Source organism: Fulvivirga sp. AWR4_260, assembly GCF_056158185.1.
Genome location: NZ_JBSWSU010000015.1, coordinates 2,595,218 through 2,652,888 on the forward strand (window position 1 = coordinate 2,595,218; position 57,671 = coordinate 2,652,888).

Consider the following 57,671-nt stretch of genomic DNA (forward strand, 5'->3'; position numbering starts at 1 on the left):
GCTGACCAAGCATGGAGTAAAGCCTATAGTATTAGATGTAACTAACGATGAAAGCATGGTCACTTGCATAAATGATATTTTCAATGAAGCAGAAAAAATTGATATTTTAGTCAATAGCGCGGGCTTAGGCTCTTATGGAGCTTTAGAAGATGTATCCATGACAGAAGCTAAAAATCAATTGGATATTAATTTATTTGGCAGCGCCCGTTTAGCACAGTTGGTTTTACCAAAAATGAGGGCACACAAATACGGAAAAATCATTAATATATCATCGATAGGAGGCAAGGTGGGTTTACCACTAGGCAATTGGTATCATGCCAGCAAGTTTGCCATAGAAGGTTTGAGCGACTGCCTTCGTTTAGAATTAAAACAATTTGATATTGATGTAATTGTAATTGAACCAGGAGGAACCAAATCAGAAATGATAGGCAACGGCACCGATGATTTGATGAGGGTATCAGGAAAAACAGTATATCAACATTTGGCAAAAAATGTGGCAAAAGCATATGCAGAAACTGCCAAGCAATCCATTGAGCCTATTGCTATTGCAAAGCTTATAAAAAAAGGAATAGAGGCTAAAAAACCTAAAGCCCGCTATGCCGCGAGCAACGCCAAACCATTTCTATTTATGCGTAAAATCTTATCTGACCGCATATTTGACAAAATGGTGATGAGCCAAATGAAATAAATGCCATATGGAGAACATTATTGACTATTTATTACGGTTCGGAAACTTAAACCAGCAGCAAATTGAATATATCATCAGCAAACTTGTTTTCAAACAAATAAGCAAAGATGAATACTATCAAGAAGCCGGCAAAACGCCCAAAGAGATTATATTTCTGCTCGAAGGTATAATGAGAGTGTGCTATTTTAACAACAAAGGCAATGAAGTGACCAAATACTTTTTTGATGAAAACAATTTTATCGTTGACATCAATAGTTATAATCAAGGGATTCCTGCTACTGAATACATTCAAGCCATAACCGACTGTAAATATATAGCTTTGTCAAAGGACACAATGAATGATCTTTCCATGACCATTATTGAATGGGACAATATAATTGCCAAGATCACGGCCAAATCATTAGCCGAAAAAGTGAATAAAATAAGTCCTATGATGACCGAAGATGCCACAGAACGTTACCTGTCCTTCTTTGATAAGTTTCCTAAGCTGGCCAATAGAATTCCTCTTTCTTATTTGGCTTCTTACTTAGGCATTACTCAATCTTCATTAAGTAGAATCAGGAAAAAACTGAGCTAAGTAATTTTATAAACACTACATTTCAGGAGAGTGGCTATGTATCAGCGCATATGCAACAGAGTAAACTAATGAAAAGTATGATTCCGATAGTTTTCTGTAATTACAACATAAAGTAAATAAGTGGCATGTTATAATTTGAATTTATTATTCACTCACGATTTGGATACATCCAACACGGGTTGAGCCACACTTTTGATTCTGCCTTACCTCACTTTTGCATTATCATTTTTAACATAAAATCAAAAAAAGATGGAAAATGTAAAAGGTAAAGTAGTGGCGATTACAGGAGCTAGCAGTGGTATAGGTGAGGCTATTGCCAGACATTTAGCTTCCTTAGGAGCTAAAGTGGTATTAGGAGCAAGAAGAACTGTAAACCTGGAGGTAATTGCTAATTCGATCCAAGAAAATGGTGGAGAAGCAGTTTATACTAGTTTGGATGTGACTCAGCCAGATAATGTAAAGGCATTTGTAGATTATGCTATTGAAAAGTACGGCACGTTAGATGTATTTGTTAACAATGCCGGACTTATGCCCTTATCTATGATCAATAATTACAAAATAGCAGAGTGGCACCAGATGATAGATGTAAATGTAAAAGGTGTATTGCATGGTATTGCAGCGGCACTTCCTGTATTTGAATCAAAAGACAGCGGGCAGTTTGTTAATATCACTTCTGTAGGTGATCGTTGGGTAGGGCCTACTTCTACAGTTTATAGTGCTACTAAGTTTGCGGTAAGAGCCATTTCAGATGGTCTTAGGCAAGAGGTTAGTAGAAATATACGCGTAGCTTTAGTGGCTCCGGGAGCTACAGAATCAGAGCTGCCCAATACCATATCAGATCCGGAATTAAAGAAAATGGCTATCGAAACGTTCCGAAAGGATACTATTCCAGGTTTGGCAATAGCTAAGGCCGTTGCCTTTGCCATAGCTCAACCTACTGATGTAGATGTGAATGAATTAGTGGTGAGACCTACGGCTCAAAAAGCACTTTAAGTTGAAGCTTGATTTCAAGTAAAAATTAAAGTCAATGGAAAAAACAATAGAAGAAACCAAAAAGTATATAGGTATTTGGGTAACTGAAGATGGGCATATCCGTCATGAATTGTTACCAACAATGAGATACGATGAAGCTCGTGGCTCTAGAAAAAGTGCTTATCAGGGAAGTTACAAAGTGTCAGGGAATCACATCGATTATAAAGATGACACTGGGTTTACCGCTGATGGAGAGTTTAAAAGTGGAATATTATACCATGGCGGTATGATATTCTACAAAGAGGTTTAAATTTATGCTTTAGTATCTATGGAAAAGACATTTCGTTTCAACTCTATATCAGAGTTTCATCAATTTTGCGACCTGCCAGCGGCTGAGCATCCATTAATAAGTCTGATTGATTATAGTAAGGTACAATACCCTGTTAATGATCATGAACTACAGTGGATACAAAGCTTCTACTCAGTTGGGTTGAAGCGAAATGTTAATGCCAAATTCAATTACGGGCAGCAATCTTACGATTTTGATGCCGGGGTGCTCACTTTTGTATCGCCATTGCAGTTTCTCAAAATTGAGATAAACCCTAAAGTGGAAGTTGAGCCATCCGGATGGTTATTACTTATTCATCCTGATTTTCTATTCGGTACTGCTTTGGCAAAGAAAATGAAGTCATATGATTTCTTTCAATATGCCGCTAATGAGGCACTGTTCCTTTCTGAGAAGGAGGAGGCAGTTATTGTAGAGATTCTTAAGAATATAGAACGGGAATATCAATCCAATATAGATCGTTTTAGTCAGGAGCTGATTGTTGCACAATTGGAAATGTTGCTGATCTATTCTGAGCGATTTTATGAACGCCAATTTATAACTCGTAAGAAAAATAATGTGGAGTTAGTGGCTAGGTTTGAACAAGTGCTGTCTGGTTACTTTGATAGAGATATATCAGTACAAAATGGTATTCCTTCTGTTAACATGATTGCCTCAGAACTTAATATCTCAGCTAATTATCTGGGCAGTGTTTTAAGAATGTATACCAAACAGAATACGCAACAGCACATACAGAATAAAATAATAGAGAAGGCCAAAGAAAAGCTCTCACTTTCCAGCCTAAGCGTAAGCGAGATTGCTTACGAACTAGGTTTCGAACATTCGCAGTCACTGAGTAAATTGTTCAAAAAAATTACCGGACAAACTCCACTAGAATTTCGTAAATCCTTCAAATAGCTTAGGCAATAGATGGCTGCCCAAGGTTACAACTTTAATTTAACTAAAGGCGATAATCAAACAAAACCTACTATTAAGCCTAGTGAAATTAATTTGTTAAATTCGCTTTTCCTAAGTTAACCACTTCCAAAACCAATCTATGGATCTTAATAGTATAGAGAATCTACACGAGTTCTACGATAAAATGGGGATTACGGAAACTCCAAATAACTCAGTAAATGGATTTACGATACATCATGTTCAAGATTCTATTAGAGAATTACCATATCGTACTCAAAGTTTTAGACCCAACTACTACAATTTTCTGTTTAGCAAAGACGGAGATGGAAGCTACACCATAGATGACCATGCTTTTCCGGTTAAAAACAGAACCGTATATTTCACTAACCCTGGTAACTTCAGAACCTTTGAATGGACACGCCTTTCCGATGCCCGCCTCATTACTTTTGATGAGGCTTTTCTCAAGGAATATACGGATAGCGACATCTTTGAAAAATTTCCTTACCTACTAACAGAAACCGTACGCCCGCGGGTTTTAACCCAAGATCAATTTGCAAGAGTAGAGCGCCTTTACAATCTCATAGAACAAGAGTTTTTAACTCCTACGGCTGTTCAAAAAAAAGTGATTGGCAGCTTGCTTGTAGCGTTATTATGGATCATAAAAGAATATTGCTATTTAGACTATAACCCTATTTATGAAGGTAACCGTAGCTCTCAAATAGTAAAAAATTTCAAATTAAATGTAGAACATTATTTTAAGGCCGTGTTGGAAGGCACCATGGAGCAGCCCATGCGTGTACAATATTTTGCTGATCAGCAAAACCTCCATGTAAATTACCTCTCCAATGTTATTAGTAATAAAACCGGAAAGTCTATGCTCCATTGGATCAACGAAAAAGCCATTTCTACAGCAAAAATACTTTTGCAAAACCCTTCGCTAAGTATCAAAGAAATATCCAACCAAATGGGATTCTTAGAAAGTGCTCACTTCAGTAATTACTTTAAAAAGCAAAGTGGCGAAAGCCCTGCTAGCTATCGTAAAAAGTATCTTTTTTAGCCCACCTTAGATATTTGCAACTCTTCCTTAACTATTCGCATCAGCCATGCAGTAAGTGATTCTCATCTTTGTACCATCAAATTTTAATAACAACAAAGATGAGTACACTAACAGAAAAAGTAGCCGTAGTAACCGGTTCTTCAAAAGGAATAGGTGCAGCCATTGCACTAAGACTAGCACAAGCAGGAGCAAAAGTTGTAATCAATTATAATGGAAATAAAGAAGCGGCAGAAGAAGTGCTTACTGCCATACAAGAAAAAGGTGGTGAAGCTAAAGTTATTCAGGCCGATGTAAGCAAAAAAGCTGACGTAACTCGCCTATTTGACGAAACCATTAGCCATTTTGGTAAAGTAGATATTTGGGTTAATAATGCTGGTGTTATGCTCAATGCCATGGTTAAAGACTTAAGCGATGAACAGCTAGAAAAACAAATCGATATTAATTTTAAAGGAGTATTTTATGCTTTGCAAGAGGCTGCTACCAAATTAGCCGATAATGGAAGCATCATTAATCTATCTTCAACCGTTACACGCACTATTTTCCCGACCTACGGAGTTTATTCTGCTACCAAAGCCGCTGTAGAACAACTTTCTAAAGTATTCGCTAAAGAAATAGGAGCAAGAGGTGTAAATGTTAACTGTGTGTTGCCTGGCCCTACAGGTACAGATTTATTCCTTCAAGGAAAGTCAGAAGAACTGATAGCACAGATAGCCTCTAACAATGCATTCAAGCGTTTGGGTACTCCTGAAGAAATAGCACAAGTGGTAACATTTTTAGCTACAGACGAAGCCAAATGGATTTCTGGCCAAAGCATCGGGGCTAATGCAGCTATGGCCTAATTTACTGTTTAGCTGCAAAAACATTCCATACTTACCTTCTCAAGCAACTAGTCTTATACCAAGCTGTTGCTTGAGAACCATTTCACCATAAAGTCAATTAATATGAATACACTACAAAATAAAGTAGCCATCATCACTGGATCTAGCCGAGGATTAGGTAAAGCTATTGCAGAAAGGTACGCTTCTTTAGGAGCCAACATAGTACTAAATTACACAAATAATAAAACTGCAGCAGAAGAGGTTTTGAAAGCCATAAAGGCTAAAAACGTTGAGGCTATTGCTGTGAAAGCAGATGTTAGCAAGCCAGAAGAGGTTAAACAATTATTTCAGGAAGCAAAAGCTACTTTTAAGCAAATCGATATTGTAGTGGCTAATGCAGGCGTAGAGCTTGTAGATGTACCGGTAGATGACATTACTGAAGAACAGTTTGAAAAGCTCTTTAGCATTAATACTAAAGGTACATTTTTCACCTTGCAAGAGGCGGCAAAGCACGTAGCAGATGGCGGACGCATCATCAATGTATCTTCTAGCACCACGGTTTATCCTTTTGAGGGCGTAGCACTTTATGGTGGAAGTAAAACGGCACCTAAATATTTTGTAGAAGTTTTAGCAAAGGAAATTGGACACCGTGGCATTACGGTAAACTCCATTATACCATATGCCGTTAGCGATGCCGGCATCTTTACAGATCATAACGAACCATCTATCAAATGGCTAATAGAAGCCAATCCTATGAAAAGAATGGCTCATGTAGATGATGTAGCCAATGTAGCAGAATTCTTTGCCAGCGACCTATCTTCATTTGTTAATGGCCAACACTTATTAGTAAACGGAGGCGCTAGTCATTAATATCTAAACTTTCTAGAAATGAAGATCAAAAATAACACTGTACTTGTAACAGGAGGCGGTAGTGGAATAGGACTAGAAATAGCTAGATATTTTTACAATCGTGGTAATGAAGTGATAATTTGCGGCAGAAGGGCAGAGGCACTCAGTGAAGCCAAGGAAGCTATGCCTAACTTGCACACCTTCGTTTGTGATTTAAGTAAGGCCGAGGCACGCCAGCAGTTGGCCGAAAAAATAAGAGTAGAATATCCTCAACTCAATATTTTGGTTAATAATGCAGGCATGCAACAATTCATTAATTTCAATGAATTGAGCTCTACAAACTGGAAAAATTTTCAGGGAGAAATAAAGATTAACCTAGAAGCACCTATTCACCTCACTGCTTTACTATTAAGCCACTTGCAGCAAAAACCTCATGCAACAATTATAAACGTTACCTCCGGTCTGGCCTTTGTCCCATATGCCGCGGTTCCTGTTTATAGCGCTACAAAAGCAGGCATACATTCTTTCACCTTATCATTAAGACATCAACTAACTGATTCGGGCATTGATGTACTCGAAATTATACCTCCTGCTGTAAATACAGATTTAGGAGGCAAAGGATTACATACTTACGGTGTAGACGTAAAGGAATTTACTATTTCGGTAATGGATAGATTAGCCAAAGGCGAAAAAGAAGTAGGGTATGGAAGTGCAGAAGAGGTTAGGTTCTTTGGTAAAGCAGAAAGCGAAATACGTTTCAAAATAATGAATGGCCATAAAGCTTAGCCAATTTCATAAAATATTGAAACACCAAAACTCATTCAAATTTTATCAAGAGTTTCTTTATTGATTCTCTTGATAAATGAGAATACACTTACAGTAAAACACACCTTTTTCAGCTTATTACTACACATTAATCATTTCCTCAGGCCGCAATATTTTTTTCGCTTCCTTATTGTATCAGCCAATTTCCATGTCATTAATATTATTATTTAGCAATGGAAATAATATATACACTTTAAAAAGTTAAATACTATCACTATTATTGCTGTTGATGAGGTTAATAAGAAAATACATAGGGTTACGACTTTTGGGCATTGCTATGGCACTGCACATACTTAACCTTAGTGTAGATGCACCTGATCCGGATCCTGAATATCTGCCTGAAAACTTAGCCATTAACGAAATGGAGAGTATCGTGGAGATTGTACTAGAGCAGATATTGAACATTGAAGATGCCATACCTGAACTTGATGATGATGACTCTAGTCGTTCTATCTTACTTAAATCAGACTGCAAGCCCGTTTACTTTCAATCAGAGGTAGGCATAAACTTTCTGGTAGGCTGCATAGGCACTTCTCTCTATAGCAAACATTTTAGCTATAACGATCCTTACAGGCAGCAATATCACCCTGAAATAATCCCTCCACCACCCAAAGCTTAGTTCTTCATATTCAGTTTGAAACTTTCTTAGCAGTTACTTTTTAAAACAGCTTGGCACTGCTATGCAAATTCCTCAAACTCTACCGACCTAATTATTTAAATAATTAAGGTCCCACAAATCATTGGGTGCTACCCATAACCATATTTATAAAATACATTTTAATGAAGAACTTAATAATACTTCTAGGTATAGGAGCTATGGTACAGCTTATGTGCTCTTGCTCTACAAAAACCGCAGAAAAAGCACTGGAGACCTACAAGGTAATCACTCCACTAATAACAGATACGGCCTACACACGCAATTATGTAGCGGAAATAAATGCCAAACAAAATGTGGAAATAAGATCACGGATAGATGGTTTTATTGAAAACATCTATGTAGACGAAGGCCAAACGGTAAAGCAAGGTCAGAAACTTTTTACCATCAAAAACCCTCAATTTATTCAGGATCTAAAAAGTGCCAAAGCGGCAACTAAAAGCCTGCTTGCCGAATTAAATGCTATAGAAATAGAAAGGAAGGGTTCAAAAAAATTATTAGATAAAAATTATATCTCAGAAGCAGAATATTCTCTAATAATAGCTAAAAAAGAAGCCGTAGAGGCTCAATTAGAAGAAGCTCAAGTTCTGGAAGAACAAGCCCATTTAAAATTGTCATTTATTGATATTAAAGCCCCATTTGGCGGAATATTGAATAGAATTCCTAATAAAGTTGGCAGCTTGGTAGCAGAAGGCACACTACTCACCACTATTTCTAACAACAGTGAAATGATGGCCTATTACAATGTGTCAGAAACGGACTACTTAGACTTTGTAAATAATCATCATGCACAATCAAACGAAGTAGATTTAATCTTGGCCAACGGCAAATTATATCCTTACAAAGGAAGAATTGAAACCACAGAAAGTGAATTTGATAAAACTACTGGCACCATTGCCTTTAGAGCCAAGTTTCCTAACCCTGACCAATTATTAAAACATGGCGCTACAGGAAAAATACAAGTGACCTACCCGCTAAAACAGGTAATGTTAATACCTCAGCAAGCCACTTTTGACAGGCAAGAAAATTTATGTGTATACCAGCTAGACAAAAACAATATCCTACATGTAAAACATATTTCTTCCAGTTTACGACTGCCTCACTGTTTTGTGGTAAGTACAGGTATAACACCACAAGACAAAATAGTGTATGAGGGACTCCAGCAGTTAAGGGAAGGCGACAAGATCAACCCCGAATTAGCATCTTTTAATCCATAACCCTAATCTCTATGAAAATGAATATAATTCATCGCCCAATATTGGCGATAGTGATCTCTCTGGTCATAGTGTTTTTAGGAATACTGTCAATATTTCAATTGCCCATGACTCTATTTCCTTCTGTGGCTCCTCCAGAAGTAAATGTAGAGGTAGAATATCAGGGCGCCAATGCTGAAACGGTAACAAAGGCTGCCATTGAACCATTGGAACGAGCCATAAATGGCGTACCAGACATGAAGTACATGAGCAGTGATGTGGGCAACGATGGTGTAGGTATCGTTCAGGTAATTTTTGAAACCGGAACGGATATTAATGTGGCGGCAGTAAATGTACAGAATAGAATTACAGATGTAATGGGCCAGCTACCGCCCGAAGTGATAGAAAGGGGTGTGCTCATTGGTAAGGAGGAAAATGCTATTCTCATGTACCTAAACATCTATAGCGATAATCCAGAAATGACCGAAAGGTTTATCCATAACTTTGCTGACCTCAATATTCTATCTGAATTAAAGCGAATAAAAGGAGTGGGCTACGCTAATATACTAGGAGCTAAGGAATATGCTATGAGAATATGGCTAAAGCCTGACCAAATGCAAGCGTACAATATAGCGGCAGAGGATGTGCTCTCGGCCATAGAGGAACAAAACTTGGAAGCTTCACCGGGTAAAGTGGGGGAGAACTCAGACAAAGGGAATAGGTCTACATTACAGTATGTACTGAGGTATACGGGCAGGTTTAATTCTACAGCACAGTATGAAAACATGCCAATCAAGTCTACTGCTGAAGGAAAAATACTTCGATTAAAAGATGTAGCCGATATAGAATTTGGCACTGAATACTTTGATGTAGAAGCAAAGTTCAATGGTAAACCAGCCGCGTCAATCATACTAAAACAACTACCGGGCTCTAATGCAAAAGAGGTCATTGATAACGTAAAAAAGCGCATGGAAGAACTAAAAGCAACTATGTTTCTTCCAGAAATGAACTACGAGGTAAGTTATGATATCTCTAGATTTATGGATGCCTCCATTCATGAAGTAGTGAAAACATTCATAGAAGCTCTTTTACTAGTAACATTAGTCGTATTTGTATTTTTACAAGATTGGAGAGCCACCTTAATTCCTGCATTAGCCGTGCCCGTTTCTATTGTTGGTACTTTTTTCTTTATGCAATTCTTAGGCTTTTCGCTTAACCTCATTACTTTATTCGCATTAGTAATAGTTATTGGTATTGTAGTGGATGATTCTATAGTAGTTGTAGAAGCTGTACATGCCAAAATGGAAGAACTTCAGCTCAGTGCACGAAAAGCTACACAGGCTGCCATGGCAGAAATTAGCGGAGCCATTATTACCATAACAATGGTGATGTCGGCCGTATTTGTACCCGTAGCATTTATGGGAGGGCCTTCTGGTATCTTCTTCCGCCAATTCTCACTCACTATGGCCATTGCCATTGTACTATCAGGCTTAGTAGCGTTAACACTAGCGCCAGCGCTTTGTATCCTCTTGTTAAAACACCCTGATAAGAGCCGAAAAGCTTGGTATTCTGCAGCTTTCGGGAAGTTCAACTCATGGTATGACAACCTAGAAGCCCGCTATAAAAACCTTCTCGACAAGATCATTTCCAGAAGGGTAGTGACATGGTCTGTAATCTTAATTTTCATAATAAGCACCGGACTATTAGGTAAAATATTGCCTACAGGTTTTATTCCCAATGAAGATCAGGGCATGTTTTATGTTAACGTGCTTACTCCACCAGGCTCTACATTAGAAAGAACCAAATCTGTGGTAGATGCCATTGCTCTAGAAGCGCAGAAGATAGAAGAGGTGGAGAGCATTTCATCACTGGCAGGAACCAATATATTGTCTGACGGTACAGGAGCTAGTTATGGCAGTTTCTTGATTAACTTAAAAGAATGGAAAAACAGAAAATCATCAGTAGATCAAATCATTGATGTGCTGAAAGAAAAGACGAATCACATAAAAGGAGCCGAGATTAACTTTTTCCCACCGCCTGCAATTCCAGGGTATGGCAATGCCAGTGGCTTTGAGGTTAAAATATTGGACAAAACAGGTAAGAATGACTTTAAAGAGATGGAGAAGGTAGTTCATCAATTTGTCAAGGATTTAACCGAACGCCCTGAAATAGCAAATTGCTTTACTATTTTCAATGCCAGCATACCACAGTATACATTAAATGTGGATTATGATAAAGCGGCTCAAAAAGGGGTAACAGTAAATAATGCAATGAACACACTCTCCACTTTTGTGGGCAGTGAATATGCTTCCAATTTTATAAAGTTTGGTAAAACTTATAAGGTTATGGTACAATCACTACCAGAGTACAGAGCCAACCCTGAAGATGTGCTAAGGCTGAGAGTAAGAAACAACAAAGACGAACTTGTGCCATTATCATCTTTCGTTAGCCTAGAAAAATCTTATGGTCTAGATCAGATCACGAGATATAACATGTATAATTCGGCCGATTTAAATGGTGAAGAAGCCGCAGGCTTTAGTAGTGGCGATGCCTTAAAAGCAATAGAATCAACCGCAAAGGAGAAGCTCCCGCGAGGGTTTGAAATAGCTTGGTCGGGCATTTCTTATGACGAGGCCAATACTGGAAATGAGGGTTTAATTATTTTCCTCATTTGCTTACTGTTTATTTACCTCATATTATCCGGTCAGTATGAAAGTTTTATTTTGCCTTTGCCCATTATACTTTCTTTACCTGTAGGGATTTTCGGAGCATTCTTCCTTCTTACGCTATTTGGTTTAGAAAACAACATTTATGCCCAAATAGCAATGATTATGCTCATTGGTTTACTAGGTAAAAATGCCATTCTTATAGTTGAATTTGCATCTCAAAAACAGGTCGAAGGTTTTTCTATCAGGCAAGCCACACTTGAAGGAGCCCGCCTCAGACTAAGACCCATTTTAATGACATCATTTGCGTTTATTGCTGGGCTTATTCCTTTAGTAACGGCCACAGGAGCAGGAGCAATGGGTAATAAAACCATTGGTACGGCTGCTCTTGGTGGCATGCTGTTCGGCACCATAATCGGTGTAATAGCCGTTCCAGGGCTATTTTTAATTTTCGCTACTCTTGCTGAAAGATATAAAATCAAAAGCGATGAAGAAGAAAGCAAATTATCTAAAAACTTAAATGAAATTAGTAATGCATAGATATAAATTATTGTTTTATACGCTGCTGCTTGTATTGAGTGGCTGTAAAACACTAAATACTGAACTGTCAATTTCCAAGCCACCATTACCACAAACATTTGTGGCCAACACAGCCACAGATACAACTAGTATGGCCACTATTAATTGGCGTAAATATTTCAATGATGAGCATCTCATATCATTAATTGAAACTGGATTGGTCAATAATTTTGATTTACAAGTGGCGCTTCAAAAAATTGAAGCCTCTCGTGCGACTGTACGTATAGCTAAAGGTGACATTTTGCCAAAAGTAAATGCAGATATTACTAGTGGTATAGAACGTTATGGGCGCTATACACCTGATTATGCAGGTAATTCAACTACAGAATACGAACCGGGGAAAATCATTCCTAATCCATTGCAAAATCATTTTCTGGGACTCACATCTTCTTGGGAAATTGATGCCTGGGGAAAATTGAAAAATCAACGCAGTGCAGCTGTGGCTAACTATTTAGCTACGGTTGAAGGTCAACGCTTGGTAGAATCGAACTTGATAGCGGAAATAGCCGTGAACTATTACGAACTTCTTGCCCTTGACAATACCACTGAGGTAATTAATAATACTATCAAAAAACAAGAAGAAGCACTGGAAGTGGTACAACTTCAGAAAGAAGTAGGAAGAGTAAATGAAGTAGCTGTTCAGCAATTTAAAGCTCAACTTATACAATCTCGCGCTCTAAAATTTGAATTTATTCAGCAAACAGCCGAAACTGAAAACCTACTCAACTTTCTGTTAGGACGTTTTCCTCAACCTATAATTAGAGAGAAAGGTAATTTACTAAAACCAGCTAACCCTACTCAGAACTTGGGTCTACCCGCAAATATGCTGAGCAATAGACCAGATATAAGGCAAGCCGAAATGGAGTTAGAAGCTAGTAAGTTTGATTTAGCAGCAGCAAAAAAATCATTTCTACCGCAGGTGAACATCACAGCGGCATTGGGGTGGCAGGCTTTTGATACTAAATTCTTATTTAAAACGCCATCATCTATCGGTTATTCGGCAGCAGGTGGATTAATTGCTCCACTAATAAACCGAAATGCATTAAAAGCCCAGTTCAATATGGCCAAAGCCAACCAGCTAACGGCTATGTATAATTATCAAAAATCCATTATTAACGGGTATTTGGAGGTTTTAAATTCGCTTTCGAATATTCAAAATTTAGCTCAAATTCGTGAATTAAAAGAAGAGCAAAAGAAGGTTTTGATAAGCGCTGTAGACGCTTCTCAAGAACTTTACACAGCTGCAAAGGCAAGTTATCTTGAAGTATTATTTGCTCAACAAAACTCATTGCAAACACAGCTAGAACTAATAAATATCAACAAGCAACAACAACTCGCCCGCATCAACATCTACAAAGCACTTGGTGGCGGATGGTAGTAAATATCCAAACTCCTTCGATATGAAGGAGTTTGGATAATTTTTTAAATTAATCAATATTATCTAGTAGCGTTAGTTACGAATCCCTTTTCGTGTCCAATGCTAAGGGGCAAAATCAAATCCACATGAGACAAATCAATATAAAATACTCATAATCAAAGCCTTAAAACAAGTTACCTGATCATAAAATGAATGATCATACATATCTGTATTCTTTAATGCTATAAGCTTCTATTGCCTTATTTCTTCAAGTTTCTTATAAGATTAATAAGTGCACCAAGTACTTTAATTTTAGGCTAACACTTATTAATTTCATTGCCATGCTTTCATTTGGTTATGATATGGAAGTAAGCACTTATATTTTAAGACACCAATGATCTAAGCCCTTACATTACATGTCATCAGCCCATCAGATTGATAAACTTACCTTTAAACTACGCCAAGTTTCAGTAGAGCAAGTCCAACCCGTAAGTAAAGAAATCTATGCTTTTAAAGAAGAAATGCTTCGGAAGCTAGAAAAAATATTTGATGAATATATACCTGCAGACCAATGGATTACCTTTGATCGTATAACGCTGGACTTGGGCCATTTGCCTTCTGATGGCTTTGGCGAACAGTACCAACAGCGTGTAATTCAGCTATTGAAAAAAGAATTAAAGGTATTGTCGCAGCACGTTTTAAGCACAGACAACTACCAAATACAAGACGTTACTACTAGCCAAGCTGGTATGCTAGCACAATATTTCAAGCAAGGTCACCAATCTCATTTAGAGCAACTTCCTCATTTTGATCTCAATAACTATACTGAAAAACTACTTTTTGAAAAACCGTCTGAACTAGCCAATGCATTGCGATTGGTATGGAACACTGCAAGTGGTAAAAAGAGAATGCAACAACAGTTGCGTCCAATGCTTTATGGTCTGATAGAGAAAATGATGATTCAAGAATATGAAATCAACCATGAGGGAGCAACAATACAGAAAAACAAACATACCCATAATGAGATATCGGAGGAAGGAATAACCACAGCACTATTGTCACATCTATTTCCGGATGCTGTGTGGCAGGATACGCCACGAAAAACACAAATACAATGGGCTGAGGAGGCATTAAGTAAGATATCTGATCCAAATTTTAGGCAAGAGATGGCACCAAAGCTAAGTCTGGCGACATTAAATCAACTCTTTGGCCACATACACCCGCTCCACGATACTCTTATTGAACTCAAAAACATTGAAAGAACACTTATAACCTATGGATTATCAGGTTTTGTACGCTCTTCATCTTTTATTATTTACTGGCTTTTATATATTGAAGCATACCGCAGCACAGAAAAGAAAATCAAAGTAATATATGATCTTTTAAGCCATCAAATACTTCCATTGCAACCTAAATTATTTAAAAATATAGCCGCAACTATCTATCATCAGTATTCGGAAAACTCATGGCACACATCACATAAAAGCCTTATTGGCATTACCACTACAGCTCCAACCAATTTTAAGACGCATTTAGGAAAAATAGATGCGGTAATTAACTTTCTTGAAACTGGTATAGTAGCAAAAAACACTAATATTGATGCATGGGTAAACTATTTACTTATACATTACAAAGAAGCTCTTACACGGGCACTACAACAGGTATGGCCCAAATACGCAGTACGCTACAGGCTCAGCTACCATTTGAAAATAGAACATTTAAATCAGATTATTAAATTACTTTATGCGGACTCAGGCTGGAGGCCATATACTATCAGTATTTTTGATTCAGAAAAAGCTAAAGTCACTATACAAAAACATAAAGGTAAAGTCCGCAACCTCTATTTTGCATTCTTCAACATTACAGCATCAGAACTGTCGATACCCATTGATCAAAAAAGCTTCAACATACTATTGGTCAAATCCCTGAAGCAAACAATACCAACATTCACTATTCCTGCCAATACCATTTCAAGTAATAACACGACTGAAATACATTCATATATTTTTAATAACCTGAGCAACAAATCTGTAGCTCTTTTTGACCATCACATAAATGATGTTACCTATATTTCACTATTAATTTCTCAAGGCAAAAGTGGGATGAAAGAGCTTAATTTTTCTGAAAAAAAATATCGGAAGGCTCTGAGCAATACTTTAGCGGAAAAGGAGTTTTGGAAAAAACGTTTTTTGACGTTATCTATTCACTCTACTTTCTGGCTCTCTATATTGCCACTATCAAATATTTCTCAGCTCACAAGTTTAGTTACGCTATTAATGCCTTTGCGTATATCCACCCTAAAAGAATGTAAAAAAGAATATGAACTGCTGATTCATATGTTTAAAAAAAGGCAATTACAGACGCTCCCGCAATTTAATCATGTACTTGCATCATTATTAAAGCATTGGTATTCTCGTAAATATCAAATTAGTCATCACAGGTTTATTATAGATTTTTATGATACTATTTTTCTTAATTATTACCAGAAAGATGCATTAACACAGCTATTTAGCGATAAAACTAGCAACACAAATGACAGTATTTTATTTAATGAAAAATACATCCATTTTTATCAATGGGCTGGCAAAAAAATTACGACTGTCGGCAAAAATGCACCCCACGTACCGCTCAATCAACGGAGTAATCATCATATTTTTCTAATATCAGATGTAGTAAGCTACTTTCTTAGAACTCACCAATTACCCACTTCAGGGCATTTCAAAACCTATAAGCAATTACTACAAGCTCTCAATATTCAATGGAAAGTGTGGGGGCTACCTGTACCATACCCATCCTTACCTGATTCAGTGTCAACCATTATGTTAGAAAAGGCAGCACTGCAATATTTAGCACAGTGGTTTAATCGATTCTCACACCACACCAATTATAAAATTGAAATATTAAAAAGGTTAAACAAAAGGCAGCTTCAACAATTCATAAGACACACTCAATGCCATGCTTACCCCAAATACGAAAAGTTGGTTAAAGCTCTTCCATCCAGAGCTATAGCTGAAGCAACAGGAATAGCACACGCTAAACTAAAGATTCATTTACACTCACAACTTCTTTCTTCACTGTGGCATAAGGCAGGACATCTAACATTAGAACTCATGGCTATCAACATACTGAAAAGTATATCTAGAGCATTCACAGTAAACCCCGAAAATAGCTTATGGCTGGAGATAGTCTCTGGTGCACAGCATAAAGTATGGAAAAATGTAATAGATCGCCATTATTTACAAAAAGGAGTATTAGCTACAAGAACGGTCAATAGAATCACAAAAACAGATAGCCAAATGCAGTGGCCAGTAGTTGCCTATTATCTAAAAACTGGAAAACTACTATCAGGCACTACAACAGACGACCAGTCCATTACACTACAATTAGAAGAGGTAGTAGCGAATAGCCCGCAATTATTAATAGGTTTACTTCGTAAAAGGCACCTTGACCATCAAGTCAAATTACGTCTTTTAGCTTCCGTTAGCAGCACATCAGTACTTAAGCTTATACGGATGTTGGCCCCTACGGCTTATAATAGCCATTATGAAATGATTAGCCATTTGCCACATCTAAAGGCAGACCATCACTATCGTCCAACAGGTCATGGATCTTGGCAGCGATATGTGTATTTTTTATGGCTTTCACAAGCACTAAAGCCCAACTATAGTGCTTCTGCTTTTCAATTTTCAGTTTACCTACTGCGTCAAGTTACTGAAGAAGTAGGAACTGAAAAAGCCGCAATAACAAAATGGCTAGGCGCGCTAAGCAACATTCATTATCAACCTTTTCAGCAAGCATTAATAGGTTACAAACTTACTGCCTCAGACACATCAGATCCTGAACAAGAAACCAGTACCATGGAGGCAGTACTTCTGTTTTATTTACAATATCAGCATCTACCTAAATGGTCACCGATAGTGAAGGTAGAAAAACTAAAGAAATGGCTGGTAGTTGACACTCAACAGAAGCAGCCTTCCAGCCTTGTGGTGCTTCGCCAGGTAAGTAAAATGCCTCATGCTATTAAAACATGGGTACAATTAATGGCCCCTGTTGAAGTATATAGCTTAGCTAAGAAGCTTAACGCACAAGTTTACAACCGATTTAAACCATTCATTTCTCTTTCTGAAGTATTAAGAAAGCCATTTTTCACTACAGCAGTGCAGTGGCATGAATTTTTACAAGTAACTGTGCTAAAAGGTGTATTAGCACCTACACTGCAACGACACAAGAAGAAAATGATATCATCTTTTATTGAAGAAACTATTGGCCACTTCAGTCTCTCTACAACACAAATAGAACAGTGGCTAACTACTTTTGATACCGCAACTGATCCCGTAATACAACAAATATTAAAAAACTACCACACCCAAAGTACAACAACACAAAATATAACCTATGAGACAAAATATGAAACATTTAGTGTCCAGCTAAAAAAATATTTACTTGGAAATAATAATGCTGTTAAAAGTAAAAATGAGTGGCAATTACTGATTGAAAAAGACCTTAATCATGTAGACTCCTATACTCTAAAAACACTACGTACGTTCAGTAAAAATGATCAACTCGTAAGAACTTTCGTTAGCACTGTCAGCACAGCATGCCTTCAAAAAGTATGGACATTGCTTAGTAATTACGGCCAGTACTTCACAGCTGAAAGATCACAACTGGCAAAAGGAGGGAAGATAGTAAAAGCATTAAAACTACCCCGAAAACAATTGCTTCATATTTATGATGTTGTGGTATCAACATCTCTATTGAGAACGGGGGAGAATCAAAGGCCTGAACAGTTAAGACCTGTATGGATAAAAGCAATAGCGCAGGAGACTAATATTGATTTAAAAAAGGTAAAACGATGGGCGAAAATTAGAAAGACAAAACAATCGGCAATAGTAGAAGGATTAAATCAACACAATGAAAATAAGACTGGAGAAGCTAGTTTACAAGTTGAAACCGACACTTTAATTTATGTATTGAGATACCAAAAATTACCTTGGTGGCACACCTTAGAAGTATCAAACACTACCGTTGCTATGGAGAAAAAGCGATTGATAGCCCTTTTTCAGTGGCAAAACCTTCCTATACTTATTCGCGCCATAAACAATTCTCCCGATGAAAGACACCTTATCGAACAGTTAATATCCGTCATCGATTTATCAGGCTTCAATCGGTTAGTAAATCTACTTGTCCCGGGAATGGAAGGCTATATTGTAGGTTTCACAACTATGGTTGAAAAACTAGCTAAAAACAAGTACCCCTCATTAGCATATAATAATGCTCCCGAATTGTACCTCTACCTATATCAGATCATGCGCAAGAATAAAGGCAGCCTCACAGCAAAGGTATTTACCCACGAGGCTACTAAACGGATTGGTAAGCAATATAAAATAAATCTTGACGTATGGTTACAACAGGTGTTAGTACTTATAGACGAACAAATAAATAGAGGCCAGACAAAGCTTGCAGTCTTACAGTGGGTACTAAAAGAAGAATTGACTTTTGCCTCTCAAAAACAGGCCGAAAATACTAATGAGATAGAGCATAAGGAATGGAATGCTGTTGAACAGGTTAATTATAAACAAGATAATATCGCAGTCATTATTCATTATCTTCAATACGGAACTATCTCTCACACAGCAGGCACACTAAATTATGATAAGCTTCTCGATACCTTTAAATCAGAAGCAACCACAAAACCAGAATCCTTAAAAAGGTCATTGCATGATGCGCTGGCAAGACCTTTGGCATTAAAAAAGCTTCTACTCCACAACGAAACTTTTCCCGTTCATGTGCTGGCATTTATTTACAACTGCAAAACCAGTGATATATATGCTTGGATGGAAGGAATCATTGGTATTATGCAACATGTATGGAGTGGGAAGGAACGAAGTACTTATACCTTGCCTGCTTATCAAATGTTATTTTTTGACCTCAAAAATAACCATACACCTTCCTTCGATGTCTCAGCCTTATTGGTACGCTATTTCAAAGAAATAAAGCGAATAGTCCCTGATATTTATGAACGATTACACAAAGGACTGAAAACCTATAGTCCAGAAAAGCGAATTTCCACACTCATGCTTACTACTCTAAAATACATTGTAGAGCAAGAAACTGCGATAAAGCCGCGCCCTACATTAAACAAACCTTGGGCCACCTCTTTTTCTTTAAAAAAGAATCAAATACCTATCAAAAATGTAGGCATGGTCATTTTCGCAAACTTTTTACCTCGCTATTTTGAAATGCTGGAAATGACCTATGAAGACAAAAAAGTCTTTTTTCACGACAGTGAGACTGCTGCAAGAGCCGCACAATTGTTACATTATATGGCATGTGGCGAGACCATAGCCTCAGATGATGATAGGCTAATGGCAAAAATTCTTAGTGGTGTAGACTTGGCCTATCCACTGCAAGAGGAAATAATACTTACTGAAAAAGAAAGGCAGATATCAGAGCAATTACTAATAGGAGTATTACAAAACTGGGATAAACTAAAAAGCGACTCGGTTGAAGCTTTGCAAGAAGGCTTTTTAATGCGCGATGGATTTTTGCATGAAACAACGCATAACTGGGAAGTAAAGGTGAAAGAAAGCGGAAAAGATATTCTAATTGACTTTTTGCCATGGTCTATCAAAACGATAAAGCATTCTTGGATGCAAAAAATAATCAGTGTGGAATGGCGTAAGAAGAGCCTCTTTTAATCTAAAAAAAGAAATAACATTTACTAAAAAGATCATTACTTAAAATAACTATAGATCAGATCATTGCATTACTTCCTCTTTAAAAAGGAGATGCTTTTGGGCATTTAGAGACGTTAACCAATCTTCCAAACCCCTAAAATTTTATTATATTATGTCATTAAAGAGTTTCAAAGGCCACTAAATTTTAAATAGGCAGTAGTTTACTCCATGTCTAAGTAGAAAAAATAGCCTACTATTATTATTTATACTATGGAAAACTTATCCCCCTTGAAAGAGCAAACACAACATAACACGCTTAAAAATGAGTTAGAATGGCTCCAAAGTATAATTGATGAACGCATAAGCTCATATTTTGAAAGAAACGAAAATAGTACCCCACTATCACCACCACCCGCTTTAGAGCTAAACTCACCGTACGCTGTGCTAGTCCACACGCATCAATGGGGAGCGACAGAACGCATAATTCTATGCATGTCACTTGCCGTACATGCTATGCCCGATATTTTTGATATTTTCTTCACGAGAGACAAAAATTATGACCGAGGTTACACCATATTCGGAGGCGTTACTCAAGGCTATCATAGTGGTTTTATTCCTACACTAGAAACAGTAGCATTCATTACAGGAGGAAAAAATCTTTCACACAGAATTGCATTACTAGATTATTTCTCTGTTTCTCATAGCTTCTACAAGTTTAACATATTGCACCTAAAACAATCGGAAGATAGTGCCTCTGCCTTCGATGGAGTACCTGTAATAAGTGATGAATACCTCAACCTGCTACTTCAAAATAAAACATACGAACCTTATTTTTCTGCCACATTCCCAGCTCGTAAAATTACTACACGGCTAGTGTGGGAAGACGCTGTTTTCGATGATCATACTCTAGCAGAACTAGATGAAATTAAAATATGGATGAAGCATGAAGATGATATTATGAGTCATGAATTATTGCGAAAACATCTAAAAAAAGGCTATCGTGTGCTTTTCCATGGGCCTCCTGGTACTGGAAAAACAATGACCGCAGCCCTTCTGGGAAAAGAAGCCGGGATGGATGTATATCAGATAGACCTTTCTATGGTAGTCTCAAAATACATAGGCGAGACTGAAAAGAATTTAGCTGGTATATTCGACCAAGCAGAGAGTAAAAATTGGATTCTCTTTTTTGATGAAGCCGATTCACTATTTGGAAAACGCACATCCGTTAAAAGCAGTAATGATCAGTTTGCTAACCAACAAGTAGGCTATTTACTACAGCGCATTGAAGATTTTGACGGCATGGTTATACTAGCCACAAATTTTAAAGACAACATAGATAGTGCTTTTTTAAGGCGCTTTCAATCAATTATTTATTTTCCTAAGCCTCGCTTAGAACAAAGGCTGCAACTATGGCAAAATTATTTTTCCCACACATTTGACATGGCGAGTGTAGACTTTCAACAGATAGCGTCAGAACACGAAATTACCGGAGGTAGCATGATAAACGTACTCAGGTACTGTACCATAGCTGCAAAAAAGCGTAATAGCAGTCAAATTTATACGGAAGATATACTCAAAGGTATTAATAAAGAATACCATAAAGATGGCATTACCATTTAAACGCCTATGAATTCATTATTCATATCACTGCTATCAGATATAAAATATGATATGAAGATGCTACTCAATCATTTCCCTGATGAGCATCTAATTAACGCTATCATGGAAATATTAGCTCGAGGCGTGGCCGTTAGTCTTATTTTACCATCCGAAACAGAGAATCACTTGCTTGATCATGTGTTTCTATTTAACCGTTTCATGGTAGCGAAAAATAAAGGCTGCGAGCTTTACTTCTCCAGTGAAGTTAGTTCTTCATACATCATTATGGACTATCAGAAAGCCATAGCAAATCAGGAAAACAACAAAATGGAGTTATTACCTGCGGAGCTAATTCCTGAACATATCAGGTTATTTTTCGCTACTCAAAATTCTTCTACTCTTTGGATGTTTCAACCAGAAGATTTAGATGTACAGCTCACTCTTCAAGAAGATGTAATGCTGGAAGGAGACGAGGTGGTATTAACATGGAAAGTAGCTAATGCTCATAAAGTATTGATAGAAGGCCTTGGTGAAGTAGACGCCATCGGTAAACAAAAATTAAAACCAAATAAAGACACCATTTTCAAAATCGGTGCTTATAACTCTAACCAAACGAAAGTAAAAACTGCTGCACTCAAAGTGCTTACGTCTGTTGAGATAAGTTATGATTTAAGCTTTGCAGGCCGTGCCACCGAAGAATACTATAACCTGACAAGCGAAAGCAACTACCCCCATGCTTATGGAGTAGCCAAAGGCGCTAAAGTGAAATTAACCTGGCTAGTGCCAAACTTAAAAGAGGTTTACATTCATCCCTTTGGAATAAGGTCAGCCACAGGAAGTCACAATTTTCTACCGAAATCAAATATGGACATTGAAATAAGGGCTAAAGCCATGGGCAGGTTGGTAATACGTAGGATACACTTATTAGTATTTCCTATTGCTATATTTAAAGACCAATTTATACAAATCAAGCCCATAGATGTCATAACACCTAACTATACAGAAAACAGCAAAAATAAGGTTAGCCAGCCATTTAACGACCAAAACACTTATAATCAACAGCTTAATAATATTCGTAAAAAGCAGTTACAAAAATATGCACAGCTAACCCACGAAATTAGAAAGTTTGTCTTTGATAATTCTATCGATAATTTTAATTTGAATGAGGCAAACAGAAAAGTTTTTGCCAAACTAAAGAAATTATATTCGAAAGAAAATGGTGTGCAGCAGGCGCTTGATGCCATAAGGTCTATTTATGACTATACACAAAAAAGAAAGTGAATACGTGGAGCATATAGCTCCAGTAATGGACTTTTTTCTCTTTTGTGCAGCAGCCAACCGGCAAATTTTAAAAAAATGCCCTTCATCTGAACGTCATAAGTATGCAGGGGTAGGAGCCACAGTCTTTTTTACCGGTATGCTCGCAGCACTTTCGGGGGGATATGCCATTTATACCGTATTCAACAATGTAGCAACAGCTCTTCTCTTAGGAGCCTTTTGGGGAATACTCATATTCAACCTCGACAGGTTTATTGTTTCTACTGTAAAGAAAAATGATCATAAACTAGACCAATGGAAACAAGTAACACCAAGGCTCTTTCTTGCCGTTTTTCTGGCGGTTGTTATTTCTAAACCTTTAGAATTAAAAATTTTTGAACAAGAAATTAACGAAAGACTGCACTATACTGGCGTTAAAAAACTAGAAGGTATAGACAGCCTATACGAGCAAAAGACTGCTAACCATCAAAAGACAATAGAAAAGTTAAAAATGGCTACTGCGGCCAGTTTTAATATAAGGGAAAAATACTATGAAGAATATAAATGCGAGTGCGAGGGTAGCTGTGGTACCGGTGAAAAAGGTATAGGCTCTGAGTGCAGAAGAAAAGAGCAAAAGTATAAGAAAGCTAGTGAAGAATATTTGGCAGTAAAAAGAGAGAATGATGCAGAAATAGCTGAACAGAAAGCTACTATTTCCGCCCTAAACGAAGAGAAAAAAAGCTATAAAGTTAAGCTCGAGGCATCGTTTGCATCGGGCCTTATGACTCGGCTAAACTTGCTGCATGAGTTACCGCCCGGACCTTCGCTGGCCATTGTACTCTTGCTAGTATGTATAGAAATAGCTCCTATACTTACCAAATTACTATCTCCTTATGGTCCGTATGATCATATACTCAAAATACTAGAGTATGAATACGAGATGGATGAAATAGCTACTATTAACCTAAGAAACCAAAAGCTTAATCACCAACTGACCGTTCTTGCCAGCATGGAGCAAGAAAAGGTAGATCAACAAGTAGTAAGTAATAAGAAAGCTTTAAGGCTCATAGAAGAGGCTCAAGAAGAACTGATAAAAGAGCAACTAAGGATATGGGTAGAGCAAGAGAAGAAGAAATTAAGAAGGGAATACGAAATTAAAAGCGCATATCAAGAGTAGCCTATGAAGAGGTATTTGCATGCGGTCTTTTTTTCTCTGCTCTTTTCTGGAGCTTTAGCGCAAGGCAGCACTGATAGCCTTAATTATGTCATGGTAGATACTTTAATAGCCATTACGGATACTACTGAATTAGTAAATGTGCCATTAAAAGTGTGGCCTTTCACACATAAAAAATTTAAGCTAAATGCCCAAGCAGTAGATACACTTCTCTATAGTATAACTAAAGAAAAGGATATAAAAATGAAGTACACCATAACCAGCCCTGATAAGAAGCAGCATAAGATGGCATGGAAAAATACCATTGCTAATGCCAGATTATCTACTACGGCAGGTGATGGTACTTACACCTTTAAATTTAGAAACAGAAGTATACAACCCAATCAAATTACCTTTGTACTCCAACAGGTGAAAACCACTACACATGTTAAACAAATTAAAAAGCTTAAGCCCAAAGAGAAGATGGTTGCGGTGGCCGTCTACGATACAGTCCCCTTCATAGTCTACGAGGGAACCACGTACCTCGGAGCAGGAAAAAACCTACTACAAGAATCTCAGCAAGATATACACTTCACATTTGAACAAGACTCCGTGCCCTGTTATTGGGCATATCTTGTAGGCACAGGTAAAAACTACTCAAGTACAATTAACAGCTTAATTGACCTAAAAACACAGCAACCCTTAGGAGACCCATTATTGGCCTATTACTCTTCAGGCTTTACTTTTTTCCCTGTCACAGAAAGGGTAACATCCATAGCATTAAAGGGCCCTGGGCTAAATAAAACTCTAAAGAGTACCGATTTTGGTATAATCAAAGGAAAAAAAGGAAGTTATAAACTATCCGTTATTAATCCCAGGGAAGCAGCAGGAGAGTATATCTACTTTAAGGTAATGGCTTTTTACTTTGTAAAGACCAATGAAAAATTAGTTCCGCAGTCCACATATGATAAAATGACCATATCACCATGCCTGAATCACTGAAGTACTTACTATTAAGCTCTCTTGTTCTTTGCGTAAACCTTGCGCTTGGGCAAAATAACCTACTCCAAAAAGAGCGCCAGTGGATGAACTATGAACGTAATGCTGAGCGTAATATGCAGCACTTTCAGCGCGACTTCCAAAGAATAGGCACTCTGTTAAGTACCGATAAAAAAGAAGTCAGCGTAGAAGAAAGTCTCTCAGACACCATTATATGGGACAAACCACGTTACGAACCCCAAGGCGGTGTCATAAACGATTATGCCTATCTTTTTAGATCGTTGCACGGGGCGCACCACAAAGTATTTTTTAAAAACACGAAAGATTTGCAACACATTGTGTGGGACTCTACGACCAATACGTATTATAACCGACATAATAAAATAAATAGCCTTGCCAAAGGTCAAATCGTGATGGGTTGGCATCCTTACTGGATGGAGCACGAATATCAACACTACCATTATGGATTACTCAGTACTATTTCATTTTTCTCCTATGACATAGACCCTGCCACGGGCAGCTACATTGATGCTGATGCTATATACAAATGGCGCACCACCCCAATGATAGACACCGCGCACCATAATGGAGTAAACATACTACTCACTATTACCAACTACGGAAAAAATAATAACCAACAATTTCTATCGAATACTAACTCGTGGAATCAATTAATTGACAGCTTACAAGTGCTACTTGCAGAAAGAAATGCACAAGGTATAGACCTAGATTTTGAACAGATCCCCACAGCATCTAAAAATGCGTACACAACCTTTGTAAAGAAATTAAGGACTGAACTGGGACCTAACAAGATCATTACCTTGCAGGTACCTGCATATAATACTGCTAATGCTATTGATTTTAAGGCCTTAGACCCATTTATAAATTATTTTATTCTCCAAGGTTATGACTATAGCATGACTGCATGCAACGGCATACCGGCCCCCGTGGCTCCTCTACGCACCATCAATTCAGACTGCCCCAGCATCTCCAATACATTTGATTATAGCCTACGTCAAGGATTAATACCAGAGAAAACAATACTAGGCTTACCGGCTTATGGTACAGAATGGACCTTGCAAGGCAACAGCTGGAATGCTCGTACTACTTTTGAACGTTATATAACCTTTAATGACATTATAGCAGACTATAGCGTCAATTATGAACCGAATTACGACCCAATAAGTGCTAGTTGTTTTTTCATGGTAGCACAACGAGATAAAACTACCAAGCTAGTATGGTTTGAAAATCAGCAAACTCTTAGTACTAAATGTCAATGGGTACGTGAACATAACATGAAAGGCGTGGCTCTATGGGCACTGGGTTATGATGGTGTACAACCTCAAATATGGAATGCCATTGCCAGTAATTTTGGAAAAAACCCGCTTGAAGAAGTTAAACCAATAGGTTATGATAATGGTCAGTTATATTCTATCATGGCTGCGCTAGCTAGCCACAGACGAGTAATAGGTGTTGCAGTAATGTTATTGGTATCCTTCTTTGTCATTGGCTTGGCGGTTTCACTGTTCGATTGGAGAGTGAGAGAGGTATTCTTTAGAAACTATATTTACCGAGTACTATTTTCAGGAGTTATGATTGTGCTAGCCCTTATCGCTGCTATTTTAATTGGCGATAGCCAACAATATATTTTCCCCCTAATGCTAGGCTTAGTAATAGGGGCAGTGATAGTATACATCATTACCATGAAATATGTAGCCCATAGAAAGAAAATGCCATAATAGCATGAAAAATATCATCGCCAGAGAAGTATTATTTTTATTCATAGCATTGGTCATAGCCATACCTGTGGCGGTTATTTTTCTATACCTAGCCAGTGTGGAACCTTATAGCGGGCATATGTCCAAAGACGAAAAAGTGTTAGAAATGGATCTACTAATAATAGGCGCCTTCATAGGGTTTCTGGGTGTTTATATCACTCGATTGGTGGTATGGGCAGTAAAACAATTAATAGTATTAGCAACCTGAAACAAAAACTATATGATTCATAACATACTACCAGTTGTTGCCGGAGAACTCAACAATTACCTCAAAAACAGGTTCAACGCTATTGAAGATAAAGTTATACTCTCCAACATCATTGACCAAGATGGCACGGTAGCCATTGAGGGAAATAATAAGGTAGTGATATCTCTTATTAACATTGCAGAAGAGCCCACGCTAAAATCTAATATCAATTACAAAGCTTATGAAAGTGGATATGCAGAATATGCTCCACCTGTAAGCATCAACTTGTTTCTGATGATATCTGCATATTTTAACCCTAAAAATTATGTAGAAGCACTAAGGTTCATTTCTGGTGTTATATATTTCTTTCAATCCAAGCCGCTTTTCACCATAGAAAATACACCTGGCCTCACCTCTAATGTAGAAAAGATATATTTTGATATGATTTCTTATACACCACAAGAGCTCATGAATATGTTTTCAATGATGGGAGCTAAGTATGTACCATCAGTAGTTTATAAGATGAAAATGCTCACGTTTGACCAACAAAATATTAATGATGAAATTCCTTCAATAGAAGGACTTCAAATAAATTAATTAAACTTATTGATATTCAATTATTTATAAATAAAATCAAGATAATTGATTTAAAACTAGGTATAATTTATTTTATAATTCAATTTAAAATATTATTTTGTAAGTGTAATAGATACTTTTAATACCTAAACCATATAATAAGTTGAATTACCGTTGTCTTTTTACCATTGAGTTTTTCCATGATTATTATACTTCGGGTAAATATTCCGGGTTTAAGGTTAATGTGTGCCCTCAATGTGAAAAAACCTTCAAATCTTACGGCCTTTTAGTAAAAAATATAGACAATGGAGTTAAAATTCACTTTAAAGAAGACTTAGACAGACCTTCGTTATTAAGAAATATGCACAAGCCACTAAAACTGTCTTTTGTTGTTTCTTGTAAAGATCGTTTTCTACAACAATACACCACTATTAGCACCCCATGGTATTGGCTATCTAATACCATTAGTAATAATGAAAATCCAAATGCGTTGCATCATGATGCTGTTTTGTCTTCAAAAGATCAGGTAATAGTATTTTCACATCCTTACCATTTATGGAAAGATGATGATAGGGTCAGATCCATTGAAGTAAAGGACCTATATGGGCAAACATTATATGAAGGAATTAAAGACAATTGCACTGAAAAACTGAATCACGAACAGTTATTGGAGTCCTCGTATTTGAAAGTTACTCAGGCAGAACACACAGAAGCTTACTATTATTATCCATACAGCTTATCGCAGGTTGTAGGTATGATAGATATTGTTATTGACCCTGCAGAGGCAGCATACTCATTAGATAAAATTATGGGATCAACCTATAGTGTAACCATGAGTTCACGCGATACCCAGTGGCGTTATCATTTAGTAAACCGAGATACAAACTCCTATTCAGGGTTTAAGCTTTATGAGGGCAAAAAGGAAGTAGCTACAATGGAAGTAGAAGAGACTACGCTGGTTAATGGAGATCAGGCCTACCTCATACAAGTAACAGAACCTATAAAACTAAAGCAGCACTATGAGCACTACCTAGAGCTAGAAATGCAAAAGGAAGGCATAGACCGGAAAGAGCGAAAGAGAATAGCACTGCCCGTACCCGATATACAGAAGGTAAAAATAAAAAAGGTGGATGAAGTCTATACGGCACATTCCGACATGTATATATATTTCTAGACTCATAGCATTATGGCACAAGTATTAGCAACCCCAGGCGTATATATCGAAGAAAAAAGCGCCTTCCCAAGCTCCGCAGTGGCGGTAGCAACGGCAATACCCGCATTTATAGGGTATACCGCCAAAGCCTTAAGAGGCACCAAGTCATTGATTAATGTACCTACCAGAATATCTTCTCTGGGCGAGTTTCACCAATATTTTGGAGAAGGCCCTAAGGTAACCTATGCCATAGCGGCAGACGAGAAGGTGAAATTCACTCTGGCAGTTGATAAGCCTACTAAGTATAATTTATACCACAGCATGAGGCTTTTCTTTGCCAATGGTGGCTCCAACTGTTACATTGTATCAGTTGGCGATTATAGCGCTGGAGTAAAAGCCGGTGATTTTACTGACGAAGAAAAAGGCATCAACACCTTACTAAAGGAACCTGAACCCACTATGTTAGTAATCCCTGATGCTATGTTACTAGAAGAAGCTGACTGTGCAACTGTACAACAGCAAATGCTAAAACATTGTGGCTTTGACATGAGAAGTAGAGTGGCTATACTAGATATTTATAATGGTAATCAGAAGCGAACCATGGCTGACGATGATATCATTACTAAATTTAGAAATAGTATAGGTATTAACCACCTACAATGGGGAGCTGCTTATTATCCATGGCTGCAAACCACCATTGTACCAGCCGATGATATCAATTTTAAAAACATAAGTAATGCCGATGCACTAGCGACATTACTAAAAGAAGAAGTAGCACTTTCCGTTACTAATAAGCTAATAGAACAAAAACGTGGCGACCTTATCAACGCAGAAATTGATAAACTAGCACAACCTGAGAGCGACATCGTATCGCTACACCAGACCTTAAGTGCAATAAGCCCACTTTATAAATCAATAATGGAAGAGGTTAGAAATCAAACCAACCTTTTACCCGCCAGTGCAGGAGTAGCAGGAGCTATCTGCATGGTAGATTATTCGATTGGTGTTTTTCAATCTCCCGCTAATATCTCTGTAGGCTCTGTAGTTCAACCAGCAGTAAACATCACACACGTCAATCAAGAAGACCTTAATATGCCACTTAACGGAAAAGCTGTAAATGCTATTCGCTCATTTCCTGGCAAAGGAGTATTAATCTGGGGCGCGCGTACACTTGATGGCAACAGTCAAGACTGGAGGTACCTTTCGGTAAGGCGAACAGTTATTATGATTGAACAATCTCTTAAATCGGCCACGGAGGCTTATGTATTCAAGCCTAACATCGTAAACACTTGGGTAACAGTAAAGGGTATGATTACCAATTTTTTGGCCGACCAATGGAAAAGAGGGGCCCTAGCTGGAGCATCACCTGAAGACGCTTTTGAAGTAGAGGTAGGCCTAGGAGCAACCATGACACCTACCGATGTGCTCGATGGTATTATGCGCATTACGGTTAAACTAGCAGTAGTAAGGCCTGCAGAATTCATTGTAATTACCATCCAACAACAAATGCAAAAATCATAACCATTATCAAGAAATCATTAACCTTTAAACCTATTAACAATGGCAGGAGAAGCTCAAGACAATATATGGCCATTACCCAAGTTCCATTTCAAAGTAGAAGTGGATGGAGGCATTCAGGCATCCTTTCAAGAAGTATCTGGACTAGAAACAGAAGTTGACGTTTCGGAATATCGTCATGGTGATAGCCAAGACTTCAGCACCATAAAAATGCCCGGACTACGTAAAGCTAGTGATGTAACTTTAAAAAAAGGCTTATTTACTGGTGACATTAAACTTTTTAACTGGTTCAACGAGATAAAGCTCAACACTATTCAAAGGCGCACGGTAACCATTATGTTACTCAATGAAAAGCACGAAACAGAGGTAACCTGGACCCTTACCAATGCTTTCCCTAAACAGGTACAAGCCACAGACCTAGATGCCAAAAGCAGTGACGCTGCCATAGAAACGCTCGTACTCGCTCATGAAGGATTACAAGTGACCACACCGTAATGGTGTGCACTTGTACTAAAATTAGTATTATCAAATAAACCATTAAGGATATGAGCGCAACTAATGTGGGACAGCCCAGCGTGCACCCTTTCTATCCGATGGTAAATTTCTATTTTACCGTAAAATTTAGTGGCATCAGCAGTCCGGTAGATTCCAAATTCAAAGAAGTATCAGGAATTACTATGGAGATGGAGAGCGGACTAGTCATAAAAGAAGGGGGAGAAAATGCATCGGAAACAGAACTACCAGGAAGAACTAAATATTCCGACTTGGTTTTAAAACGGGGTATGCTACAGCCCCAAACAAAGCTCACAGAGTGGTGTATGAATTTTTTCCGTAATGACTACATTAAACCCATGCAACCAAAAGACATAGATGTGCAGCTACTTAACCATAAAGATAACCCTTTATTTACCTGGCACTTTGAAAAGGCCTATCCGGTAAAAATGGAAGTAAGCGGCTTTAATTCTACCGGCAGCGGGGAGTCAGGTATAGTGGTGGAAACTCTCACCTTTAAATTTAAGAGCTTTCAAATAATAAAAGCTAATAACTAAGCCAAACCTCAAACATTACAATTATGCCACTAAAAATAAATGAAATGGTCATACAGGCGAGTTTTGATGATAGCTCACAAAACGAAAAAAGACCCGCAGTGGAAAATAGCAATGCTACAACCGCAATAGACACAGAAGCTTTCAGAGAAGAGATCATTCGTGAATGCCTTGATCGGGTGAAAGAATACATGACTAAACAAGCCATGAGATAAAAAATGGCAGAAAGTGGCAAACGGATAAAATTAGTCATTGAAGCTTATGAAAAGCCAAACTTCACGAGTAAAAACAGTGAGTTCACCTTACAATTTAACCCAGAAAAATATGATATCAATAGCCCTAAACCCTGTGAAGTAAAAAAAAATGTATTAAGCAATGGTGAGGTAGTACCAGGCACAGATGGTAAAGGGCTTGACGTACTCACTTTTTCGTTTTATTTGGACAGTACAGGTTTTGTTCCTGGCTGTAAAAATGTACATGAAAGCGTTAGCAAGCTATATAAAATGGGCATGGAAATAAACGGGAAAATACACCGCAAAAATTACTTAAAAGTAAGGTGGGGTACACTATTGGCGTTTTCATGTGTGATGAAATCACTACAAGTAGATTATCTGCTTTTTAAACCAGACGGCACTCCAGTAAGGGCTAAGATAGATGCCGAATTTGAAGAATTCATAGATGCGGAAACACAGGCTAAACTTAATAATAAGAGCTCTCCTGACCTTACCCATGTGAGAACAGTAGTCGCTGGTGATAGCCTACCCATGCTCTGCTATCAAATTTATGGCGACAGCCAGTATTATATTCAAGTAGCTGAATATAATGAGATAATTAATTTAACACAATTAACACCAGGACAACGAATAGTTTTTCCTCCACTAAGCTATGGCCGAACAACTTCTGAATAAAGATATAGACCTGCCTACTTTTAAAATACTGACCGAAAGTAAGGCCATCAAAGATTATTATCAAGTAATAAGCATTCGTGTAGAAAAAGATATTAACCGTATTAACTCTGCAGAAATCGTACTGCTAGATGGCAGTCCCTCAGAAGAGAATTTTGAGATTAGCGAGTCCAAAGATTTTGTACCTGGTAACGCCATAGAAATCAACCTAGGTTATCACTCGTTAGAAAAAACAGTCTTTCAAGGTATAATCCTATCTCAATGCTTGAAAGTGAGGAGTTCATCTTGTGGCGTCAGGTCACTACTTACAATTAAGTGCTCTGGCGAAGCCATAAAACTCACTGTGGGCAAAAAATCGAGAAATTTCAAGGATATGAAAGACAGTGAAGTCATCAATAGCATTATTGGAGAAACTGGTGTCAATAAAAAGGTTACGGCCACCAGCTTTACCCATAAAAAACTAGTACAATTTGATAGTACGGACTGGGATTTTATTCTTTCAAGAGCAGAGATGAATGGATTTGTAGTTATAGAAGATAATGGACAATTAGTGATTAATGAACCTCAACTATCAGGTTCGGCCAGCCAGACCATCACGTATGGTAAAGAAGTAATCGATTTTCAGGCAGACCTTGATGCGCGCTATCAGTTGGCTTCAGTAGAGTGCTTTTCTTGGGACGGCAGCCAACAAAAAGTATTAAGCGGAAATTCCACCGAGCCTTCTGTTAATGACCAAAGTGACCTTAGCGGTAAAAAACTAGCTTCAGTATTAGGGCTCGACAAGTGGACCATGAGCACCACCGTGCCCGAAGACGCTTCCGTATTAAAAAGTTGGGCCAATGCTAGGCTTCTCAAATCCAGACTAGCCAAGCTCAAAGGGTATGTAGAAGTACCAGGCACCTCCACTATTACCTTAGGTGATATTATAACCTTAGATGGATTTGGTGCCCGTTTTAATGGAAAAGCATATGTTTCCAAAATAGAACACACCTTAGAACGCGGATCATGGACTACCCGAATAGGTTTTGGGCTCAATGATCAATGGTTTTGCGATACTCACAACATATCATCACCTTCAGCATCGGGGCTTCTTCCTGGTATATCAGGACTTCAAATTGGAGTGGTAAAACAGATTAATGAAGACCCCGATGGCGAATTCAGGGTATTAGTTAATGTGCCAGTTATTGAGGAATCTGGTACTGGAGTATGGGCAAGACTGGCTAACTTCTATGCTTCAGAAGGTATAGGCGGCTATTTTTATCCAGAAATAAACGATGAGGTAGTGCTAGGTTTTCTTAATGAAGACCCTAGATTTCCTGTCATTCTGGGGACACTTTATGGAAAAAAGAAGCAGCCCGCCTATACGCCCGATGATAAAAATAGTATCAAAGGGCTAGTGACAAAAAGCGAGATGAAACTCACCTTCAACGAAGAAAAGAAAGAGATAATTTTAGAAACACCTGGAGGCAACATAATTACCATCAGTGATGATGCTAAAGCTATTACTATGAAAGATCAAAACAACAATAAAGTAGAACTTTCAGATAATGGGATCTTGCTTGATAGCCCTAAAGATGTGACCATCAAAGCAGGGGGGAAGTTTAAGGTAAAGGCTACCTCCAATGCTGAAATAGAAGCTACAGGTGATGCTAAACTTAATGGCAATAACATTAACATGAAAGCTCAAACAAATTTAAATGCCCAAAGTGCCGGGTTAGCCACGTTTAAGGCCTCAACAAAAACAACAATAAAAGGAGCTATGGTAATGATTAACTAATCATAAAATATTACCGAATATCCTTAGCGAATAAAACATACATGATTTTACATAAAATTCAACCAATATGCCACTAGCCGCCAGAATCACAGACATGCACCTTTGTCCTATGCAAACTCCAGCAATACCGCCTATTCCACATGTAGGTGGTCCTATTATAGGGCCTGGCAAAAGCACGGTGTTCATAGGAGGCTTACCTGCATCTGTAGTGGGTGACTTGTGTACATGTGTAGGCCCACCTGATAGCATAGTAAAAGGATCTACAACAGTAACCATTGGAGGTCAACCTGCTGCTCGCCAAGGCGACACCACGGCCCATGGAGGACAAATCACTTTAGGCTGCCCAACAGTTGTAATAGGAGGATAATATGGATCAAGAAAAATCTTTCTTAGGAAGAGGGTGGGCTTTTCCTCCTGCCTTTGACCTTACTCTTAAGCGCAACGTTATGGTAAGCGAAGAAGATGACATTCACCAGAGCTTGTTCATTATACTATCTACTATGCCCGGTGAACATGTTATGGACCCTACATTTGGATGCGATCTTATGGCTTGTGTTTTTGACAATGTTGATAGCCTCGCCCTCAATAGAATAAAAGATGCCATCAGCATGGCAATTCTAAACTTTGAACCCAGAATTACACTTGATGATATTAAAATAGACACCTCCACCGTTACCGAAGGTATTCTAAACATCCATTTAGAATATATCATTCGTAAAATTAATGTTCGTACTAATATGGTTTACCCATTTTATCTAAAAGAAGGCACCAATATTTCCGGCTTATAGGCAGGCTATGCATAATGAACTAAACCATACCACGCTATTGCTTTCTACGGGCTCATCTCAAGCCGACAGATTAGATATTGCTCTTAACCGCACTCATATAGAACCTGACGAACGCCAGCTGGCTAACCAACTGTCATTTTTGTATAACTATGCTGGCCTTATTAATTTCTTTTCTGCAAAAGATCATTCCCAGAGCTGGCAGGCCTTACTGAAAGGTGATGTCAGTGTATTACTATCTCGAATAGCGATCATTGAAGTAGATAAAATTGATAGCAGATTCAGTTCCCTCCAGTACGAAATGGATCACAATGAAGATGATGATGAAGACATAGAGTTATTCAGAGAAATGCTTCTTGAAGTATATAAACTTGTGGAACTACTAGACGCATGGTATAAAACTGCCTACGAGTACGGTACTGTAGATGAAGATAGCGAACTGGGCAACCTGATCAGAAATTCAATAACATATCGTTTATCCATCAAATATAAAACGTTTGTACGCTTGGTGGGAAATTATACCACTGGAGAAAAAGCACTACAGACTTGGCAAATAAGGCTAAGTAAACTAGATAAAGTATGGGCTACACCCCATGAAGACCTCAAAAAAGCGCAGGATAAACATCTAGATGACCTTTCCGCTGCAGTAAAACAGCTTACATTTCTCTTTAAAGACTTCTTGCGAACCGTTACTCTGGTAGTAGACAGTGCGCCAAAATACTTACAAGCATCACTACATCATAATCAGCATGCCCCACATAATGCCCTCATACTCACCTTTCTCAAATTATACGAGCATGTACAAAAAGACCTCAATGAGACCACAGAAAAACACTTAAATTACTACTTTTTTGATAAACTAAGGCAAGACTTCCTTCCAGCTACTCCTGATCGTGTTTTTATATACTTTACCCTTTCTGATCATATAAGTAGTTTGATACTGCAAAAAGGCACCCAACTTGCCGCAGGTATTGATAATGATGGTTATGAATATCAGTACCAAACAGATATTGACTTGGAAGTCACTGCCACTGAGATAAGCGATATAAAAACGGCTTATGTATCCAAAAATCAGCTCATAGGAGTAGATAATACTTATAAGCTTATATCCGGGATTTATCATGCACATATCGAAAAACCAGAAATAGGGATTGGAAAGGTACCTTTTCCTGCTTTTGGAGAAGATCAGATTTCGCTCAGTAGCAATCAAAGAAACATGCAGTTGGCAGACATAGGTTTTGGCATAACCTCTCCTGTACTTTTAATGAAAGAGGGCAAACGTACGGTCATATTGGATTTCAAAGTAAGCCTTAGGTCAATGTCACCTATGATTACTTTCTTAGAAGACTACTCACGATTAGAAAACATTACTGCAGAGGCCGCATTTCAAAAAATACTGGCCTATGCCTTTAATATCCGGCTGTCAACACCTGATGGCTGGTATACACTAGAAAATTATAAAATAGCCCCAAAAGGCAAGTGGACTGACGGTATTATCCATCTCACATTTGAAATAGAAAGAGAGTCTTCTCCTATCACTCCACTACCGCCAGATCATGAAGACTTCAACAGGTTTGATTCCTCTTGGCCTATAATGGAGGTTATACTCAGCACTGAAAAAGCTATGTACGCATATTCTTACCTCCGCGATCTAGAAATGGAGTGGTGCGATATTTATGTTAAAGTGGAAGGAGTAAAAGGTCTGAGCGTATTTAATGACCTCGGCAAGTTAGACACCAGTACTGCTTTCTACCCATTTGGCACAGAGCCTACATTAGGTGCTGCACTATTAGTAGGATATGATGAATTGTTTAAAAAAGAAATCACCTCACTTGCATTTGACTTACAATGGAAAAATTTACCTCGGCAACGAGGAGGCTTAGAGGAGTATTATAAACAATACAAAGAAAGTATCAGCAATCAGTCATTCAAAATATCCATACAGGCGCTATCTGGCTATAGTTTTTATCCTCAAACTGAGCAAAAAACACAGGTATTTAGCCTTTTTGATACATTAAAAACACCAGAGGGTGAAACCGAAAGCAAACGCTTGGCAGCTCATAAAACACTTGAAGGTATCAACTTAAATAGTTTGCAAATACACCCTGACTATAGCATGGAAGAGCTCCCAGACTATGATAACAGCACGCGATTAGGTTATTTAAAATTAGAACTTGTGGCACCTGACTTCGGCTTTGGTCATGAAATGTACCCCAGCCTTTTTGCCCAAGAAGCGCTAGAAAAAAGTAAATTCATAGGTAAAGAAGCATTCAAATTACCAAATCAGCCTTTGGCCCCACAGTTAAAATCGCTGCAACTCCGATATGAAGCAAAATCGCGCTTACATTTTCAGGACGAAAAAAACAGAAATAATAACCGAGCTGCTCGAGAGGCATTTTATCATTTCCATCCATTTGGCTTAAGAAAAACATTTGAAAAAAGCATCGCCAGAGATGCCTTCCTATTACCACAATTCAACTCAGAAGGGTACCTTTTAATAGGGCTTCAGAAAGTACAAGCTCCTGAAGTAATTTCCCTATACTTTCAGCTTCAGCAAGGAGCTACAAGTAGTTTTGGAGATGAAATCCCTACTGTAAAATGGCAATACCTCGTTAGCAACGAATGGCTAAATTTTCAGGAAGAAGAAGTCCTCTATGACGGAACCAACAACTTTTCTACTTCAGGCATTATACGCCTTGCAGTGCCTTCAGCTATCACCGATGACAATACTATTTTGCCCAGTTCTAGCTATTGGCTTGCCGCTAGTGTAGAAGAAAATGCTGACCACCTTTCATATGTACAAGCCATATACACACAAGCAGTGGAGGCCACATGGATGCCGCACCGCCCCGCAGCAGAGTGGCAGCAGCCAACTCCCGCAGGTACCATTCAGCGACTTATGAATAGTGAACCAGGCATAAAAGAAGTATTTCAGCCCGAAGCATCTTTTGGAGGTAGAGTAAGAGAAAATAAAAAAAAGTTCAATGCACGGATAAGTGAACTCCTTAGACATAAGAATAGGGCCGTAACCCCATGGGACTACGAAAGGCTTGTATTAGAGCGTTTTCCTATTATTGATAAAGTAAAATGTGTAACACCACAAGATAGCAGAGGACGACTTAGCGGTGGTGAAATGGTACTAGTAACCATACCTGCCATAAATAGGGCAAAGGCTTTTCATCACCCTTGTATTGATTACAACACCTTACATGACATCAAGCATTACCTAGAAAGGCACAGTTCCTCGTTTACTAATATCAAAGTAACTAACCCTGTATATGAGCAGGTAAAAATAAACTGTAAGATCCGTTTGGTTGATAATAACAAACGAGGAGAGTATATTAAACGAATACACGAAGACCTTCTCCGTATGATATGCCCATGGTATTATAATGCCTCAAACCCTGTCTATTTTGGAGGCTATATTCGGTATGAAGATGTTCTCAATCTATTAGAATCAAGAGAGTACATCAGTTTTCTCACCCGCCTTTCCATTGTTATCATCCATAACGATCGTCAGGTATATACCCTTACAGAATCTATCAATAGCCCGGGGGGCTTGTATACCAGTGCCCCATGGAGTGTATTGGTTCCTGTAGATAAGCATGACATAAGTCTGTTAGAAAAAAGTATTCATGAAAGCCCTGAAAAAGCCGCTATAGAAAGTATGCGCTTACAAGATGATTTTGTAATAGCCAGTGCTGCAAACAAAATTGATGAGCCCTTACCTTGGAAGATGGAGGATGACGACAATGATGATTTCTATATGCTAGAAGTAGATTTATGATTTAAAATGATGTATTATGCCCATTTATAACAGGATATCGCTTAAGAATTTTTTCAAAAACGGAAACAAACCCAATGAGGCAAATTTTTCTGACCTCATAGACTCCACAATCAACAAAATTGATGATGGCTTTGCCAAAAGCACGGAAGACGGCCTCCAGTTATCACCCCAAGGAAAGTCTAAGCGAGTTATGAGCATTTACGAAGATAGCAAAGACAGCCATTCTAGCTGGTGCGTAGCAATTAACCCTAAAGAGTGGGCTAAAGGTTTGGCTATTACTGGTAAGGATGATAGAAACCTTTTTTTCATTAAGCAAAGTGGGGCTGTAGGCGTAGGTACACTAGCTCCACGTGCGCGGTTAGATGTTTATGGGGCAAGTCGTTCAAAAGCTAGGGTGGGAGGGTACGCCTCAGGTACAGTGCCTGCTGATGGAAATTGGCATGCCATACTACAAAATCTTACCGGGTGCCACACCTTTGAAATAGTAGCCAAAGTTGCTGCTGGTAAAGGGAGAGGTAAATATGCTATGGCTCATGCTATTGCCATAAATGCATATGGCAGCTCTTCGGCCAAAGTAAAAGTAACTCAGTCATGGTATGGTTCGTTTTGGAACAAGCTAAAATTTAGATGGCGGGGCGATGAAATGAACTATCGGCTAGAGGTAAAAACACAAAGCCATTACGGACTTAATAAAGACAAACCATTTGATATATACTTTCATGCTTGCAACTTGTGGGACGATGCCATGTTTAACCACAGAAACAGAAATGAACCTAATACTTAAAAAGTAGTAATGGCAGAGTCCAAAACCATATCCAGAGACCCTCAGCTCAAAAAGAGTATGGATTACCAAGCGTTAAAGCGTGAGGGTATACAATACTTGCAACAGCTATCGGGCAAAATCTGGACTGACTTCAATAAACACGACCCTGGGGTAACCCTACTAGAAAACCTATGCTATGCCCTCACTGATATTGCTTACCGAACCAATATTGCTATTGAAAAACTGCTTTTTTATAATAGCGACTATCAACAGATCTCTAAGGACAATTGTCTTTACGGGCCTGAAGAGATTTTTCCTTGCGGAGTAATAACGCCTAACGATTACCGCATCTTAATTCTAGACCAGATTCCCGAAATTAATAATGTGTGGCTAGCCCCTGTTACCGAGCCCGTATTAGGCATTACCGGTTTGTATAATATTACATTACAAATGGCTAATGAAGTACCAGAAGAACTGTACAAAGAAGTAAAAGAAAAGGTAAGGCACCTATATGCCGCGAACCGTAACTTATGCGAAGATCTTTGTGACATTATAATACTTCAGCCAATAACCATCAGTATATCTGCCACCATAGATATTAGTACATATGCCTTACCCGAAGAAGTATTAGCTGCCTTATTTTATCGTGTTGATAATTATTTTAACCCAAAGGTTAAATTTTATTCATTCGAAGAATTATTAGAAAAAGGCGTGCCAGTAGAGAAAATATTTGAGTCTCCATCATTTGAGCGTGGCTTTATCCTGAGTCATGAACTTTTGCCCAAAAACAATGAATATTATCTATCATCACTTACAGAGCTAATTTCATCCGTTCAAGGCGTAAAAGGAGTGGAAAACCTAGTGGTAAAGAAAAATGGTAACAGCATATATGGCAGTACCATAAAAATTGATCAGATGCAATTTGTAAGGTTATCTATAGATTTTAAAGCTACTAATATTACAAAAAATGGTATGCCTTATGACTATACTCCATCCGTAGCTCAGCATCTATATGAGGTGAAGCTAGACAAGTACCGCGGTCTACAACGTGGTAAAACAGAATGGAAGTTCGACAAAACGGTAAAACCTTTTGATTTTTCAAAAATCACTGAATATTCATCAGTACAGAATATGCTTCCTTCCGTATATGGCGTGGGCAATCTGGGGCTACCCGAACGCGCCCCTCGCGAACGTAAGATCAAAGCATTACAGCTCAAAGGTTATATACTTCTTTTCGATCAAATGATGGCCAACCATCTCATGCAGTTGAAAAATATAAATCGTCTGTTTTCAATCAACCATGATATAGACAAGACTTACTACAGCCAACTGCCAACACATTTCCCTGACATTAAAGAACTACTGAAAGATCCATCGCCAGAGGCACTTGAAGCTTTAATGTTGAAATTCGATAATTTCCTAGATCGTAAAAATCGCATTTTTGATCATCTGTTGGCACGGTTTGGAGAAAATTTTACAGGAGTAGCACAGGGTAGCGTCAAAAACATCAGTGCCCAATACAAAAATGAAGAGGCATTACGCGAACTATTGATCTTAAAAGCAGACGTACTAAGAAATTATGTAACGTTGAGTCGGCAGCGCGCTACATCATTTAATTATTATAAAGACGCAATAGACCAGAATAATGTGCCCGTATTTAAGCACAAGGTAAGCTATGCTATGCACATGGTTGACCACCGCCAGCGTTCACTTGTAAAGCATATTAAAGAAGATAAGAAAGTAAGTGCTCAGCCTCCAGGCAAAGCAAACATTACTACTCAACTCTATGGAGATGACGGGCAACAAAAATATAGACACGTTGAGGCTCGTGATAATAAAGTACGCTTTTTAATTAAGGGCAAAAGAAATATGGAAGACCTATTTCTTAAAGGCGGCACACATGCCAACTACTATATCAGGCAGCAGAGTGAACAACAGTTTCTTGTACTCTTTGACCCTTACAAAACTCAGATACCCGTAAAAATAGCTGAAACGCAATCTGCAGATGCCGCAAAGAAAATAGTGGCGAAACTGGTACACTATTTTGAAAAAATAGGACGGCTAAGCGAGGGCTTTCACGTAATAGAACATGCCCTGCTAAGACCCTATGGCGTGATTGAATATAATTTTCATGTCTTAGATAACCAGAACAATATCATATTAGAAAGTCTACGTTCGCTCTCACGTGAGGAACAGGAAGTAATCATTGAACAAGCTCTAATAGCAGGCTTGGATCACCTGAATTATCAACGCATTCATGTTGCTGATGACCAATACGGAATCATGCTAAATGACAGACAGGGCAATCCCTTAATAAGATTAAATGAGGTATTATACTCAGACCATCAGGTCCATAATAAAATAGAGGAACTAGTAAATTACTTTCAACAATTAGACACTAATTCAACCCTATGCCAAACTAAAATAGTATTGAAGGTAGTGAAAGAAGAAAAACGCAGACAAGACAAGAGTTTTTATAACCACAAAATGAGTATCATATTGCCTGACTGGGTATCTCGTTTTGTTAATGCTGATTTTAAAACGATGTTTAAAAAGAGTATACGAGAGAACATTCCTGCTCATATTGAGGTCAACTATATTTGGCTCAATATTGATCAGATGGAACAGTTTGAGTACTACCAAAAGCAGTGGTTAGAATATCGAAGGAAGTCTTCTATAGAATGGAAAACGTTAGATAAATTGTCAATAAAAGTTATAGACTTTTTGGACCGTCAATAGGGCATTGAGTTTAAAGTGAAATATTTGATACGGTTTTAGCAAAGAATAAAACATCCGTAACCCCATCACTTTCATTAAACTCCTAAGGGTAATCATTTAAAATAAATAAAATTTACATGACCAATCACAGTAGATATACCAACCCTTTTCCTGGCTTCAATGCTTACTCTACTGACTATCAAAACTATTACTTTATTCCCCAGTTTTGGGTGCAGGAGATAGTATCGAGACTTACACATAATATGGTGGTAACCCTAATTGGAGAACGCGGGAATGGTAAGACTTCCTTGGTTAATAGCGCTATGGTTCCTATGCTTTCCGAAGGATATGTGGGCAAGGGGGGTAGTGGCTGGGACTTTGTACAATTGCGCCCTGGGGCTGATCCTTATAAAAATATAGCTATTGCCCTTACACGTGCGCGTGTATTTTTAGATGGGGGGAAGAGAGAACCTAATTTTACGGATCGTGTTGAAACCATGCTCAAAGCAAGTACACAAGGACTCATCAATGTATTTGAAAAATATCCTCTCAAGAAAGAGCATAACCTACTCATTTATATCAACGATTTCGAAGATATTTTTGCTTTCAAAGAAATGTATTCAAATAAAGAAGAGGGAGGCAAATTTATTCAGATGCTAATGAAATTTATCAGAAACAGTACCTTTCCTGTTTACTTAGTACTTTCACTATCATCAGAGTTTTTAAATCAATCATCACAGTATTCTGGCCTACCAGAGGTAATTAATAATAGCCAGTACATGATACCCAAAATGGATTATGCGCACCTACAACAGCACATAGGGCACGCATTAAACCGTGCGGGTATTCCTTTTGATATGGAATGGCTGAGTAACACTCTTACCACATATCAGCAATGTGGGGTTAGCAATTATCAATTGCAGTATTTTCTAAGATCAGTAGTAAAAAGTTGGTTAGCCGCAGGCAACCACACACAAGCACTCGACAGCACTACTGAAAAAGCAATAGGCGCGCTCGAAAATATAATAGAAAAAGATGCTGAAAAAATCTATTTAAATTTTACTCAGGCACAACAGAAAATGTGTGCACAACTATTTAAATCACTAGTTTACGGCCACCCTGATGGATATAGCACAGTAGCAATAAGCGTAGAGGAAATAGCCAATTTGGCGGGTGTTGCCCCTAAATCAATTATTGAGGTTATTTCAGCTTTTGAAGCCCAAGAACTAAGCCTGATAGAAATTATACAAAGCTATGATGTAGAAGAGCACTTGGCTTTGCTTTCCAGTGTTGGTGTTAGTTCTGCACTAACCCTTAACCAATATTCAAAGATAACTTTACGTTATTCCGGACTAATCAACCAGTGGAAACGCCTCAATGACTGGGTTATTGAAGAGCAAAAGAATGCCGAAACCTACCTCCACCTTAGTGAGGCTGCTTCATTGTATAATCAAGGCAATGTAGGTTTACTCACCAACCCAGAACTAGAACGTACACTCACTTGGTTTGGCCAAGCCTCTCCTTCAGAAATATGGGCAAAACGCTATAACAACACATACCAAGAAACGATTACCTATCTACAATTGAGCGAAAAGCATTACCACAAGGAGTTACAGCAAAAAGAAGCTGAAGAAAAAAAGCATCATCAAATGAGGCGCATGATTCGTATCCTTACCATAGGTACACTCACTGTAGTAGTTCTATTATTGGCTTTCTGGCTAAGGTCATTACATTCAAATAAGCAAAAAATAGAAAGAGAACGCGACAAAATTGACCTAATGCAAAATATAGATTCAGTAAGAGTAATATACACACAAGCATTACGAGACCTAGACTCTGCCTATATTGATCGTCTCCGACTTTTGGTTTACAAATCTAGCTATAGCCGTGATATTAAAGTAAGGCACATATATGATTCTATTCAGTATATGATTAGGCAAGACTCACTATGCAAACGAGGTATTAAATATCAAATTAAGTATGCCGATCATCTGAAAGCAAAGCTCTTAGGCTCCGGTTTGCTAACAGAAGAAGAAGCTGCATATGTAGATGGAGTCTGTGATGCTCTTTCAAAAAACTGTACAGGACAACTTAAAATGATCAACTCCATTGATACCCATATACATTGTCCTTGATTTATTTATTTCCCTCAATGGATTACAAGGGTATAAATTAAAACACCCTTCTGATGTAAATTCAAGCAAAAGCTATTATATTATGTAATTAATTAAATTTACTAACCTGCTTATAAAATCACCATGCAAACACGGGTGAATAAACCATTAAATAAACCCACTACTTCTGCCGCACCTACCGCTTCGCAGGTCAAAAAGCAGGGAGCAAGCTCGGTTTCTTGGACAGATCAGCGACCTGAAGCAGTAGCACAGCGTAAGTTACGGGCCAAGATTCAGCAAAGCGCCAGAAATGAAAGCATAAGCCAATTAAGGCCAACGACTGAACGTGATATTGTTCAACAACAAACACTACAGAAAAGACCGAACAATACGGGCCTACCAGACCGCCTTAAAAATGGAATGGAAAACCTAAGTGGTATAAACTTAGACCACGTAAAAGTACATTATAACTCTCCCAAACCTGCGGCAGTACAAGCACACGCCTATGCACAGGGCAGTGACATTCACCTGGCCTCAGGCCAAGAAAAACACTTACCCCACGAACTAAGCCATGTGGTGCAACAAGCACAAGGCCGAGTAAAACCCACAACCAAAGTAAATGGTATGTCCGTAAATGATAATCCGGGACTGGAAAAAGAAGCTGATGTAATGGGAATCAGGGCTTTAAACCAGTAGATATTACTACTTAATTATTTGCTAAAAACACTAATATCGGAAGTTAATATTGATGCGTAGCATTTAATACCGGCTGTTATATACATTAACTTATAAATACCTTAAATGATAAACAATAAAGTTCCAAGCAATGACTGAATGCTATGTTAGTTATTGCTTGGAACCTCTATGAATTAGATTTTCTTAATAAAACCCGTTTATTTTTTAATTATCTTTTCCTTTATAAAGCCAGATTCATTTTGAATAGTAATGAAGTAAATACCCGGCAGTAAGTCACTTGAGCTAATCTTAAATAAAAGCTCTTTTGAAGTCAATTGCTTAACAAGCGTACCTTTTTGGTCGTATATTCTCACGTACGATGCATCGGCATTACCTGATAATTTAATATGCAATTCATCTTCCACAGGGTTAGGGTATAACCATGAGGTTTCGTTATCAACTGATTGCATTACTCGATTGTTAAATTGCGAAGGAGCTGCAACCTCCACATGTGACCACGCAAAACTTCCTACACAGTGAATATACCAATTACCATTATCAGAAGGAGGGAAGTTATTAGACCATGTATTGGTGTAATCCACTCCATTTATTTCAACTAAATCCATATTCCATGAATTAATATAGCTTATAGGCCCTGAAGTGACATAGCAAAACTCACCTTCACCATCTTGCGCAAACGGTGTAGCAATAGGGGTAGGGTTCTCGCAAGATGAAGGGTTGGTGCCTTCTTCTATAAATGTAGCTGTGATAACGGTATTTTCTTCAATAGTAAAAGTAACAGTAGTAGCTGTTCCGCTTACACCTCCACTCCAACCTTGAAACACATAACCCTCATCAGGAGTAGCTGTTAAGGTTATTTCTGTACCTTCAGCAAAATTTACACCTTCAGGTGATTGGCTAACCGATCCATTTCCATATACCGATACGCTTAATGAAACAGTATCAGGCACACCTTCTAATGAAAAATGAGCAGTTAGTGAGCGATTAGATATGACAGAAATTGTAGCTGGGTTTGTAGAGCCTGCTACATCACCTCCCCAATGGCTAAAGACGTACCCAGGTTCTGGTGAGGCTGTGGCTGTTACGCTCGTTCCACTAGCGTAGGAGCTCTGCTGCGGAGATAGGTTAACTGTGCCTCCACCATCCACATAAGTATTAATAACATATGGGCCTGGAGTCGCTTCATAATCAAAATAATCTTTAAGCCACTGCAAAGCGGGCCTTTCTGTAACACCATCAGCCGCTAGCAAATAAGCTTCGTTTCTCCACATATCTCCTTGCAAATAGCCCCATAAGGTAACTCCTTTTACTGAAGGGTGCTCCCAGAAATAAGGGAAAAGCTGCTGATAAAGAGTCAGCTGCGTGCTATCATCTCCTCTAAGATCTAACTCAGAAATGTATATATCTAGTCCTGTAGCTGCCATTACTTCTAAGTTTCTTTGAATGGTACTAAAACTGATATTTTCCAAACTATGGGCTTGCAGGCCTATGCCATCAATAAGACCTCTTTCTTGCAGAATCTCTACTATTTCCAGAAAATCGTCACATGTATTGGTATAATTCAGAACGTTATATTCATTCAGCACCAGCTTAGCATTAGGAAAATAAATTCTAGCTTGTTCAAAGGACCATATCACCCAATCCCAGCCAGTGGCACCAGATCCACCCAGTGCAGGAGCGTATGAAGGAGGTGCATGTAATGGTTCATTTACAACATCAATCAATTCCAGATCAGGATATCGCCCAGAAAGGGCTTCATACCATTCGAGCACTTCATCCATCTGTTCATTTTGAGGTACATTTCGCATCCAAGCAGGCTCACCGGAAGAGTGGCCCCAAACCAAGGTATGTTCCTTAAAAACTATATCAAATTCTCTGGCATGATCATAGGCTCTATCTAGCCACAGCCAATAATTAAAATCATCACGATTTTGCTCGCAAGAGGCCCATTTACCTGCATTGCCTGGGGTAAGCTGAGTCCAATAATGATCAAAATTTAAAGGGGTTTGACCAAGGGTATAGGTGTTACCCAGAAATTTACTTTGGTTTTTCGCCAACTGCCCAAAAGTATTAGAATACAAAATACAAAGCAGCAGTAGCGTAACCATTTTTATACAATGGTGTGATTTCATGAAAGGGTTCATTTTGGTTAAACATTAATTTTATACAGTAGTGTCAGGAGTAGCAGAGGTATAAGCTACTTCCTATGACTCTATTTCACTTATTCTATTAATAGCTTTTTAGTATAGATATCCTGTTCTGTTTCTACATGAACTGTGTAAAGACCGGAAGGCAAGTTTCCTAATGTTAGTCTAAAAACCTGTTGGTCTGCACTTTGAGGAGACAACTCTTTTTTATACACCTGCATACCTGTAGCATCATATAGAGAAATGATCAGGTTGGTTTGCGGCTTCTCGTTTAATTGTAACCATATATACTGATCGTCCACGGGGTTAGGGTACATACTTACCTTATCCACTTCATCGTTTGTGGCTAACCGTTTATTGATATTGCTTTTGGCAGATAAACGCTGGGCATTACCATTTACCTCCAAGTGTGACCAATCATAATTTCCTACATAATGAATGTACCAACCTCCATTTTGTGCCTCGGGCAGACTGTTAGTCCAAGTATTAGTATAATCCACTCCATTAATTTCTAATAATTCTAGATTCCATGAGTTGATATAAGACACTTGTCCTGTGAGGAAAAAGCAAAATTCACCTGATCCATCTTTAGAGAAGGGCACTGCTACTGTCTCAGGGTTATCACAAAAGCCAGAAGCTTCAGTCACCATTATGGTAACATTATCGGTGTAGCCACCATCTGCGGTGGTCACGGTTATTATAGCCGTACCTGCCCCCAAACCTGTTATTAAACCACTGGAACTTACTGTAGCAATACTTGTATCTGAAGAGGCCCACATAACTGAAGTGTTGCTAGCATCGTTTGGAAATACAGAAGCTATGGCCTGTGTGCTACTACCTACACTCAAACTTGAGTCTGATATAGCAATGCTTACTCCACTTACCGGTACAGTTTCATTTGTAACTACTATATAACTACTATCCTGATAGTTACCATCTACAGTAGTAGCTGTAACGTAAGTACTACCTTCGGTTATTGCTTCAACTAGGCCATCGGTACTGACTGTAGCAATAGAAGGATTACTAGAGCTCCAGACGATGGCTTTATTAGTAGCATCAGCAGGCAATACTTCTGCAGTTAGAGCTGTGGAATTACCTACATTAATGGTAGCTGTATCAAGAAGAAGGTTAATGCTCGCTACGGGTATAGCACTAGCATTACTAGTAAGTATAAAATGATATGCTGATAGTGGCGGCAAATCATAGGCAAACTCATTTCCAGAAAGGCTTAAGGTGCTTTTTTGAATTATAGCAGCTGTACCTTCCTCTACGGCATATACATCAGCAGAAGTATAGTTAACCATACTGCCAGCGATATCAAACGATCCACTGATAGAAGAAGTAAGACTTTTGTTTAATACAATGATATGCAGTTCTTCATCCGAGTCACCATTAACAGCAGCATACACCGAGCTATTGATTTTATCATCCATGCCAGCATCTACATACACTTCTCCAAAAGAGGCATTGTCACCGTCATAGTTGTTATATAATTCATATGCTAAAGACCCAAAGCTACCCGGATCATACCAATGAGTAGCCGCATACACTTCATACTTGGCAAATATTCCTAATACATCAGCCAATGCTATAGTGCCTGTTACATCTTCATAACCACCAAACTGAAATTCATTAAAAGAAAGTTTAGTGCCTGGGTAATAAGTGTCAATGGAATTCTGAACAGTAGGAATCAATGGCATAAAATCGCTAAAATATTCGAAGATCCAACTGTCTTCAGTATAATCAGGGTCCCAAAAAGCACGAGGTGCTTGAAGTCGGGCTAGTTTATCATTAGTAGAGTTGGCCGAAGGGTCTATAATACGTTGATCTCCCGCAGCCTCAGGATACCAGTGTAGGTCTATTACATCAACCAAACGAGTATTAGCTAGTGAACCGGCCTTTTTCATTTCATCTAAATAGTAATCAATAAACCAGGAATAGTCACCCTGCAATGTAGACCAGTCCGGAGCATTTTGAAATGAAAGATAACCGTTAAAGCCATAAGACGATAAACCAAAGATTTCCGCATTAGGATCTACATTTTTAACCGCTGTGGCCAATGCCGTAGAGCGGTCTATTAAATCCTGACAGGAAGGCTGAGTAGGATAGATATAAGGGTGCGTTTCGTGCCATAAATCCGGCTCATTATCTAGCGCATATTTAAGGCCTCCGCTACCATATTTTTCAGTTAAAAAATTCACAAATTCATCAATATAAACTTTATCATCCGTTTTGTCAGGAGTAAGGCTAAAGTCAGTTCCTTTCTCGTAAACGGCTTCATACCAGCGTGGACTAGGGGCAGTGGTGACTACCTCACCATCCTTATCAGCAGAAACATACCCAGCCATTTGTAAAGTAATAAGTGCGTCAGCACCCGATGCTTTTGCTTGGTCTACAATAGTAGTAACTACTATGCCTGGTTCTTCAGAGTTGGTTACACCTACATGCCAAGGCCAAAAATTATCATTTACATGGAAGTAATCTGCACCTGCATTAGATGCATTATTTTCCCAATTATAACCCGTAGCCCTATTACCTCCCATACGTACCAGTGTATAATTCTCATCAGTACTTGGGTTTACATTAGGCTCCCAGTTACATCCATAAATAAGTGGACTGATTGGTTTTCGATTTGTTTGTGGTGAAATAGTGTAATTTACATTGAGCTGTGCCATAGCCAATGTTGCTGTCAGGCACATAGCCGACAGCATCAACAAGAGCTGTTTCATGAGGTGGTTGGTTTAGGTTTTACAAATAATTTCAGGCAAATATCAAAGCACTATGAACAATCAGAAACTTCTAATATTTTGCCTGTGGTTATATAATTTAATGAAAAATTATGCGGTAATAAAATATTAGCAATTGAAAAATGAGACTTGAAATTATGAAATCCGGAGTCTATCTACATAAATAAAAAAAGGGTGCGCACACTCCTTTAATTATATGAATAATTGGAAAAATGAATATTTTAAAAAAAATAATAAAAAATCAGGTTCACTATTTCTCCCGGGCCTTATCACATAAAACACCTAGCACATAGAGACACTCAGTAGCACGCAAAACCACTAAAAAAAAATACGCTTACAATGATTATTGGAGGTTTCAATGCACACAACAAAGGACACTTGCTCTTTTTTTAATGTTACTTCTCAACTGATAGCAAGGCCTTTGGTTGGCATTTGATTATTAAAAAATACCAATTATAAAATCATTAGAAATTTCGATATCAGCAGCATCCCTACGCCCACAATACGTACTACTATAAGATTGTAAAAATAAGCCATTACATTAACCGCTTTGATCAAATGATTGTACATCTAATGCAATACATTATTTGACTGATAGATAGGAGAAAAGGGGAGGGCAAGGCGATAAAAGAAAAAGGTCTACATCATGATGTAGACCTTTATAATAATTAATTATTCTTTAATAATCTTTTGAAGATATTGCTGGTCTCCATCTTGGGCTAATATGATGTAAGTACCTGGTTTTAAACTACCAATCTTAAGAGTTTCACTTTGGTTGGTTGTTTGCTCTGTCATTATCACTTTTCCATTGATGTCTATCACTCTGATAGTAAAGTTTGAAGTTGTTTCTGGTAAAGCTATCTTTAGCTTATTGCTAACGGGGTTAGGAGAAACATTGAACTGCTTTTTATTAGCAATTACTTCTTCTTCGGTAAGCCTATTTGATATACTGCCTCCAGAAATTCGATCAGAACAGGTAGTGACGATGGAAGTTGATGTATTAATACAGTATGTATTATCAATTATTTGTACAGAAACTTCACCTTCTTGACAAACCCCTGGAGCATAGATAAGTGTATTAATGCTCTCAAAACCTCCATTTAAACTCCAAGTAATTTGATCAAAAGTACTAAAATCATACTCGCCTGAAGAGGTAGTAATTTGATATATTCCAGCTCCAAACGGCTGTGTGATTATAAAATCATAACCTCCATCAGTAGCCATCGAAACATTCAAAGTACTTGATGCTGTAGTAGTACAACCAACGGCTGACACGCTCACTATTCCTTCAGCATTGCCATTAGGGGCTACAGTTACAGAATTAAGACTGGTATTAGTAGATACAAATGTCCATCCTGCAGGAAGTGACCAGTTAAAGGAAACTCCTTGTTGAGCAGCAACACTGTAAGTAAGACTTGCATTCAGGTCTGCTTCTGTTAAACAAGAAGGTCCGGAGATAACTGGCGTTTCAGGAGCATGAGCAATTGTTAATGAGCTTGATTCGCTATTTTCACACCCAAGGGCTATTACCGAAACTGAGCCGTTTCCATTAAAGAAGCCAGCAGTGGTAGTAGCTGATGGGGATGCAGTAGTTATTGAACTAGGAGAGAAACTACTAGGAAAAGTCCACTGGTAACCGGTAGCATTATCAACAGCTGGTACGCTGTAAGTTACTTCTTCATCAAAGCCAAACTCTAAACATGTAGGTCCATCGATTGTAGCAGGAGTGTTTGGTTTAATAGTTACATCAAAGCTTAAAGCATCATTACCACAATTAGCAGATTGAGCAGTTATTACACCACCTGTCTCTCCTGCTTTTAAAGTAACAGTAGACAAGGTTGTGTTTGCATCAGCGTGACTCCAGCCCTCTGGCAAATCCCAGATTACGTTGGTGTTTGAATTAGTAACTGAGTAGGTAACATAGCTTCCTGCTTCCACACATTCTTCTCCAATTATTTCATTATTGCTTCCAAAAGACCTGTTTATAACAAAGGCAGTGTCTAAGGGTTGATTACAGCTTCCAGTTATTTTAAGTGTAAGTTCTCCTTGCCTGTTATCAGCATTTACTGTTATTGAGGGGGCATTAGGGCTAGAGCCATCAGCAAAAGTCCAGCTAGAGCCTATACCAAAACCCCATTCATATTCTTCACCTTCAACAGCATTTAGTGAAACAGTGAATTGAGAGTCGGCTAAAGGTAAACATTCAGGCGGTGCTACACTAAAAGTAGGTAACACTGGCCCATGTGCTAATGGGAGCTCATAGGTAAAACCATCGTTAAAATTCGCCAACCCTATATCTGCTTTTAAAACATCATTGCCGGTTAGCTGGCCTACTTCAAAGGTAATAGAGCTGCTGTCTACACTATAAGAAAGCACATTCCAGTTATTGGGTACATCCCATTCGTATAAGTCTATACCTATTTGATCATTAATATTATAACTAACCAGCGGGTCGATGTAATAAGTGACAACGTCTCCGGTCAGCAAACATGAACCACCAACAATACCGACATTTTCCTGTTTGCCAAAAGACTTAAATATATCTATGCTAAACTCACTAACCCCACATGTTTGCTCTGTTTCAGGGTTGATATAACTAACATATAACCTACCTTTACCATACCCTAATTTTGTAGGTTCATTTATATTTGTAGATGCCACTTGAACACTTAGGCCATCGTTAGCCCCTACAATACTTAAGTCTCCTTTAGTATACCATTGAATATTTTCGATATTCATACCATCAGGAATACTTAAGGCATAATTACTGCCAGAGGAACTGACAGGAATTACATCATAACTTCCGACCGAAGTATATTGCCCATTTTCGAGTTCCTTTAATATCTCTTGGGCTTTTAAATTAATACAGCAGAAAACACATATTAAGATGAATAAATTAAAAGTTTTCATAAAATTTTTGGGTTAAATTGATAGATCCTTTTAAAGTATCTTCATGGAGATTTTATAATTCTAATTACTTCTAAGTTGCCATTCTGAGGAATCTTCATCACATACACCCCACTTTTCAGTCCAGATACATCTAATAGATAAGGCTCATGAGCTTTTAACTCTAGGTGGTGTTCTGATATAGTTTTACCTGTGCTGCTCATGATAGAAATATTCATGTTTTTATCTTCATTACTTTTAATCCAAAGGTTGTTTTCAGTAGGGTTTGGATAGATTTTAAGGTCTGACAAAACGGGGTTTTCAGTGCTGGTGATGTTTGGTATTTCTATACTTTCAATGGTAGTATTACAACCTTGACTATCAGCTATATTTACATTATAGCTGCCTGGTGTTAATATTACTTCTTGCCCAAGAATGGTAGGTTCTTCCCACTCAAATTGGTAAGGAGGGGTTCCACCTTCACAGTTGATGAATATTCTTTTTGTTTGCTCATCAGCGTCTTCTATAGTGTAGCTACATTGTAGTGGTTGAACCTGGTCTTCGATCATAATGGTTTGTGTCATGTCACAGCCATTGGCATCAGTAAGAATTAGCTCGTAGGAGCCAGCCAAAAGCTTATCTTGAGATAATGAGTCATATCCATTTACTAGGTGTAATAATTGATCATTTTGGATGATAGAAAGCGAGTATGGGGCTGTACCTCCAGTAGGGTAAAGCTGGATAGATCCTGTCTCAGAGCCAGCGCATTGCGGAGATATAATTTGGCTTGAAAAGGATAAAGGATAAGGCTGTGTTATGCCAATTAACGCTGTCTGCACCTGACAACCAGTGTTTACATCTTCAACCCACGCCTGATAATTACCTGGTTCAAGGTTAGAGATTTGCTGCGTATTAGCGTTGAGGGAAGTACCATTTCGAGTCCATGAATAACTAAATTTTCCAGACCCTCCAATAGGCTTTAATGCGATAAAACCATTACTCGCATTAATACAACTAATACTTTGATAAGTGCTGCTTACCGCTAGTCCATTGCAAGATTCAGGAGCTTCAAGCGTTATGATGTAGTCTTGTCTGCCTCCTCCAAAAAGATCATTGCCGCAGGCTTCATTGGCTCCTGGAGTAGTAGATGCTGAGTTAGTGAGTTTTATTCTCATTCTGGTCTTTCCAGGTATTACATTTTCGGGGATAGTAATGGTATTGCTTAAGCTTCTGTCGTTGTATGCAGTGGTTCCCATCAGGAAAGATTCTGTTTCGTGGTCCCAGTTACCATCTCTATTAAGATCAATGTGTAACCATACATTATACTTGTACAGGTTGCCATTGAGAACACTATTTGTGAAGTTGAAGGTATAGGTTTCATTGGCTTTTATAGTGGTAGTGTATTTATCTTCTGGCAATAGAGGAAGTGCCTCATCTTCAGGGTTTCTGTTGTATTCTAGCGTATTGAGTTTAAGGTGATTAATGTATTCATATCCTCCGGGAATGGTGCCGCTAGGCTGGCAATAATCAGGGTATATCTGGGTTGAAAAAGAAGCCTGACAAGAATAAAGAACATTTCCTTCACTGTCTTTTGCAATTCTTTCAATAGTGTATTCTGTATTCGGAAGAAGTTGCGGCAAGTTGATTTCTCTGGAAGTAAGATTGAGAGATAAGGTATCAGGTGTCTGACCAGTTACACCTAAAAGAATGTCATAGTTAGCGTCTTGTTCAGAGGCTGCGGCCCAAGCAACAGTAAGGTTCGATGTGGGAGCTTCAGAAAGCCCATCAAGCAGGTTGAAGTAACCTATGTAATCAGAGTCATCTAAAAATCTTGTAGATTGGGCTTCAGGAAACCCTTCATAAGTGATTAGATAAAATGGTTTGCTGCAAGGGGGGATCAAGTCGGTTGGAGGGGTGAAGTTGTAGATCCATCCAGTAGCTATGTTATCACTGGGATTAATGAAAACATTATCATTAACCATGCAAGTCGCATTTAAATCGGTAGTGAATTGAGGGGCGTCCCAAGTGTTTACCCCTTCCTGGATCTGAAGTAAGATGATTTTACTTTCAGAATTTCCTCTAAAGCCAATAGTGATTTCTTCTACTTCATCAAGCAGGCCATAAGCTTCTGAGGATCGGTAACCTAATCTAAAGGATTGATTGTTTTCAAATAATATAAGTTGAGGAGTAAATGCTCTAAAAGACTGAATATCTGCATATCCAAATGTAAAAATAGATGTTCTTTCTCCAGGAAAACCAAAATGACTAATTGAGATATTATTTAAATAGGGTTGAAAATTATTATTGATTCTGGCTATAGCTATAATGTCGTTATATAATTGAGAGGAGTTAGAGGAAAATACGCTATCAAATGAAATGGGGATGCTAAATGGAGTTTGAGATGTCCCAAATTTCAGATATCCGTTGTTGGAAAAGGAAATACGATCAAAATAGTTTCCACTAAAATAGAAAGGAAAACCCACCTCGTAGCCAGTGCCGGTAACAGAATCAGTATTAATGGCAGTTTGTTCATTAACGAAAACCTTCCAAGGATCACCTAATTCACCAAGTGTGTAGTCTGAGTATATTAAGAAGGGGTCCCCTCCAACCGAAAAAGAATAATACTCAATCTGTGCCTCTGCTGTGAGAAATGTAAAGTAAAAAATGAAGAGAATAATTTTACTCTTCGTTAAAAAATTAAAGGCCGAGAACATAAACAAAGCATAAAATTAAATTATATCGGCAAAGGTAAGATTTATTATTCCATATTATTTCTTGAATTTATATAATAACTTACATGTAAATTGAAAAGTAGAAATAGGAAGGGAACTGAACTTATCATCATTACACATCATCAATAAGTACCTAACGCTTAATCAATTATTACATAAAGGAATTGGTTTTGATAATACATTGCACAGGTCTTAATTAAGCAATCTTAGAGCAGGTTAATTCAACATATTAGGCTTTAGCCATAATTGGTACGCTTAAATAGTTGTGTGCCCACTCAATACTTTTCACCTGACTGAGACCTCTTTAAGAACCTGTCTGATGTCACAATTTTTAGCCACTGACTTGGAAGAGAAGCAAATTCCCAAACAATATCTGTCAGCTTTAGCATGTTCAGGGACATTTAACAAAATGCTAAAAAAGACTTCCGCCATTTGGATTAAATAATATTAAAGCTTTAGAAAGCTATTTCTGAAACCTTTTTAGCGCGCCAGCCAGTTATCAAGAATTTTCTTCAATACCCATGACAATAGGCTGTCACCATCCGTCACTTTCTTTGTGACATCACTTTAATAATTAAACTATGTTAAGCCAAAAGCAAAAGAAAATTGCCATAGTGCCAGAAAACTATACCACAGTTACACCATGGATAATTTCCCCATCATCAGAAAAGTTAATATCATTTTTAAAACTGTCTTTCGGTGCTGAAGAAATACCAAACAGTATTATCAGAAATCAACAAGGAATAATTATCCATGCCGTAATTAAAATCGGTGATGCCATGCTGTTACTTTTTGACTCCAGAGAGGGATGGCCCACTACACCAAGTTATATGAATTTATATGTTGAAGATATTGAAAATGCTTACAATAAAGCGTTGGAGCACGGAGCGGTATCCGTGACCAACATAACGCCTTTATGGTTTGGAGAGAAAGTGTGTAGAGTAATAGATCCATTCGGTAATCTTTGGTGGATTAACGAAAGGGTAGAAGAAGTTGACTTTACAGACCAGGAAGAGGTAGTGAAAAGAGCTTCAACTAAAGAAGCTATGGAAGGAATCGATTACATTCAACAATCGCTTGATGAAGCATTCAAAACCCAAAAACGTATGTTAAAATAGATATAGGCAATTAGTACGACCATCCAGCGACTGAATGAAGTCGTTGGTTTATTCATTATTAATAGTATTTACTCTGGCTAAGGTGAATTTATTATGCAGATGCAAAAACTCTTGATTTTCTAAAGAAGACCTATTACCAAAATAGTAGCTGTTCAGAATATATTTAGTCAACTGAGAGTTTAAAACATTAAATCTTACAAACGAACATTATGCACATTATATCCGATTGATATACAAATAATTAAGCCATATACCTGCTATAACATATAGCTTTACAGGTTTAACAAGAAACAAAACGCATATAAAAATAATATTTTTACTTAATTTAATCTTATATTAGATGCGTAAAGGACATGAATCTTCAAGTATGAAGATGTTGTGTGTATTTCCATTTCGGAGCCCGTGAATTCAATAGTTCAACGCGAACAATTAAATTTTATAAAACTAATTTTAAATGAAATCAATAAGACTTTTTGTAACACTAGTATGCATAGCATTAGTAAGCTTTTCTTGTTCTGATGATGACACCCCTACCTCCAACAACTATATAAACATTCCTGACAGTGTATTTGAGTCCATGCTAATCGATTTAGGAGTAGATTCAGACAAAAAAGTTAACCAACAAATACTTACTTCTGATGCTCAAAAAGCAACAAAACTAAACTTACAATTTTCTGCTTCTTTTGGGCGCATTAAAGACTTAACAGGAATTGAAGGTTTCACAAACATTACATTTTTATCTGCACCACTACATGATATTTCAGAAATTGATTTAAGTAAAAATGATAAACTTGAATTTTTAAGTCTGACAGCAAACAAGCTAAATACAATAGATTTAAGTAACAATAAGAATTTAAAAGAAGTAGAGCTAGAAGCTAACAATTTATCAGCTATAAACGGTTTAGAACATGCTACCAACTTACTAGAGCTAGACCTATCATACAATTACTTTGAAGAGCTTACCTTAAAAAATACGTCTCTTGAGGTACTTCGTATAACTGATAATGATTTAACTTTTCTTGACATTAGTAAGTGTACACAGATAAAAAGCATGCTTTTAACAACGAATAAACT

42 protein-coding genes (2 of these 42 running past the window's edge) are annotated in these 57,671 nt (G+C 38.0%); 38 read left to right on the forward strand and 4 right to left on the reverse strand.

Annotated features, from left to right (window positions below; all coding sequences use genetic code 11):
* The 35 genes from ACXACQ_RS17250 to ACXACQ_RS17420 all read left to right on the forward strand — a co-directional run.
* Window positions 1-688 carry the 3' portion of an oxidoreductase gene (locus ACXACQ_RS17250; RefSeq protein ID WP_474977213.1) on the forward strand. It extends 122 nt beyond the left edge of the window, so only the last 688 of its 810 coding nucleotides appear in the window; its start codon lies beyond the left edge, outside the window; it ends in the stop codon at window positions 686-688.
* A gap of 7 nt (window positions 689-695) precedes the next feature.
* Entirely contained in the window at window positions 696-1,265 is a 570-nt protein-coding gene (locus tag ACXACQ_RS17255) for a Crp/Fnr family transcriptional regulator (protein WP_474977214.1), read from the forward strand.
* A gap of 249 nt (window positions 1,266-1,514) precedes the next feature.
* Entirely contained in the window at window positions 1,515-2,258 is a 744-nt protein-coding gene (locus ACXACQ_RS17260) for an SDR family oxidoreductase (protein WP_474977215.1), read from the forward strand.
* 34 nt (window positions 2,259-2,292) lie between these two features.
* Window positions 2,293-2,547, forward strand: a complete 255-nt coding sequence (locus tag ACXACQ_RS17265; protein ID WP_474977216.1) for an Atu4866 domain-containing protein — start codon at window positions 2,293-2,295, stop codon at window positions 2,545-2,547.
* Window positions 2,548-2,565: 18 nt separating this feature from the next.
* Window positions 2,566-3,480 carry a helix-turn-helix domain-containing protein gene (locus tag ACXACQ_RS17270; protein WP_474977217.1) on the forward strand — a complete coding sequence of 305 codons (915 nt, stop codon included), beginning with the start codon at window positions 2,566-2,568 and terminating at the stop codon, window positions 3,478-3,480.
* Between the two features lie 139 nt (window positions 3,481-3,619).
* Entirely contained in the window at window positions 3,620-4,537 is a 918-nt protein-coding gene (locus tag ACXACQ_RS17275; protein WP_474977218.1) for a helix-turn-helix domain-containing protein, read from the forward strand.
* A 98-nt stretch (window positions 4,538-4,635) separates the two neighbouring features.
* The gene (locus tag ACXACQ_RS17280) at window positions 4,636-5,376 is read left to right on the forward strand and encodes an SDR family oxidoreductase (RefSeq protein ID WP_474977219.1); all 741 of its coding nucleotides are present in this window, start codon (window positions 4,636-4,638) and stop codon (window positions 5,374-5,376) included.
* A gap of 102 nt (window positions 5,377-5,478) precedes the next feature.
* Complete coding sequence (locus ACXACQ_RS17285; RefSeq protein ID WP_474977220.1) at window positions 5,479-6,225, forward strand: SDR family oxidoreductase; 747 nt, start codon at window positions 5,479-5,481, stop codon at window positions 6,223-6,225.
* Between the two features lie 18 nt (window positions 6,226-6,243).
* Entirely contained in the window at window positions 6,244-6,990 is a 747-nt protein-coding gene (locus ACXACQ_RS17290) for an SDR family oxidoreductase (RefSeq protein ID WP_474977221.1), read from the forward strand.
* Between the two features lie 268 nt (window positions 6,991-7,258).
* Window positions 7,259-7,648, forward strand: a complete 390-nt coding sequence (locus tag ACXACQ_RS17295; RefSeq protein ID WP_474977222.1) for a hypothetical protein — start codon at window positions 7,259-7,261, stop codon at window positions 7,646-7,648.
* 161 nt (window positions 7,649-7,809) lie between these two features.
* Window positions 7,810-8,901 (forward strand): efflux RND transporter periplasmic adaptor subunit, encoded by a 1,092-nt coding sequence (locus tag ACXACQ_RS17300; RefSeq protein ID WP_474977223.1) that lies wholly within the window; start codon window positions 7,810-7,812, stop codon window positions 8,899-8,901.
* 11 nt (window positions 8,902-8,912) lie between these two features.
* Complete coding sequence (locus tag ACXACQ_RS17305) at window positions 8,913-12,083, forward strand: efflux RND transporter permease subunit (protein WP_474977224.1); 3,171 nt, start codon at window positions 8,913-8,915, stop codon at window positions 12,081-12,083.
* The gene (locus tag ACXACQ_RS17310) at window positions 12,076-13,500 is read left to right on the forward strand and encodes a TolC family protein (protein ID WP_474977225.1); all 1,425 of its coding nucleotides are present in this window, start codon (window positions 12,076-12,078) and stop codon (window positions 13,498-13,500) included. The genes ACXACQ_RS17305 and ACXACQ_RS17310 overlap by 8 nt, the downstream gene beginning before the upstream one ends.
* 395 nt (window positions 13,501-13,895) lie before the next feature.
* Window positions 13,896-20,177: a contractile injection system tape measure protein gene (locus tag ACXACQ_RS17315; protein ID WP_474977226.1), complete on the forward strand. Its 6,282-nt coding sequence runs from the start codon at window positions 13,896-13,898 to the stop codon at window positions 20,175-20,177.
* A gap of 249 nt (window positions 20,178-20,426) precedes the next feature.
* Entirely contained in the window at window positions 20,427-21,776 is a 1,350-nt protein-coding gene (locus ACXACQ_RS17320; RefSeq protein WP_474977227.1) for an ATP-binding protein, read from the forward strand.
* A 6-nt stretch (window positions 21,777-21,782) separates the two neighbouring features.
* Window positions 21,783-23,036, forward strand: a complete 1,254-nt coding sequence (locus ACXACQ_RS17325) for a hypothetical protein (protein ID WP_474977228.1) — start codon at window positions 21,783-21,785, stop codon at window positions 23,034-23,036.
* A complete protein-coding gene (locus tag ACXACQ_RS17330; protein ID WP_474977229.1) occupies window positions 23,011-24,189 on the forward strand; it encodes a DUF4407 domain-containing protein in 1,179 nt (392 codons plus the stop codon). Before ACXACQ_RS17325 ends, ACXACQ_RS17330 begins: the two co-directional genes overlap by 26 nt.
* A gap of 3 nt (window positions 24,190-24,192) precedes the next feature.
* A complete protein-coding gene (locus ACXACQ_RS17335; protein WP_474977230.1) occupies window positions 24,193-25,167 on the forward strand; it encodes a hypothetical protein in 975 nt (324 codons plus the stop codon).
* Window positions 25,152-26,903, forward strand: a complete 1,752-nt coding sequence (locus tag ACXACQ_RS17340) for a glycosyl hydrolase family 18 protein (protein WP_474977231.1) — start codon at window positions 25,152-25,154, stop codon at window positions 26,901-26,903. The genes ACXACQ_RS17335 and ACXACQ_RS17340 overlap by 16 nt, the downstream gene beginning before the upstream one ends.
* 4 nt (window positions 26,904-26,907) lie before the next feature.
* Window positions 26,908-27,150 carry a hypothetical protein gene (locus tag ACXACQ_RS17345; RefSeq protein WP_474977232.1) on the forward strand — a complete coding sequence of 81 codons (243 nt, stop codon included), beginning with the start codon at window positions 26,908-26,910 and terminating at the stop codon, window positions 27,148-27,150.
* 12 nt (window positions 27,151-27,162) lie between these two features.
* A complete protein-coding gene (locus ACXACQ_RS17350; protein WP_474977233.1) occupies window positions 27,163-27,726 on the forward strand; it encodes a Pvc16 family protein in 564 nt (187 codons plus the stop codon).
* A gap of 142 nt (window positions 27,727-27,868) precedes the next feature.
* Window positions 27,869-28,879 (forward strand): hypothetical protein, encoded by a 1,011-nt coding sequence (locus ACXACQ_RS17355; protein WP_474977234.1) that lies wholly within the window; start codon window positions 27,869-27,871, stop codon window positions 28,877-28,879.
* Between the two features lie 12 nt (window positions 28,880-28,891).
* Entirely contained in the window at window positions 28,892-30,379 is a 1,488-nt protein-coding gene (locus tag ACXACQ_RS17360) for a phage tail sheath family protein (RefSeq protein WP_474977235.1), read from the forward strand.
* A 39-nt stretch (window positions 30,380-30,418) separates the two neighbouring features.
* Window positions 30,419-30,871, forward strand: coding sequence for a phage tail protein (locus ACXACQ_RS17365; RefSeq protein WP_474977236.1), 453 nt, complete (start codon window positions 30,419-30,421; stop codon window positions 30,869-30,871).
* A 50-nt stretch (window positions 30,872-30,921) separates the two neighbouring features.
* Window positions 30,922-31,425: a phage tail protein gene (locus tag ACXACQ_RS17370; RefSeq protein WP_474977237.1), complete on the forward strand. Its 504-nt coding sequence runs from the start codon at window positions 30,922-30,924 to the stop codon at window positions 31,423-31,425.
* Window positions 31,426-31,448: 23 nt separating this feature from the next.
* Window positions 31,449-31,637 (forward strand): DUF5908 family protein, encoded by a 189-nt coding sequence (locus ACXACQ_RS17375; protein ID WP_474977238.1) that lies wholly within the window; start codon window positions 31,449-31,451, stop codon window positions 31,635-31,637.
* 3 nt (window positions 31,638-31,640) lie between these two features.
* Entirely contained in the window at window positions 31,641-32,330 is a 690-nt protein-coding gene (locus ACXACQ_RS17380) for a CIS tube protein (RefSeq protein ID WP_474977239.1), read from the forward strand.
* Window positions 32,308-34,104: a type VI secretion system tip protein VgrG gene (gene vgrG, locus ACXACQ_RS17385; protein ID WP_474977240.1), complete on the forward strand. Its 1,797-nt coding sequence runs from the start codon at window positions 32,308-32,310 to the stop codon at window positions 34,102-34,104. The genes ACXACQ_RS17380 and vgrG overlap by 23 nt, the downstream gene beginning before the upstream one ends.
* Before the next feature lie 67 nt (window positions 34,105-34,171).
* On the forward strand, window positions 34,172-34,471 hold the full coding sequence (locus ACXACQ_RS17390) for a PAAR domain-containing protein (RefSeq protein WP_474977241.1): 300 nt from the start codon (window positions 34,172-34,174) through the stop codon (window positions 34,469-34,471).
* A gap of 1 nt (window position 34,472) precedes the next feature.
* Window positions 34,473-34,892 (forward strand): GPW/gp25 family protein, encoded by a 420-nt coding sequence (locus tag ACXACQ_RS17395; protein WP_474977242.1) that lies wholly within the window; start codon window positions 34,473-34,475, stop codon window positions 34,890-34,892.
* Between the two features lie 7 nt (window positions 34,893-34,899).
* Window positions 34,900-38,676 carry a hypothetical protein gene (locus ACXACQ_RS17400; protein ID WP_474977243.1) on the forward strand — a complete coding sequence of 1,259 codons (3,777 nt, stop codon included), beginning with the start codon at window positions 34,900-34,902 and terminating at the stop codon, window positions 38,674-38,676.
* Window positions 38,677-38,692: 16 nt separating this feature from the next.
* Window positions 38,693-39,460 (forward strand): adhesin, encoded by a 768-nt coding sequence (locus ACXACQ_RS17405; RefSeq protein WP_474977244.1) that lies wholly within the window; start codon window positions 38,693-38,695, stop codon window positions 39,458-39,460.
* A 9-nt stretch (window positions 39,461-39,469) separates the two neighbouring features.
* Window positions 39,470-42,178: a hypothetical protein gene (locus tag ACXACQ_RS17410; protein ID WP_474977245.1), complete on the forward strand. Its 2,709-nt coding sequence runs from the start codon at window positions 39,470-39,472 to the stop codon at window positions 42,176-42,178.
* A gap of 116 nt (window positions 42,179-42,294) precedes the next feature.
* Window positions 42,295-44,292 carry an nSTAND1 domain-containing NTPase gene (locus ACXACQ_RS17415; RefSeq protein WP_474977246.1) on the forward strand — a complete coding sequence of 666 codons (1,998 nt, stop codon included), beginning with the start codon at window positions 42,295-42,297 and terminating at the stop codon, window positions 44,290-44,292.
* Between the two features lie 135 nt (window positions 44,293-44,427).
* Window positions 44,428-44,967, forward strand: a complete 540-nt coding sequence (locus ACXACQ_RS17420; RefSeq protein ID WP_474977247.1) for an eCIS core domain-containing protein — start codon at window positions 44,428-44,430, stop codon at window positions 44,965-44,967.
* 197 nt (window positions 44,968-45,164) lie between these two features.
* Here ACXACQ_RS17420 and ACXACQ_RS17425 read toward each other — a convergent pair whose 3' ends face one another.
* The 4 genes from ACXACQ_RS17425 to ACXACQ_RS17440 form a co-directional block, all read right to left on the reverse strand.
* Entirely contained in the window at window positions 45,165-47,099 is a 1,935-nt protein-coding gene (locus tag ACXACQ_RS17425; protein WP_474977248.1) for an endo-1,4-beta-xylanase, read from the reverse strand.
* Between the two features lie 89 nt (window positions 47,100-47,188).
* The gene (locus tag ACXACQ_RS17430) at window positions 47,189-49,843 is read right to left on the reverse strand and encodes a glycoside hydrolase family 44 protein (protein WP_474977249.1); all 2,655 of its coding nucleotides are present in this window, start codon (window positions 49,841-49,843) and stop codon (window positions 47,189-47,191) included.
* Window positions 49,844-50,533: 690 nt separating this feature from the next.
* The gene (locus tag ACXACQ_RS17435; protein ID WP_474977250.1) at window positions 50,534-52,771 is read right to left on the reverse strand and encodes a T9SS type A sorting domain-containing protein; all 2,238 of its coding nucleotides are present in this window, start codon (window positions 52,769-52,771) and stop codon (window positions 50,534-50,536) included.
* A gap of 41 nt (window positions 52,772-52,812) precedes the next feature.
* The gene (locus ACXACQ_RS17440) at window positions 52,813-55,461 is read right to left on the reverse strand and encodes a GEVED domain-containing protein (RefSeq protein WP_474977251.1); all 2,649 of its coding nucleotides are present in this window, start codon (window positions 55,459-55,461) and stop codon (window positions 52,813-52,815) included.
* A gap of 337 nt (window positions 55,462-55,798) precedes the next feature.
* Here ACXACQ_RS17440 and ACXACQ_RS17445 point away from each other — a divergent pair, with 337 nt between their 5' ends.
* From ACXACQ_RS17445 to ACXACQ_RS17455, 3 genes are all read left to right on the forward strand, one after another.
* A complete protein-coding gene (locus tag ACXACQ_RS17445; protein ID WP_474977252.1) occupies window positions 55,799-55,924 on the forward strand; it encodes a hypothetical protein in 126 nt (41 codons plus the stop codon).
* Between the two features lie 136 nt (window positions 55,925-56,060).
* Window positions 56,061-56,597: a VOC family protein gene (locus ACXACQ_RS17450; RefSeq protein WP_474977253.1), complete on the forward strand. Its 537-nt coding sequence runs from the start codon at window positions 56,061-56,063 to the stop codon at window positions 56,595-56,597.
* 454 nt (window positions 56,598-57,051) lie between these two features.
* A protein-coding gene (locus ACXACQ_RS17455; RefSeq protein WP_474977254.1) for a leucine-rich repeat domain-containing protein crosses the window boundary here: on the forward strand, window positions 57,052-57,671 show its 5' portion. Its footprint extends 277 nt past the window's final position; only the first 620 of its 897 coding nucleotides appear in the window; the start codon lies at window positions 57,052-57,054; the stop codon falls past the right edge of the window.

Excerpts from the sequence above, each read along its gene's own strand:
- ACXACQ_RS17295 (WP_474977222.1), top strand. The coding sequence starts at position 7,259 with ATGAGGTTAATAAGAAAATACATAGGGTTACGACTTTTGGGCATTGCT.
- ACXACQ_RS17300 (WP_474977223.1), top strand. The coding sequence starts at position 7,810 with ATGAAGAACTTAATAATACTTCTAGGTATAGGAGCTATGGTACAGCTT.
- ACXACQ_RS17255 (WP_474977214.1), top strand. The coding sequence starts at position 696 with ATGGAGAACATTATTGACTATTTATTACGGTTCGGAAACTTAAACCAG.
- ACXACQ_RS17340 (WP_474977231.1), top strand. The coding sequence starts at position 25,152 with ATGCCTGAATCACTGAAGTACTTACTATTAAGCTCTCTTGTTCTTTGC.
- ACXACQ_RS17335 (WP_474977230.1), top strand. The coding sequence starts at position 24,193 with ATGAAGAGGTATTTGCATGCGGTCTTTTTTTCTCTGCTCTTTTCTGGA.
- ACXACQ_RS17275 (WP_474977218.1), top strand. The coding sequence starts at position 3,620 with ATGGATCTTAATAGTATAGAGAATCTACACGAGTTCTACGATAAAATG.
- ACXACQ_RS17360 (WP_474977235.1), top strand. The coding sequence starts at position 28,892 with ATGGCACAAGTATTAGCAACCCCAGGCGTATATATCGAAGAAAAAAGC.
- ACXACQ_RS17390 (WP_474977241.1), top strand. The coding sequence starts at position 34,172 with ATGCCACTAGCCGCCAGAATCACAGACATGCACCTTTGTCCTATGCAA.
- ACXACQ_RS17290 (WP_474977221.1), top strand. The coding sequence starts at position 6,244 with ATGAAGATCAAAAATAACACTGTACTTGTAACAGGAGGCGGTAGTGGA.
- ACXACQ_RS17365 (WP_474977236.1), top strand. The coding sequence starts at position 30,419 with ATGGCAGGAGAAGCTCAAGACAATATATGGCCATTACCCAAGTTCCAT.
- ACXACQ_RS17315 (WP_474977226.1), top strand. The coding sequence starts at position 13,896 with ATGTCATCAGCCCATCAGATTGATAAACTTACCTTTAAACTACGCCAA.
- ACXACQ_RS17445 (WP_474977252.1), top strand. The coding sequence starts at position 55,799 with ATGTCACAATTTTTAGCCACTGACTTGGAAGAGAAGCAAATTCCCAAA.
- ACXACQ_RS17320 (WP_474977227.1), top strand. The coding sequence starts at position 20,427 with ATGGAAAACTTATCCCCCTTGAAAGAGCAAACACAACATAACACGCTT.
- ACXACQ_RS17285 (WP_474977220.1), top strand. The coding sequence starts at position 5,479 with ATGAATACACTACAAAATAAAGTAGCCATCATCACTGGATCTAGCCGA.
- ACXACQ_RS17435 (WP_474977250.1), bottom strand. The coding sequence starts at position 52,771 with ATGAAAACTTTTAATTTATTCATCTTAATATGTGTTTTCTGCTGTATT.
- ACXACQ_RS17260 (WP_474977215.1), top strand. The coding sequence starts at position 1,515 with ATGGAAAATGTAAAAGGTAAAGTAGTGGCGATTACAGGAGCTAGCAGT.
- ACXACQ_RS17400 (WP_474977243.1), top strand. The coding sequence starts at position 34,900 with ATGCATAATGAACTAAACCATACCACGCTATTGCTTTCTACGGGCTCA.
- ACXACQ_RS17310 (WP_474977225.1), top strand. The coding sequence starts at position 12,076 with ATGCATAGATATAAATTATTGTTTTATACGCTGCTGCTTGTATTGAGT.
- ACXACQ_RS17350 (WP_474977233.1), top strand. The coding sequence starts at position 27,163 with ATGATTCATAACATACTACCAGTTGTTGCCGGAGAACTCAACAATTAC.
- ACXACQ_RS17380 (WP_474977239.1), top strand. The coding sequence starts at position 31,641 with ATGGCAGAAAGTGGCAAACGGATAAAATTAGTCATTGAAGCTTATGAA.
- vgrG (WP_474977240.1), top strand. The coding sequence starts at position 32,308 with ATGGCCGAACAACTTCTGAATAAAGATATAGACCTGCCTACTTTTAAA.
- ACXACQ_RS17415 (WP_474977246.1), top strand. The coding sequence starts at position 42,295 with ATGACCAATCACAGTAGATATACCAACCCTTTTCCTGGCTTCAATGCT.
- ACXACQ_RS17450 (WP_474977253.1), top strand. The coding sequence starts at position 56,061 with ATGTTAAGCCAAAAGCAAAAGAAAATTGCCATAGTGCCAGAAAACTAT.
- ACXACQ_RS17430 (WP_474977249.1), bottom strand. The coding sequence starts at position 49,843 with ATGAAACAGCTCTTGTTGATGCTGTCGGCTATGTGCCTGACAGCAACA.
- ACXACQ_RS17325 (WP_474977228.1), top strand. The coding sequence starts at position 21,783 with ATGAATTCATTATTCATATCACTGCTATCAGATATAAAATATGATATG.
- ACXACQ_RS17405 (WP_474977244.1), top strand. The coding sequence starts at position 38,693 with ATGCCCATTTATAACAGGATATCGCTTAAGAATTTTTTCAAAAACGGA.
- ACXACQ_RS17440 (WP_474977251.1), bottom strand. The coding sequence starts at position 55,461 with ATGTTCTCGGCCTTTAATTTTTTAACGAAGAGTAAAATTATTCTCTTC.
- ACXACQ_RS17425 (WP_474977248.1), bottom strand. The coding sequence starts at position 47,099 with ATGAAATCACACCATTGTATAAAAATGGTTACGCTACTGCTGCTTTGT.
- ACXACQ_RS17305 (WP_474977224.1), top strand. The coding sequence starts at position 8,913 with ATGAAAATGAATATAATTCATCGCCCAATATTGGCGATAGTGATCTCT.
- ACXACQ_RS17330 (WP_474977229.1), top strand. The coding sequence starts at position 23,011 with ATGACTATACACAAAAAAGAAAGTGAATACGTGGAGCATATAGCTCCA.
- ACXACQ_RS17375 (WP_474977238.1), top strand. The coding sequence starts at position 31,449 with ATGCCACTAAAAATAAATGAAATGGTCATACAGGCGAGTTTTGATGAT.
- ACXACQ_RS17280 (WP_474977219.1), top strand. The coding sequence starts at position 4,636 with ATGAGTACACTAACAGAAAAAGTAGCCGTAGTAACCGGTTCTTCAAAA.
- ACXACQ_RS17370 (WP_474977237.1), top strand. The coding sequence starts at position 30,922 with ATGAGCGCAACTAATGTGGGACAGCCCAGCGTGCACCCTTTCTATCCG.
- ACXACQ_RS17410 (WP_474977245.1), top strand. The coding sequence starts at position 39,470 with ATGGCAGAGTCCAAAACCATATCCAGAGACCCTCAGCTCAAAAAGAGT.
- ACXACQ_RS17270 (WP_474977217.1), top strand. The coding sequence starts at position 2,566 with ATGGAAAAGACATTTCGTTTCAACTCTATATCAGAGTTTCATCAATTT.
- ACXACQ_RS17265 (WP_474977216.1), top strand. The coding sequence starts at position 2,293 with ATGGAAAAAACAATAGAAGAAACCAAAAAGTATATAGGTATTTGGGTA.
- ACXACQ_RS17345 (WP_474977232.1), top strand. The coding sequence starts at position 26,908 with ATGAAAAATATCATCGCCAGAGAAGTATTATTTTTATTCATAGCATTG.
- ACXACQ_RS17395 (WP_474977242.1), top strand. The coding sequence starts at position 34,473 with ATGGATCAAGAAAAATCTTTCTTAGGAAGAGGGTGGGCTTTTCCTCCT.